Origin of the sequence: Paenarthrobacter sp. NPDC089307 (assembly GCF_040685055.1) — a bacterium.
Classification (GTDB): Bacteria; Actinomycetota; Actinomycetes; order Actinomycetales; family Micrococcaceae; genus Arthrobacter.
This window is the reverse complement of record NZ_JBFBHE010000001.1, coordinates 1-57671: the sequence shown is the minus strand read 5'-3', so window position 1 is coordinate 57671 and position 57671 is coordinate 1. Positions and strand designations below refer to the sequence as shown.

At 63.3% G+C, this 57671-nt stretch carries 52 protein-coding genes and 1 tRNA gene (1 of these 53 running past the window's edge); 15 read left to right on the top strand and 38 right to left on the bottom strand.

Annotated elements, in window-relative coordinates:
- The 16 genes from AB0N72_RS00265 to dinB all read right to left on the bottom strand — a co-directional run.
- Positions 1–451 carry the 5' portion of a polyphenol oxidase family protein gene (locus AB0N72_RS00265; RefSeq protein WP_363931298.1) on the bottom strand. 263 nt of this gene lie to the left of the window's left edge, so 451 of the gene's 714 nt are visible here — the first part of the coding sequence; the start codon lies at positions 449–451; the stop codon falls past the left edge of the window.
- 25 nt (positions 452–476) lie between these two features.
- Positions 477–1697, bottom strand: coding sequence for a cell division protein FtsZ (gene ftsZ, locus AB0N72_RS00260; RefSeq protein WP_281452354.1), 1221 nt, complete (start codon positions 1695–1697; stop codon positions 477–479).
- 217 nt (positions 1698–1914) lie between these two features.
- Entirely contained in the window at positions 1915–2862 is a 948-nt protein-coding gene (locus AB0N72_RS00255; RefSeq protein WP_363931297.1) for an FtsQ-type POTRA domain-containing protein, read from the bottom strand.
- Positions 2855–4225, bottom strand: a complete 1371-nt coding sequence (murC, locus tag AB0N72_RS00250; protein WP_363931296.1) for a UDP-N-acetylmuramate--L-alanine ligase — start codon at positions 4223–4225, stop codon at positions 2855–2857. Before murC ends, AB0N72_RS00255 begins: the two co-directional genes overlap by 8 nt.
- Positions 4222–5337, bottom strand: a complete 1116-nt coding sequence (gene murG / locus AB0N72_RS00245) for an undecaprenyldiphospho-muramoylpentapeptide beta-N-acetylglucosaminyltransferase (RefSeq protein ID WP_363931295.1) — start codon at positions 5335–5337, stop codon at positions 4222–4224. Before murG ends, murC begins: the two co-directional genes overlap by 4 nt.
- Before the next feature lie 6 nt (positions 5338–5343).
- Positions 5344–6645, bottom strand: a complete 1302-nt coding sequence (gene ftsW, locus AB0N72_RS00240; RefSeq protein WP_363931294.1) for a putative lipid II flippase FtsW — start codon at positions 6643–6645, stop codon at positions 5344–5346.
- A gap of 2 nt (positions 6646–6647) precedes the next feature.
- The gene (murD, locus tag AB0N72_RS00235; protein WP_363931293.1) at positions 6648–8237 is read right to left on the bottom strand and encodes a UDP-N-acetylmuramoyl-L-alanine--D-glutamate ligase; all 1590 of its coding nucleotides are present in this window, start codon (positions 8235–8237) and stop codon (positions 6648–6650) included.
- The gene (mraY, locus tag AB0N72_RS00230; protein ID WP_363931292.1) at positions 8219–9328 is read right to left on the bottom strand and encodes a phospho-N-acetylmuramoyl-pentapeptide-transferase; all 1110 of its coding nucleotides are present in this window, start codon (positions 9326–9328) and stop codon (positions 8219–8221) included. The genes murD and mraY overlap by 19 nt, the downstream gene beginning before the upstream one ends.
- Positions 9325–10815, bottom strand: coding sequence for a UDP-N-acetylmuramoyl-tripeptide--D-alanyl-D-alanine ligase (murF, locus tag AB0N72_RS00225; RefSeq protein ID WP_363931291.1), 1491 nt, complete (start codon positions 10813–10815; stop codon positions 9325–9327). Before murF ends, mraY begins: the two co-directional genes overlap by 4 nt.
- Positions 10816–10821: 6 nt before the next feature.
- The gene (locus AB0N72_RS00220; protein ID WP_363931290.1) at positions 10822–12465 is read right to left on the bottom strand and encodes a UDP-N-acetylmuramoyl-L-alanyl-D-glutamate--2,6-diaminopimelate ligase; all 1644 of its coding nucleotides are present in this window, start codon (positions 12463–12465) and stop codon (positions 10822–10824) included.
- Between the two features lie 102 nt (positions 12466–12567).
- A complete protein-coding gene (locus AB0N72_RS00215; RefSeq protein WP_363931289.1) occupies positions 12568–14364 on the bottom strand; it encodes a penicillin-binding protein 2 in 1797 nt (598 codons plus the stop codon).
- Positions 14365–14406: 42 nt separating this feature from the next.
- A complete protein-coding gene (locus tag AB0N72_RS00210; RefSeq protein ID WP_363931288.1) occupies positions 14407–15069 on the bottom strand; it encodes a hypothetical protein in 663 nt (220 codons plus the stop codon).
- Positions 15066–16094, bottom strand: a complete 1029-nt coding sequence (gene rsmH / locus AB0N72_RS00205; RefSeq protein WP_363931287.1) for a 16S rRNA (cytosine(1402)-N(4))-methyltransferase RsmH — start codon at positions 16092–16094, stop codon at positions 15066–15068. The genes AB0N72_RS00210 and rsmH overlap by 4 nt, the downstream gene beginning before the upstream one ends.
- Positions 16095–16228: 134 nt before the next feature.
- Entirely contained in the window at positions 16229–16660 is a 432-nt protein-coding gene (gene mraZ, locus AB0N72_RS00200; protein ID WP_363931286.1) for a division/cell wall cluster transcriptional repressor MraZ, read from the bottom strand.
- Positions 16661–17142: 482 nt separating this feature from the next.
- Positions 17143–17511 carry a DUF3040 domain-containing protein gene (locus tag AB0N72_RS00195; protein WP_363931284.1) on the bottom strand — a complete coding sequence of 123 codons (369 nt, stop codon included), beginning with the start codon at positions 17509–17511 and terminating at the stop codon, positions 17143–17145.
- Between the two features lie 238 nt (positions 17512–17749).
- Complete coding sequence (dinB, locus tag AB0N72_RS00190; protein WP_363931283.1) at positions 17750–19012, bottom strand: DNA polymerase IV; 1263 nt, start codon at positions 19010–19012, stop codon at positions 17750–17752.
- 73 nt (positions 19013–19085) lie between these two features.
- On the opposite strand from dinB, the gene AB0N72_RS00185 reads away from it, so the two are divergent.
- A complete protein-coding gene (locus AB0N72_RS00185; RefSeq protein WP_363931282.1) occupies positions 19086–19667 on the top strand; it encodes a hypothetical protein in 582 nt (193 codons plus the stop codon).
- A complete protein-coding gene (locus tag AB0N72_RS00180) occupies positions 19664–20758 on the top strand; it encodes a polyprenyl synthetase family protein (RefSeq protein WP_363931281.1) in 1095 nt (364 codons plus the stop codon). The genes AB0N72_RS00185 and AB0N72_RS00180 overlap by 4 nt, the downstream gene beginning before the upstream one ends.
- A 126-nt stretch (positions 20759–20884) precedes the next feature.
- On the opposite strand, the gene AB0N72_RS00175 is transcribed toward AB0N72_RS00180, so the two are convergent.
- Together AB0N72_RS00175 and AB0N72_RS00170 are read right to left on the bottom strand one after the other, a co-directional pair.
- Positions 20885–21238 (bottom strand): Rv2175c family DNA-binding protein, encoded by a 354-nt coding sequence (locus AB0N72_RS00175; protein ID WP_363931280.1) that lies wholly within the window; start codon positions 21236–21238, stop codon positions 20885–20887.
- A complete protein-coding gene (locus tag AB0N72_RS00170; protein ID WP_363931279.1) occupies positions 21231–21497 on the bottom strand; it encodes a hypothetical protein in 267 nt (88 codons plus the stop codon). The genes AB0N72_RS00175 and AB0N72_RS00170 overlap by 8 nt, the downstream gene beginning before the upstream one ends.
- On the opposite strand from AB0N72_RS00170, the gene AB0N72_RS00165 reads away from it, so the two are divergent.
- Entirely contained in the window at positions 21496–22836 is a 1341-nt protein-coding gene (locus tag AB0N72_RS00165; RefSeq protein WP_363931278.1) for a LysM peptidoglycan-binding domain-containing protein, read from the top strand. The two genes, AB0N72_RS00170 and AB0N72_RS00165, sit on opposite strands and share 2 nt — an antisense overlap.
- 74 nt (positions 22837–22910) lie before the next feature.
- Positions 22911–24965, top strand: a complete 2055-nt coding sequence (gene pknB / locus AB0N72_RS00160; protein ID WP_363931277.1) for a Stk1 family PASTA domain-containing Ser/Thr kinase — start codon at positions 22911–22913, stop codon at positions 24963–24965.
- 119 nt (positions 24966–25084) lie between these two features.
- On the opposite strand, the gene AB0N72_RS00155 is transcribed toward pknB, so the two are convergent.
- Both AB0N72_RS00155 and AB0N72_RS00150 read right to left on the bottom strand, forming a co-directional pair.
- Positions 25085–26488, bottom strand: a complete 1404-nt coding sequence (locus AB0N72_RS00155) for a class II 3-deoxy-7-phosphoheptulonate synthase (RefSeq protein ID WP_363931276.1) — start codon at positions 26486–26488, stop codon at positions 25085–25087.
- Between the two features lie 83 nt (positions 26489–26571).
- Positions 26572–27345 (bottom strand): lysophospholipid acyltransferase family protein, encoded by a 774-nt coding sequence (locus AB0N72_RS00150; RefSeq protein WP_363931646.1) that lies wholly within the window; start codon positions 27343–27345, stop codon positions 26572–26574.
- Positions 27346–27454: 109 nt separating this feature from the next.
- Between AB0N72_RS00150 and AB0N72_RS00145 the strand changes: the two genes are divergently transcribed.
- From AB0N72_RS00145 to AB0N72_RS00135, 3 genes are read left to right on the top strand one after another with little or no spacing between them, the layout of a single operon-like run.
- A complete protein-coding gene (locus tag AB0N72_RS00145) occupies positions 27455–28240 on the top strand; it encodes an alpha/beta fold hydrolase (RefSeq protein ID WP_363931644.1) in 786 nt (261 codons plus the stop codon).
- Positions 28237–29040: an alpha/beta fold hydrolase gene (locus AB0N72_RS00140; protein ID WP_363931275.1), complete on the top strand. Its 804-nt coding sequence runs from the start codon at positions 28237–28239 to the stop codon at positions 29038–29040. The genes AB0N72_RS00145 and AB0N72_RS00140 overlap by 4 nt, the downstream gene beginning before the upstream one ends.
- Positions 29027–29566 carry a hypothetical protein gene (locus tag AB0N72_RS00135; RefSeq protein WP_363931274.1) on the top strand — a complete coding sequence of 180 codons (540 nt, stop codon included), beginning with the start codon at positions 29027–29029 and terminating at the stop codon, positions 29564–29566. Before AB0N72_RS00140 ends, AB0N72_RS00135 begins: the two co-directional genes overlap by 14 nt.
- Positions 29567–29596: 30 nt before the next feature.
- On the opposite strand, the gene AB0N72_RS00130 is transcribed toward AB0N72_RS00135, so the two are convergent.
- Positions 29597–30655 (bottom strand): ROK family protein, encoded by a 1059-nt coding sequence (locus tag AB0N72_RS00130; protein ID WP_363931273.1) that lies wholly within the window; start codon positions 30653–30655, stop codon positions 29597–29599.
- 186 nt (positions 30656–30841) lie between these two features.
- Here AB0N72_RS00130 and AB0N72_RS00125 point away from each other — a divergent pair, with 186 nt between their 5' ends.
- Complete coding sequence (locus tag AB0N72_RS00125; RefSeq protein ID WP_363931272.1) at positions 30842–32656, top strand: long-chain fatty acid--CoA ligase; 1815 nt, start codon at positions 30842–30844, stop codon at positions 32654–32656.
- Positions 32657–32763: 107 nt separating this feature from the next.
- Here AB0N72_RS00125 and AB0N72_RS00120 read toward each other — a convergent pair whose 3' ends face one another.
- The gene (locus AB0N72_RS00120; protein WP_363931271.1) at positions 32764–36159 is read right to left on the bottom strand and encodes a pyruvate carboxylase; all 3396 of its coding nucleotides are present in this window, start codon (positions 36157–36159) and stop codon (positions 32764–32766) included.
- A gap of 303 nt (positions 36160–36462) precedes the next feature.
- Between AB0N72_RS00120 and AB0N72_RS00115 the strand changes: the two genes are divergently transcribed.
- Entirely contained in the window at positions 36463–37272 is an 810-nt protein-coding gene (locus AB0N72_RS00115) for a ParA family protein (RefSeq protein ID WP_363931270.1), read from the top strand.
- Between the two features lie 95 nt (positions 37273–37367).
- On the opposite strand, the gene AB0N72_RS00110 is transcribed toward AB0N72_RS00115, so the two are convergent.
- From AB0N72_RS00110 to gcvH, 5 genes are all read right to left on the bottom strand, one after another.
- Positions 37368–37961 carry a MerR family transcriptional regulator gene (locus AB0N72_RS00110; RefSeq protein ID WP_363931269.1) on the bottom strand — a complete coding sequence of 198 codons (594 nt, stop codon included), beginning with the start codon at positions 37959–37961 and terminating at the stop codon, positions 37368–37370.
- A 235-nt stretch (positions 37962–38196) separates the two neighbouring features.
- On the bottom strand, positions 38197–38700 hold the full coding sequence (locus AB0N72_RS00105) for a bifunctional nuclease family protein (protein ID WP_363931268.1): 504 nt from the start codon (positions 38698–38700) through the stop codon (positions 38197–38199).
- On the bottom strand, positions 38700–39416 hold the full coding sequence (locus AB0N72_RS00100; RefSeq protein ID WP_363931643.1) for a MerR family transcriptional regulator: 717 nt from the start codon (positions 39414–39416) through the stop codon (positions 38700–38702). Before AB0N72_RS00100 ends, AB0N72_RS00105 begins: the two co-directional genes overlap by 1 nt.
- 20 nt (positions 39417–39436) lie before the next feature.
- Positions 39437–39913: an FHA domain-containing protein gene (locus AB0N72_RS00095; protein WP_363931267.1), complete on the bottom strand. Its 477-nt coding sequence runs from the start codon at positions 39911–39913 to the stop codon at positions 39437–39439.
- Positions 39914–40051: 138 nt separating this feature from the next.
- The gene (gcvH, locus tag AB0N72_RS00090) at positions 40052–40438 is read right to left on the bottom strand and encodes a glycine cleavage system protein GcvH (RefSeq protein WP_363931266.1); all 387 of its coding nucleotides are present in this window, start codon (positions 40436–40438) and stop codon (positions 40052–40054) included.
- Positions 40439–40555: 117 nt separating this feature from the next.
- Here gcvH and AB0N72_RS00085 point away from each other — a divergent pair, with 117 nt between their 5' ends.
- Positions 40556–41137: a hypothetical protein gene (locus AB0N72_RS00085; protein WP_363931265.1), complete on the top strand. Its 582-nt coding sequence runs from the start codon at positions 40556–40558 to the stop codon at positions 41135–41137.
- A gap of 78 nt (positions 41138–41215) precedes the next feature.
- Here AB0N72_RS00085 and AB0N72_RS00080 read toward each other — a convergent pair whose 3' ends face one another.
- Positions 41216–42424 (bottom strand): MFS transporter, encoded by a 1209-nt coding sequence (locus AB0N72_RS00080; RefSeq protein ID WP_363931264.1) that lies wholly within the window; start codon positions 42422–42424, stop codon positions 41216–41218.
- Between the two features lie 172 nt (positions 42425–42596).
- Here AB0N72_RS00080 and AB0N72_RS00075 point away from each other — a divergent pair, with 172 nt between their 5' ends.
- Positions 42597–43043, top strand: a complete 447-nt coding sequence (locus tag AB0N72_RS00075; RefSeq protein ID WP_363931263.1) for a MarR family transcriptional regulator — start codon at positions 42597–42599, stop codon at positions 43041–43043.
- A 123-nt stretch (positions 43044–43166) separates the two neighbouring features.
- Here AB0N72_RS00075 and AB0N72_RS00070 read toward each other — a convergent pair.
- The 10 genes from AB0N72_RS00070 to AB0N72_RS00025 all read right to left on the bottom strand — a co-directional run bounded on the left by AB0N72_RS00070 (position 43167) and on the right by AB0N72_RS00025 (position 52899).
- Positions 43167–43243: transfer RNA gene (locus AB0N72_RS00070), tRNA-Pro, on the bottom strand.
- 141 nt (positions 43244–43384) lie between these two features.
- Positions 43385–44935 carry a ribosome biogenesis GTPase Der gene (gene der / locus AB0N72_RS00065; protein WP_363931262.1) on the bottom strand — a complete coding sequence of 517 codons (1551 nt, stop codon included), beginning with the start codon at positions 44933–44935 and terminating at the stop codon, positions 43385–43387.
- Between the two features lie 10 nt (positions 44936–44945).
- Positions 44946–45680: a lysophospholipid acyltransferase family protein gene (locus AB0N72_RS00060; protein ID WP_363931261.1), complete on the bottom strand. Its 735-nt coding sequence runs from the start codon at positions 45678–45680 to the stop codon at positions 44946–44948.
- Complete coding sequence (cmk, locus tag AB0N72_RS00055) at positions 45670–46383, bottom strand: (d)CMP kinase (RefSeq protein ID WP_363931260.1); 714 nt, start codon at positions 46381–46383, stop codon at positions 45670–45672. The genes AB0N72_RS00060 and cmk overlap by 11 nt, the downstream gene beginning before the upstream one ends.
- Complete coding sequence (locus AB0N72_RS00050) at positions 46383–47489, bottom strand: prephenate dehydrogenase (protein WP_363931259.1); 1107 nt, start codon at positions 47487–47489, stop codon at positions 46383–46385. Before AB0N72_RS00050 ends, cmk begins: the two co-directional genes overlap by 1 nt.
- A gap of 3 nt (positions 47490–47492) precedes the next feature.
- Complete coding sequence (locus tag AB0N72_RS00045; protein ID WP_363931258.1) at positions 47493–48704, bottom strand: pseudouridine synthase; 1212 nt, start codon at positions 48702–48704, stop codon at positions 47493–47495.
- Between the two features lie 151 nt (positions 48705–48855).
- On the bottom strand, positions 48856–49512 hold the full coding sequence (locus tag AB0N72_RS00040; RefSeq protein WP_363931257.1) for an SMC-Scp complex subunit ScpB: 657 nt from the start codon (positions 49510–49512) through the stop codon (positions 48856–48858).
- Positions 49505–50317: a ScpA family protein gene (locus AB0N72_RS00035; RefSeq protein ID WP_363931642.1), complete on the bottom strand. Its 813-nt coding sequence runs from the start codon at positions 50315–50317 to the stop codon at positions 49505–49507. The genes AB0N72_RS00040 and AB0N72_RS00035 overlap by 8 nt, the downstream gene beginning before the upstream one ends.
- A gap of 81 nt (positions 50318–50398) precedes the next feature.
- A complete protein-coding gene (locus AB0N72_RS00030; protein WP_363931256.1) occupies positions 50399–51298 on the bottom strand; it encodes an AAA family ATPase in 900 nt (299 codons plus the stop codon).
- Positions 51299–51552: 254 nt separating this feature from the next.
- Entirely contained in the window at positions 51553–52899 is a 1347-nt protein-coding gene (locus tag AB0N72_RS00025; protein ID WP_363931255.1) for a cation:dicarboxylase symporter family transporter, read from the bottom strand.
- Between the two features lie 138 nt (positions 52900–53037).
- Here AB0N72_RS00025 and AB0N72_RS00020 point away from each other — a divergent pair, with 138 nt between their 5' ends.
- The 4 genes from AB0N72_RS00020 (at position 53038) to AB0N72_RS00005 (ending at position 57654) form a co-directional block, all read left to right on the top strand.
- On the top strand, positions 53038–54684 hold the full coding sequence (locus AB0N72_RS00020) for a sensor histidine kinase (protein ID WP_363931640.1): 1647 nt from the start codon (positions 53038–53040) through the stop codon (positions 54682–54684).
- Entirely contained in the window at positions 54681–55394 is a 714-nt protein-coding gene (locus AB0N72_RS00015; RefSeq protein ID WP_363931254.1) for a response regulator, read from the top strand. Before AB0N72_RS00020 ends, AB0N72_RS00015 begins: the two co-directional genes overlap by 4 nt.
- Before the next feature lie 75 nt (positions 55395–55469).
- Entirely contained in the window at positions 55470–56111 is a 642-nt protein-coding gene (locus AB0N72_RS00010; protein ID WP_363931253.1) for a GntR family transcriptional regulator, read from the top strand.
- Positions 56112–56133: 22 nt separating this feature from the next.
- A complete protein-coding gene (locus AB0N72_RS00005) occupies positions 56134–57654 on the top strand; it encodes an MmgE/PrpD family protein (protein WP_364081137.1) in 1521 nt (506 codons plus the stop codon).
- The last annotated feature ends 17 nt before the right edge of the window (positions 57655–57671 follow it).

The following is a 57671-nucleotide window of genomic DNA, read 5'->3' as shown; positions in this document are numbered from 1 at the left end:
CTACCCAACCCCGGATATCCACGGCCCCGCGGTTGCGCATTTCGGCAACCGTGGCAGGAACAATGCCTGCGGCAACGCCAGGGCGCCCGGCATGGGCCACGGCGATGACCGGCCGATTGACGGAATCGGTCCCAACCAGCACCACCGGCACGCAATCAGCCACCATGACGGCCAAGGGTTGGGGCGCTTGATCCGGCAGCACCGCCGCCGAGACCATGGCATCGGCGGTCGGACCGGCACCGTGGGACTCGATGAATTCCACGTGGTTGCCGTGCACTTGATCCATGAATTGGAATCTGTTCGCACCCAACCTCGCAGCCTCTTCCAACCGGCTGCGGCGGATATGAACGTCCTGCGGGTTGTCCCCCACGTGGAGGGCCAGGTTCCCGGCGCCTGTATCCGTGAAGGCTACAGAGACGCCGGGCCGGACTTCATCGCGCCACAAAAACACCAATACCGACTCTTTCGAACGTGGCTTACTTCAAGAAGTCAGGAACGTCGAGGTCGTCAGAGCGGCTGCCCGAAAGATCCGGTTCCACTACTGCGGGGAGATCGACGTCGAAGCCCGAGTCGGCGGGGAGGGCGGAAGGACGCTGCTGGCCCCAGTTGCTCAGGCCTGCGGCGCCGATGCCAGCAGTGGCGTGCTGCGGGGCGGCAGCGTTCGACGGGGCGCTGGACGGCGCGGCCGGACGATCGGCCGGCACGGGGTTCTGGGCCGGACGGGACTGGTCCATGGAAGGCGAAGTTGCCTTGACGTCGTCAAAACCTGCGGCAATGACAGTTACGCGGGCTTCGTCACCCAGGGCGTCGTCGATGACGGCACCGAAGATGATGTTGGCTTCGGGGTGCGCGACTTCCTGCACAAGGCGGGCTGCCTCGTTGATTTCGAAGAGGCCGAGGTCCGAGCCACCCTGGATGGAGAGCAGGACACCGTGGGCACCGTCAATGGAAGCCTCCAGGAGCGGGGAGGCGATGGCAAGTTCCGCAGCCTTGACAGCACGATCCTCACCGCGGGCCGAACCAATACCCATCAGGGCGGAGCCGGCGCCCTGCATGACGGACTTGACGTCGGCAAAGTCGAGGTTGATCAGGCCCGGCGTGGTGATGAGGTCGGTAATGCCCTGGACACCGGAGAGCAGCACCTGGTCCGCGGAGCGGAAGGCGTCAAGGACAGAGACGTTGCGGTCGCTGATGGACAGCAGGCGATCGTTGGGGATCACGATCAGGGTGTCGACCTCGTCGCGAAGGGCGTCAATGCCGGCTTCGGCGGAACCTGCACGACGACGGCCCTCGAACGTGAACGGCCGGGTCACCACGCCAATGGTCAGCGCACCCAGTGAACGGGCGATGCGCGCAACGACGGGAGCTCCACCGGTGCCGGTGCCACCGCCTTCTCCGGCGGTAACGAAGACCATGTCAGCGCCGCGGAGGACTTCTTCGATCTCATCAGCGTGGTCCTCGGCGGCCTGCTTGCCGACCTCCGGGTTTGCTCCGGCGCCCAGACCGCGCGTCAGTTCGCGGCCGACGTCAAGCTTGACGTCGGCGTCGCTCATGAGCAGCGCCTGCGCGTCAGTATTGATGGCGATGAACTCGACTCCCCGAAGGCCGACCTCGATCATGCGGTTGACTGCGTTCACGCCACCGCCGCCGATGCCGACGACCTTGATGACGGCCAGGTAATTCTGCGGTGCTGCCACGTTTCGTGCCCCTTGCTTGTGTCCTATAGCGAAACTGATCGAGTCCAACTTGAATCCTTGGACCTTAACCCTCTAGTTGAAGGTTATAGTTATGTCAAGTAACTCTACTGCGACGGTATTTCCTATGGTTCGCACATGCAATGACCGCTTGCGCGTGTCGTGTGAATGTCGCGAATTAAGGTTGTCGCCGGCTGCAGGGTTACATTCTCAAAGCTGCTTATTTTGTGAATGGATGCCGGGGAACGCTGACGTCATAGACGTTGACGGGAACCTTGGGATCGGCCGGCATCTTGAGCAGCGCTTCAAGTGCCTTCGCCTTCAACTCCCTGTCCTCGGCATTGCCCCACACTACCGTCTTTCCGTCCACGAGCTTCAGTTCCACGGCATCGGCAGAAGCCGCCGAGGCAGTGGACATCCTTGCCCGGACGTCCGCGGGCAGGGTGTCCAGAACCGCGGCGATTGCCTTGAACAACTCCGTATTGGTTGATCCGGCGCCGGCATCGATCAGCGGCAAGGCCACGGCAGAAGGATCCTGCGTGGCACCCAGCTGGACTCCATCGACATCAACCAGGATGTAGGAATCACCCTGCTTCAAGAGAGCCACGGGAACACGCTCATTGACGTGCACCAACAGCCCCGACGGGGGTCGGGCTTCCATGGTGGCCGACCGGACCTGGACCAAGGGTTTGAGGAGCTCGTTGATTTCCTGCTCGCTGACCTGTGGGAGTGGCTTGCCTTCCAGGCCCGACAACGCCTTTTGGACAGCGTCGGGCGTGAGCAGCGTGGTGCCGTCAACCGTGATGGTCCGCACTGCCAGAACCGGAGAAAAGATTGCCCCGGCGATCAGGAGGGCAATAAAGGCAGCCACCACCGAAACCGTCCACCCCACAATGCGCCGTTGGCGCCTGCGCTTGGGCTCGGGAAAGGCAATGACGTTGTCCTCCGGTGAGCCGGAGGACAACGACGCTTTTCCGGCAGGTTGGCCCACCGGTTTCCCGGCAGGCTTCCCGGCAGGCTTGCCAAGCGGCCTCACCTCAGGCTCAAGATCCCGCTGGGCGCTGATGACGCCATCGGAGTTGGCGCCCCCTGCCTTGGCGGGCCGGGCGCCGGCCGGTTCTGCCTGCCGGGCAGCCGGTTTGAACGTCGGCTTCCGGGTGCTAGCCACCCAGCGCCTCCACAATGGCGGGACCAAAGGCAGTGACGTCTCCGGCCCCGACGGTGATCACGACGTCACCCTCCGCGGCCGCATCCGTGATTGCATCCACAGCTTCGGCTCCGGCTACAAGGCGTCCATTCGCCAGCTGATCGGAGATCAGGGAACTGGTGACCCCCGGGATGGGGTCCTCCCGGGCCGGATAGATGTCCAGGACCAGCGCGGTGTCGGCAGCATCCAGGGCAGAGGCAAATTCCGAGGCGAATTCCCGGGTCCGCGAGAAAAGGTGCGGCTGGAAAAGGACATGTACCTTGTGGCCGCCGGCCACCGAACGGGCTGCCGAAAGGGCCGCGCGAACCTCTGTGGGGTGGTGGGCGTAGTCGTCGTATACCCGGACACCCCTCCCCTGCCCCTTCAGTTCGAATCGCCGTGAGGCCCCGGTGAAGTGACCCAGCGCTGCCGCCGCGGCAGCAGGAGCCACCCCAAGCTCAAGCGCGACGGCGAAGGCTGCTGCTGCGTTCAACGCATTGTGGCGGCCCGGTACCTTGAGTTCGAGGCGGTGGAATTCGTCGCCGAGCCCGACGGACACATCATCCGGTCCCCCATCATGGAGCCTGATGTCGGCGTCCTCCGATGTTCCGTACGTCAGTACACGAGTGGTTCCCTTCGCCGCCGTCCGTTGCGCGAGCGCAAGCGCGCCCGGGTCATCGGCGCAGGCCAGCAGGACGCCTTCAGCAGGCAACAGCGCCGCGAAAGCGTCAAAGGAGGCGAATACGGCTTCCGGCGTCCCGTAGTGGTCCAGGTGATCCGCCTCAACGTTGGTCACCACCGAGATGAGCGGCCGGTAATTCAGGAAGGACCCATCGGACTCATCGGCTTCGGCCACGAAAATATCCGAGGAACCGTCGGCTGCATTGACGCCGAGTGCCGGAACGTTAGCGCCGATGGCGAAAGACGGGTCCAAGCCGGCCTCCTTGAGCAGGACGGCGACCATGGACGTCGTGGTGGACTTCCCATGCGTACCGGCAACAGTGACCACGCGGTGGCCGGCCATGGTGGCCGCCAATCCTTCGGAACGGTGCAGGACCGGCACTCCTGCGCTCCTGGCCGCAACGAGTTCCGGGTTGTCCGCGCGGATGGCTGAGCCTGCGACAACGGTCTGGGCATCGCCCAGGTTCGCCGCTTCGTATCCGACCGCTATGCGTGCACCGGCCGCGGCGAGATCCTGCATGACAGGCAGATCCTTGGCGTCGCTGCCGCTCACTGGGACGCCCCGGGCAACCATGATGCGGGCGACGGCGGACATGCCCACGCCGCCGATGCCAATGAAGTGGACGCGGCCGAGGTCCTCGAGGGGGGCGATGTTGGTGGTCATGCGGATACCGCTTCCAAGACAAGACCAGCCATGCGCTGGTCGGCGTTTCTAATACCAAGGGCTTCGGATTTTCGGGCCATGTCGTCCAGCCTGCTGCGGTCCGAGAGCAGCGGCACAAGCTCCTGCTCCAGCCACTCCGGACTGAGGTCCTGGTCCTCCACGAGAAGGGCGCCACCGGCCTGCACCAGGGGCGCCGCGTTCAGGGCCTGCTCTCCGTTTCCGATCGGCAGTGGCACGAAGACTGCGGGGACTCCAACAGCTGCGACTTCGCTGACCGTTCCGGCGCCGGCACGGGCCAGCAGGACATCGGCAGCAGCGTAGACATTCTCCATCCCGTCCACGTACTCAACCTGGCGGTAGCCTTCGCCGGCCAGCAGTCCGCCGTCGTTATCCTTGACTGCCTTGCCGACACCAGTGATGTGGAGCGTCTGGACCCCAGCCATGGCCAAGGCAGGCAAAGCCGCCGCGATGGCGCGGTTGATGCTGAGTGCGCCGGACGAGCCGCCGGTCACAATCAAGGCAGGCCTGTCAGGATCCAGGCCGAGCATGGCTTTGGCGGCCGGACCTGCCGAGCTCCGGTCGAGCGTGGAGATGGCACGCCGCATCGGCATGCCCACGTGGCGGGCGCCCCTCAAGCGGGTCCCTGCGAAGGCAACAGCGACGTGGTTGCTGAACCGGGCACCGACCCGGTTGGCCAGGCCAGCCTTCATGTTGGCCTCGTGGACAACGATCGGAATACCAAGCTTGCGCGCCGCCAGGTACATGGGTGTGCAGACGTAGCCGCCCACGCCCACCAGGACGTCGGCCCGTGCTTCTTCCAGGATGTGCCTGGCTTGCTTGATTGCTCCACTGAGGCGGCCCGGCAGCTTGATAAGGTCCGCGGAAGGCCGCCGCGGGAACGGCACCCTGTCAATGGTCGCCAACTCGTACCCGGCTTCCGGGACGAGCCTGGTTTCCATGCCCGACGGCGTGCCTACAGTCAGGATGGACGCCTCCGGACGCTTTTCCTTGATGGCATCGGCGATCGCCAGCAGCGGGCTGATGTGCCCGGCAGTTCCGCCGCCTGCGAGAACGACCGACAAAGGCTTTGAGGCGTGGGAATCAGAAGTCATGAAGTGCTAGGTACGCTTTCGTGCGGGTTTGGGTGAACGGCGCGGCAGGAATCGTGGACGTTGCTGCGGCGGCAACTGGCCGCGGGCCAAAGACAACACTACGCCCACACCGCAAAGGGACATGATCAGCGCAGACCCCCCATATGAGATGAACGGCAAGGGCACTCCCACCACCGGCAGCAGCTGGGTCACCACGGCCATGTTCATGCTGGCCTGGCCCAGGAGCCACACCATGATCCCGCCGGCCAGAGTCCGTTGGAAGGGGTCGGTTTGGCGCACAACCACGCGGAAAATAGCAATGCCCAGAATAGCGAAGAGCACCAGGACCACGATGGTTCCAACCAGGCCCAGCTCCTCACCGATGATGGCGAAGATGAAGTCGTTGTGGGCTTCCGGCAGCCAGTTGTACTTCTGGCGGCTTTGGCCAAGTCCCAGGCCCGTCCAACTCCCCTGGGCCAGGCCATACATGCCGTTGGTTGACTGGAAGTCGAAGTCGAACTGCTCGGTGCACGTCGCCGATGCCGTGCCCAGCCAGGAGGTGATGCGGCAGATGCGGTTGGAGCTGCTGACCGTGGCAAGGACTGCGCCGACCAGGCCTACGGCACCGGCTATGCCCAGCATGCGTCCCGGGACCCCTGCAAAATAGAGGCCAGCGGCAGCGATGGCCGCGATGACAATGACGGTTCCGAGGTCATTGCCGAGCATCACCAACCCGATCACGAGTCCGGCACCGGGGACCACCGGGATGATGACGTGCATCCAGCGGTTCAGGAGCTTCTGCTTCCGGGCAAGCACAGCGGCAATCCACACGCAAAGGACCAGCTTGGACATCTCGGAGGGCTGCAGGGTGACACCGCCGAGGTCGATCCAGTTCTTGTTTCCGTTGACGCTGTTGCCCATGACCTGGACCAAGGCGAGCAGAATGACAACGGCACCGAGTGCCCACCAGGACAATCTCTTCATCCAGTTCACGTTGGTCCGCGAAATGACGTACATGGCTATGAGCCCCACGACGCCGAAGCCTGCCTGCTTCATGGCGTCGGCGTAGGGAGACTTGCCCTCCGAGATGGCCTCGACGCTGGAAGCGGACAACACCATCATGATGCCGATGGCCGTCAGCGCCAGGGCGCAACCAAGAATTAGGTAGTAGGTGGAGCTGTTAGGAGCCTTGCTTTTGCCTTCAAGGCTCTCCCAGAAGCTGCGCCAGTGCCTGCGAAGCCCTTTGGGCTCCCTGCCGCCTGGCGGCGTGGCCTTGTTCTTCCCGTCCCGCGGCTCTTTGCCGCGGGTGCGGGTGGGCGTGCTGACCATTGTTACTCCTCGGTGGTCTGTGCCTGCCCTTCCACAAGCTCGCGAACTGCCTGGACGAATGCGTCGCCACGGTGAGCGTAGGAAGAGAACTGATCCATGGATGCAGCCGCTGGTGCCATGAGGACGGTGTCGCCTGGGGCTGCCACGCCGGCCGCGGACGCCACGGCCTGGGCCATGACTGTCTCGCCAAAAATTGGCGAAGCGGCGTTACCGGCTGCGGTCTGCACACTCCCAGTGTCGCCCTTGGGCTGGGGTATCACGGGGACATCCGGCGCGTGTCGCTGGAGGGAGGCCTCCAGCGGACCGGTGTCGGTTCCAATGAGGACTACAGCCTTGAGCCGCGGCGCGTGTTCCTTGACCAGCTCATCGTAGTTGACGCCTTTGGACAGGCCGCCGGCAATCCACACAACCTTTTGGAAGGCCGAAAGTGCAGCCGAGGCAGCATGCGGGTTGGTGGCCTTGGAGTCGTTGATCCACAGGATGTCGTTGTGCTTTGCCACCAGTTGGATGCGGTGTGCGCCGGGCAGGTAATTGACCAGGCCCTGCTTCACGGCCGAAGGTTCCACACCGTACGCCCGCACCAAGGCCGCGGCGGCCAGCGCATTGGCCACCATGTGGCGCGGAGCGACCGGACCGAGATCGGCCATTGCGGCAAGTTCTGCCGCCGAATCCTTGCGTTCGGCGATGAAGGCGCGGTCCACCAGAAGCCCGTCCACGACGCCCAGCATGCTGATGGCGGGCGTGTTGGTGGTAAATCCGATGGCTCGGCACCCTTCAACCACATCCGCATTCTCAACCATGCGCTCTGTTTCGATTTGCTCGGCGTTGTAGATCGCGGCCTTTTGGGTGTTTTCGTACACCTTGGCCTTGTCCGCGAGGTAGGACGCATAGGAGCCGTGCCAGTCCACATGGTCCTCGGCGACGTTGAGGCAGACGCTGGCGACCGGCGAGAGTGAGTGGCTCCAGTGCAGTTGGAAGCTGGACAACTCCACGGCGAAAACATCGTAGTCCACAGGGTCGCGCAGGGCGTCCAGGATCGGCGTTCCCACGTTGCCCACCGCGATTGCCTTCAGGCCGGCAGCCTGCAGCATGGATTCGGTCATCCCCACGGTGGTGGTTTTTCCATTGGTGCCTGTGATTGCCAGCCAGTCGGCGGTCTTGCGACCTTCGCGGACCCGGAGGCGCCATGCAAGTTCGACGTCGCCCCACACCGGAATGTGCTTGCGCTTGGCCGCTGCCAGCAGGGCTTGGTCGGGGCGCCACCCGGGCGAGGTCACCACAAGGTCGGGCAAAGCGTCCTCGAACAGCGGGAGGCTTTTGACAGCTTCCTCTCCCAACAGGACATCCACGGCGCCCACGATCTTCAAGGTGTCCGCCTGCGCCAAGGCTTTGTCAGTGGTCGCGGCATCCACTACCACCACCTTGGCCCCAAGCTCGATCAGGGTGTCGGCAGCGGAAAACCCGGACAGGCCGATGCCTGTCACTACCACCCGCAGGCCGCTCCAGTTGGCATCCCAGCTGTTCAGGTCCTTGAGCCGGTCGGAGGCGGAAGACATGGTTTCGGGGCTTTCGTTCACAGCAGCACCACCCATTCAGCGTAGAAGATTCCAAGGCCCGCGGCCACGAAAAGCCCGGCGAGGATCCAGAACCGGACCACCACGGTGACTTCCGCCCAGCCCTTCAGTTCAAAGTGGTGCTGGAGCGGGGCCATCTTGAAGACCCGCTTGCCTCCTGAGAGCTTGAAGAAGCCCACCTGGATGATGACCGAAAGGGTGATGAGGACGAACAGGCCGCCGATGAAGGCAAGCAACAGTTCCGTGCGGGAGAGGATGGCGAAGGCTGCGACGGCACCGCCGATGGCCAGGGAGCCAGTGTCTCCCATGAAGATCTTGGCCGGTGATGTATTCCACCACAGGAATCCCACCAGGGCAGCACTGAGGATCGCTGCAAGCAAGGCCAGGTCCATGGGGTCGCGCACCTGGTAACAGCCGCTGCCGGCTTCCCTGGGAGACCCGCAAGCCTGGTTGTTCTGCCAGATTCCCATGATGGTGTACGCGCCAAAGACCATGATGGATGCGCCTGCGGCCAACCCGTCCAGGCCATCGGTGAGGTTCACGCCGTTGGTGGCTGCGGTGATGATCAGGTTGGACCAGGCAATGAACAGGATCGCCCCCAGCACGGTCCCGCCGAAGGCCAGGTCCAGCCAGGGAATATCCCGTACCAGCGAGATTTGCGTCGAGGCCGGACGGAGCCCGTCCTCGTTGGGGAACTGCAGGACCAGTACTGCGAAGATAATGCCGACAGCAGCCTGCAGGATGAGCTTGGCACGGGCATTCAAGCCCAGGCTGCGCTTGTTGGAGATCTTGATGTAGTCGTCCAGGAACCCGACGAAACCCATACCGACCATGAGGAACAGCAGCAGGAGGCCTGACGCTGAGGGCCCGGCAGAGTGCGGGTTCATCATCCACATGATCAGGTGCGTCACGAAGTAGCTGATGAGCACCGCTGCCACCACGACGGTTCCGCCCATGGTGGGAGTACCGCGCTTGGTGTGGTGCGAAGTGGGGCCATCATCACGGATGAATTGCCCATAGCTCTTGGCCACCAGGAACCTGATGAACAGGGGTGTGCCTATCAAGGCCACCAGAAGGGCGACGCCGGCGCCGATCAAAAGTGCAATCACAGCAGCTCGTTCCCTTCGCTTGCGGCAGCTTCATCCGCGCTTTCTCCGGTGGGCTCGGCCCGTGGAGGTAATGCTATCCGATCACCCAAATGCCTGAGTCCGACAGCTTTGGACGACTTGAACAGGACCAGATCACCAGGTTCCAGTTCCCTTGACAGCAGTTCATAGGCTTCATCGAGCGTTTCCGTAAACGAACATTCGTCGCCCCAGGAGCCTTCCTGGATGGCCGAAATGTACAGCGCGCGGGCCTCACGGCCCACCACTACCAGCCGGGAAATGTTGAGCCGGACCACCTGGGTACCCACGGCCGTGTGTTCCCGGATGGAGTCCTCGCCAAGTTCCAGCATGGCGCCCAGGACAGCCCAGGTCCTCCTGCCTTGGCCGAGATCGGCCAGCGTCCGCAAGGCGGCCCGCATCGATTCGGGATTGGCATTGAAGGCGTCGTTGATGATGGTGACGCCGTCCTCGCGTTCGGTGCGTTCCATGCGCCAACGGCTGGCTGCGGACTGCGAACTCAACGACGACGCGATATCGGCGGCCGGGATGCCGGCAGCGAACGCCGCGGCAGCAGCTGCCAGCAGGTTCGTCACATGGTGACCACCGATCAGGCGGCTTCGAACCGGCACGGAAGGGCCGCCGTCGGGAAGTACGAGATCGAACACCGGGTGGCCCTCGGCACTGACCACCACGTTGCGTGCTTCCACTTCTTCGGTGGTTGCCGGTTTGGCGGTGAAGCCCAGGACCTTGGCTACGGTGCGTGAGCGCATCGAAGCTACGCGACCGTCGTCGAGGTTGAGAACAGCGGTGCCGTGTTCGCCAAGTGCCTCGACAAGCTCACCCTTGGTCTTGGCGATATTTTCCACTCCGCCGAACTCGCCGGCGTGCGCCGTACCGACCATCAGCACCACTCCGATGTCGGGCTTCACCATGTCCGCCAGGTACTTGATATGGCCCAAGCCCGTGGCGCCCATCTCGATGACCAGGAAACGGGTCCCGGCATCGGCCGCGAAAACAGTCAGCGGGACGCCGACCTCGCCATTGTAGGAACCCTGCGGCGCCACCGTGGCCCCGGCCGTGGACAAGATGCCGGCAAGGAGGTCCTTGGTGGTGGTCTTCCCCGCGGAGCCGGTGATTCCAATCACGGTGAACTGCTCGCCGCGCTGTTCACGCTCGGACCGGATGCGCCGGACGGACTCAGCGGCAAGCGCTCCCATCGCCACGACGGCATCGTCCACCACGACGGCGGGATACGGGCTGCCGTCCGCATCGGTCACTTCGCGTTCGACCAGGACCAGAACGGCGCCGCGCTTGAACGCGGCGTCGACGAAGTCGTGGCCGTCGGCGTGCTCGCCGGGCTTTGCCACGTACAGCGAACCGGTCGTGGCCTCCCGTGAGTCAGTAACGACGGAAGAGGGCACGATGCCCGGTTCTCCGGTCAAACGGCCATGGGTGATGTCGGCGATCTCCGCCGCAGTAAGTGCAATCATCTCGGTTTAGGACTCTATCCGCTGGTCCGGTGAAACGCTGAATCCCTTGGATGTCAAGGCAGCCCTCAACTCGACCCTGTCGTCCAGGGCGAGGTTCACGCCTTTGACTTCCTGCCACACCTCGTGGCCGCGTCCTGCGATGAGGATGGTGTCCTTCGCCGTTGCCAGGTCCACGGCGACGCGGATGGCAGCATCCCTCGGGTAGGACTCGATGATCTCGCTGGCCAGGTTTTCTTCCTCACGCGCGGCGTACGCCCCTGCCAGCACCTCGGCGCGTATGGCTGCGGCATCCTCGTCGTGGGGGTCGTCGTCGCTGATGATCACGACGTCGGCCAGCCGGGCCGCGATGGCACCCATGGTGGGCCTTTTGCCTTGGTCCCGTTGCCCTGTTGCTCCGAAAACCACGATGACCCGGGAGCCTTCTTCCGGTGAACGGACTGCTTTCAACGCCCGCGCCAGGGCGTCAGGGTTGTGGGCAAAATCAACAACGGATGCCGGTTCCGTCGAGACGAGCTGCATGCGTCCGGGAACCGCGACGGTGAAGGGGTCATGTGCGTCCAGGGCTTCCTGGAGTTTGGCTTCGTCCACCCCGGATGCCAGGACCATAAGGGTGGCCAACGCGGCGTTGGCCACGTTGAAGTCCCCCGGCAAGCCCGTGTGCACGCGCAGGGTACGGCCGTCAGAGTGTTTCAATTCAAAGTCCGAGCCCAGCCCGCGCGGCTTGATGGATGCTACCCGCCAGTCAGCGTCCGGGGCGGCGCCGGAGGTGGCCGCCGAAAGGGTGGTGACCGGGATATCCGCCCGACCGGCCAGCTTTCGGCCCCATTCGTCATCCACCGTGACTACAGCCCGGCGTGCACGTCCTGCAGTGAAAAGCTCAGCCTTGGTGTTGAAGTACTCCTCCATGCTGCCGTGGAGGTCCAGGTGGTCCTGGGTGAGATTGGTGAATCCTGCGACCTCGAACATCACTGAGTCCACGCGCCGGAAGGAGATCGCGTGCGAGGACACCTCCATGGACGCCGTATCCAATCCCCGTTCACGCATCAAAGCGAGCAGGGCGTGGACGTCCGTGGACTCCGGCGTAGTCAGGAGGCTGGGAATCGGCTCACCGCCGGCCACGATTTCGATGGTGCCAATCAGTCCAGGCCTCTTGCCCAAGGCCCGCAGCAAGGAATTGATGAAGTAGGTGGTTGTGGTCTTGCCGTTGGTCCCGGTGACACCGAAAAGTGAAGGGAAAGCTGCGTCGTCGGGTTGGCTGCGGTAGATCAGCGCGGCCAAAGGCCCGACGACGGCCCTCGGCTCGTCGACGATGAGGACGGGAACCGGCTGCTCGGCTGCCAGCGCAAGCTGGCGTGCACCGGCGTCGTCCGTCACGACGGCAACCGCACCTGCGTCGACAGCCTGCGGAACGAAGTCGGCTCCGTGGCGCGTGGCGCCCGGCAGGGCCATGTAGAGGTCGCCAGGTTCCACGGCTCGGGAATTGAGCGTAATACCGGTGATGCCGAGGTCGCTGCTGCCCTCAGGGGCAGCCACTCCCAGCGCCCTGGCAATGCTGGCCAAGGACACAGCAGCCACGGATGCGGGACGGAAGCCTGACCGTCCGGCGTCCGGCGTCGCGGTATTGGAAGCTGCCTCTTTGTGCTCTGACACGTGGTTCTCCGTTGGTGCTCGTGGAACGACCGGCCGGGGGCCAGCGGCGCCCGGGCCATTGGTAGTGGATCGAATGGGGGCCGAAACAGGCGCCCAAGAAGCTTACTTGACGAACTGGGGCAGCCGCGCGGGAGTTCCGGTGGATGGTGCCACGTTGTAGGTCCGCAGGACCTGCGACATCACCGAGCGGAACACAGGCCCGTTGGTCACACCATAGATATTTCCCTTGGGGCGCTGCAGGACCACTTCGACGATGAACCTGGGATCGTCCATGGGGGCCATGCCCACCATCGAGGCCGTGTAGCCATCGAATCCCGGCAGACCGTCCTCGCGGGGTGCCTGGGACGTACCGGTCTTGGCTCCAACGCGGTAGCCGTCAATGGCTGCGTCCTTGATCTGTCCCTCGGTCACGGCACTTTCCAGGATGTCCCGCACTTGCTGGGCGGTCTCTTTGGAGACCACCTGCCGTGGATCCTTCGCGGGGGCTTTTTGCTCCTGGCCGTCCGGGCCGATGTAGCCGTCAATGAGCCTGGGCTGAAGCATCACGCCGTTGTTGGCTATGCTCTGGAAAGCCCGGACGGTCTGCAGCGTCGACTGGGACACGCCCTGGCCGAAGAGCACCGTGTACTGCTGGCGTTCGTCCCATTGGTCGGGCGTTGCAAGGATGCCGGTCGCTTCTGCCGGCAGCCCGATGTCCGTCTGCTCTCCGATCCCGAATTTCTTCAGCCAGTCGTAGCGCTGCTCCTTGCTCAGGCGGCTTCCCACCATCACAGTGCCGGTGTTCATCGACCAGCCGAGGATGCCGGCAAGGGTGCGCTCTTCGGTACCGTGCTCGAAGGCATCCGTGAATTTCTGGCCATCGATGGTGTACGAGGGCGGAATGGTGAATTGGTCCAGCGGGAAGGACTTGCCTTCTTCGATGGCCGCCGCAGCCGTGATCATTTTCTGGACGGAACCGGGCTCGTAGGCGGCAGTGACCGAACGCACGCCGCGGTCCTTGGCATCGACCTTGCCGGGGTCGTTCGGGTCCGGAGCGTTGGTATCTGCCAGGGCAATGAGATTTCCGGTCTTCGTGTCGATCACGACGATTGAACCCCATTCGGCGTTCATCTTGTTGACCTGGCTTTGGATGGCTTGCTGGGCGAAATACTGGATGTCGGTATTGATGGTCAGTTTGACGTCGCTGCCGTCCACGGCAGGAGTCAGTTCATCAGTGGCCACCGGGATACGGAGGCCGTCTGCGCCGATTTCGAAGACGCGCTTGCCCTCAGTACCGCGAAGAATCTCGTCCTGGGTCTGCTCAATGCCCGCCTGGCCCGTGGTCCCGTCTTTGAGGAAACCGACCACCCCGCCGGCCACGCTGCCGTTCGGGTACACCCGCTTGCTGACTCCCTCGGCTTTGAGTCCCGGGATGTAGAGCTTGGTGATGCGGTCCTCAAGCTCGGGCTTGATGTCCTTGGCCACGACGAAGTAGCGCTTATCCCCCGTCAGGGACTCCCGCACCTTGGCAACGTCGGTTCCGAGCAGGGCAGCGAGGTCCGCGATGCCCTGGTCACGGGTGATTTCGTCGAGTTTTTCGGTCTTCTCGTTGTACCTGTGGAATGTCTCGGTGTTGGTGTTCACCGTCTGGTCGACCACGATGTTGTACCGGATGACGCTGCTTGCAAGGACAGTGCCGTTCGCGTCCAGGATCTGGCCGCGCTCAGCAGGAAGGACTTGCGGGGTCAGTCGCTTGGCAAGGGCAGCCTCGGCCATCCCGCCCATGTCCAGGCCCTGCACCATGAACAACTTGCCGCCCACAACCAGCAGCAGGCTGAGCATGATGCCGAGCCCAACGCGCAGCCGCCGTCGTGCCGCCGGCGTCTTCGTTTTTTTCGATGTGCCGGGGTTCTGAGCCACGTTGATTCCTTGCTGCTGGCCTTGGTTCAGTGGACGGATGGACTACTGTCCGGGTGTCTTTTGCTGGGGGGCCGGGACCGACCCTCCATGAAGATCCACCGGCGGTACCGCTGCCGGCGAGGCGGGCACTGCCGGCGGGGTTGCCTGCGTTGCCGGGGCTGCGGGAGTAACCGGCTTCAGGTTCTCCAACGGATCCTTGGTGGTCACCGAGGGAACAACATCAAGCACGCCCCCCACAGCAGGAGGAGCGAGAACAGCCCCTGGGTTGTCGCCCTTGACTGCGGGAGTCGCCTTCCCGGTCACTGTCATCGTGTTCAGGTCGATCTGGCCTTTAACGGTGGAAGGAACCATTCCCAATTCTGTAGCCTTGGCTGCCAGATTCTGGGGAGCTTCGTAGTTCTGCTTCTTCTGTGTCAGGTCCTGGTTTTCCTTATTAAGGGTGGCGGCCTGCGCCTTGAGCTGCACCAGCTGGTACTGCGCCGTGGACACGGAGATGTTCAGGACCAGGACAGTCAAGAGAGCGGCTGCCATGGCGAGAAAGCACAGAACCACGAATGGGGTTCTGCGCCTGCCCGGAGTGCTGCGTACCAGAGAGAGCGGCGTGCGGGGCCTGCGGGCAACATCAGGCTTGCCCGCGGGCGATGGAAGCGCGCGGGCGGTATTGCCCACCACGGAGGGCAAAGTCCTCGCTGCGGCGTTGCTCATGCGTCTCTCCTCGGTTTGATGCGTTCGACGGCCCTCAGTCGTGCAGAGGCCGCGCGGGGGTTCTCGGCGATCTCTGCCGCTGTGGGCACTTCCGTGCCTTTGGTGATGGTTTTCAACTCAGGTTTGTGTTCTTCAAGCTCCACGGGGAACCCCAACGGAGCCGAGGACTTGGAGCCCTTCTGGAAGACGGACTTCACGATCTTGTCTTCCAGCGAGTGGTAGGACATCACCACTACGCGGCCACCCAACGCCGTGGATGCCACCGCAGCCGGAACAGCGCGTTCAAGGACGTCGAGTTCCTCGTTGACCTCGATGCGCAAGGCCTGGAACGTGCGCTTGGCCGGGTGTCCCCCGCTCTTGGCTGCAGCCGCCGGCACAACGCTGCGGATCTGCTCCACCAGCTCGCCCGTGGTGGCGAAGGGCTTTTCGGCCCTGGCATTGACGATCCTGTTGGCGATCCGTCCGGCAAACTTCTCTTCGCCCCATTTGCGGATGATGCGGACCAGGTCTTCCTCGCTGTAGGTGTTCACAACGTCGGCGGCGGTCTGTCCACGGCTCGTGTCCATGCGCATGTCCAGTGGAGCGTCGTAGGAATAGGCGAAACCACGCTCGCGTTCGTCCAACTGCAAGGAAGAAACTCCGAGGTCCATCAGGATTCCATGGACTTCCGGAATGCCGAGGTCAGCCAGCACGTCTTCGATCTCGTCATAGACGGCGTGCACAAGGTCCGTGCGCCGGGAGAAGGGTTCCAAGCGGGCGCCGGCAAGCGAAAGCGCTTCTTCGTCCCGGTCGATGCCTACCAGGTGAAGATCGCCGAAGCGCTGCAGCATCGCTTCGGAGTGCCCTCCCATGCCGAGGGTCGCATCGATGACTACGGGAGTCTCGCCACGGCTCCTCGCGGCTTCAAAGCCGGGAGCGAGCAGGTTGATGCAGCGGTCTTTCAGGACGGGCACGTGGCGCTCCGATGTGGGCTTTGCCGCGTCCTGCTCTTCCACGCTGCCTCCTCTTTCCTCAGTTACGTGCATGGTGATTCTTGAATCGGATCCCCATCCGCGCCTATCGTCCCGCCGGCCTGGCTCAGGGGAAGTTGAGCCAGGAAGACTGTTCGATGGGCGGCTGGAGATCCCATTCAAGAAGCGGTACTGCCTCCACTGCCCGGTTAGAAGAACCCGGGCAGATTGTCGTCGTCCGTTTCCGAGAAGGCTGCTTCCTTCTCGTTGAGGTACTCGTTCCAAGCCTCGGCATCCCAGATCTCAGCCCGGGTTCCGGCACCGATCACGGCCAGCTCCCTTCCCAAGCCTGCGTATGCACGGAGCGCCGGTGGAATGGTCACACGCCCCTGCTTGTCAGGTACTTCATCCGAGGCTCCGGACAGAAAGACGCGGATGTAATCACGGGCCTGCTTGGAAGACAATGGCGCTTCCCGCATCGACTCGTGGATACGTTCGAATTCCTTCTGGCTGAAGACGTAGATGCAGCGCTCCTGGCCCCTGGTGAGAACCAACCCCTCAGCAAGCTCCTCGCGGAACTTGGCGGGAAGTATGATCCGGCCCTTGTCATCGAGACGCGGCGAGTGAGTGCCCAGAAACACTGGCCCCACCGCCCCTCAGTCAAGGTGCCCGCACATACCCAACACTGCCACTACCCTCTTATGTGCTCCACTTTACTCCACAACGCCCCACAGTCAACGCAGCTGCAGGCGTTTCTCCACCACTTTGAGATTCCATTGCCCTGAATTGGCGCGGAATTCCAAGGGGTGGAGTGGAGTGGAGGCTTTTGCGCTCCGGCGGCCAGGGCGGCGTCGGGATCAAAGCCTGAAAGGCGCCTGGGAACCGATGGCGGCCGTAATTCGCCACCCGAGGGGAGGAAAGTGGAGATGGTGGTGGAAAGTGGAGGATTTGAAACCGGCGCTTAAAAGCGAAAGGACCCGCTTAGCGGGTCCCTTGTTCTGCTGTTGTCAGGGCTCATCCAGTTATAGGGCGCACCTGCCCTCATAGGGCTCCGGGGCATGCTTGGGTGAGGCTGACCATTCACGCAACGGAATGCTCCCGGGCCAGCCGAGCACGTCCATTGTCAGTTGTCGTCGCGGCGCCGTTCGTCCCAGCGTTCTTCGAGGCTGCTCATGAAGGTGCTCTTGGGCTTCGCCTTGGCAGCTTTCCCCTTGCCGGCCTTTCCGAATGCCGATCCACGCAACGTCGCGAAGTACACACCAGCACCCATGACTATGAAGCCGAGGACACCCACAGGTATCGCCTGCAGCGAAACGCCTACGAGCAGGAGAAGAATGCCGGCAATCGCGCCAAGGACGCCAATAATGACATGCCGGGTAGACCAGCTGCGGATGGGATCCGAACCCATGGTGTTGGCAAACTTCGGATCGTCCTCATGAAGTTGCTTTTCAAGTTGCTCAAGCAGCTTCTGTTCGTGCTCCGAGAGGGGCATCGCGACCTCCTTTAGTCAGCCAGCGTCTGGACATAACGCGTCCTGTGCGTCTGTTTACCCCAACGATCGGACCAAGAATTTCGTTCCCAAATTGCCCTCTTGGTTCAGCAGGCATCCCGGGGCCGACTGTTCAGGAAACAGTTTGTCCAGACGATCTAAATCTCTGTAATAAATAGGATAGTTTGTCCGGGGCCGTTCTGAAAGACGCCCGGGACGGCCGGGACCAAGGTCACACGGTTCAGCTATCCGAGGCCGGCTTGCCGGGTTCCAGGAGACGGGCGGGCAGCAGTGTTTTGGACCCAAAGCGCTCCGAAACCCTGTCCAGGGCTTGCTCCGCGGCACGCCAGTTGTCATCGCGGCGGTCCAGGCTCAGCTGCATGGAGGTCTGGCCGGCCGGTTCCAACTGCTCGGCCCGCACGCCTACCAACCTGACACTCATCGAGCGGGGACCCAGCGATTCAAGGAGCTGCACGGCCACCTGGTAGATCAGTTGCGCGCTGTCGACGGGAGTGTGCAGGGTGCGGCTGCGAGAGACTGTGGAGAAATCTGCGTAACGCAGTTTCAAGGCAACCGTCCGGGCAAGCATGCCCGAACTGCGGAGCCGGGTGGCCGTGCGGTGGGACAGCCGCAACAACTCCCTGTGCAGCAAGGCATTATCCGCTGTATCAACGGAGAAGGTTTCTTCAGCTCCAATGCTCTTTTCAAGCCGTGTCGGCGTTACCGGCCGCGGATCAACGCCCATGGAGAGCCTGTGCACGTGTTCTCCGCTTGCCCCCAGGACCTTCTTAAGGGAGGACAACGGCGTTGCCGCCACGTCCGCGACCGTGCGGATGCCCATCCGTGCCAGGACTTCACCGGTCTTGCCACCGACGCCCCACAGCGCACTGACGGGGAGGCTGTGAAGGTACGCAAGGGTGTCATCGGCGTCGATCTGCAGGATGCCGTCCGGTTTACATCTGGTGGAGGCGATCTTGGCAACGAATTTTGTGCCCGCAATCCCCACGGAAGCGGTGATTCCCAACTCCGCGTGGACCCTGCGCCGAATGAGGTGGCCTATGTCCAAAGGTGCCCCCAGCCGGCGGATCGCACCACCGACGTCCAGGAAAGCTTCGTCCACGCTCAGGGGCTCCACCAGGTCCGTAATTGATCCGAAGATCTCCATGAGCTGCGCGGAGACCTCGTAGTAGAGAGTGTGGCGGGGATTGATGACCACGGCCGCCGGGCACCGCCTCATGGCAATGGACATGGGCATGGCCGATTTGACCCCTGTTGCCCGGGCTTCGTAGGAGGCCGAAAGGACCACCGACCGCTCCGCGGGGAATCCCACGATCACAGGCTTGCCGCGCAGTTCGGGCCGGCTGCGGAGTTCCACGGAGACAAAGAACGCGTCCATGTCCACGTGCAGAATGCTGGTTCGCCTCAATTCCCGCAGGGCATCTCCAGCGCTGCGGGCTGGTTTGGGGCCGACGCTTGACTCGCCGCCGGGTGCTTCCTGCCTCACAACGGCAATACTATGCCCGGGCACTGACTAAACTGGAGGCAACGTCCGGCTCAGCCCCCAGGAAGGATACCCTGTGAAGCTCTTTGGAACTCCTCGAACGCGAGGGTTTGCCCTGCTCGCAGTCAGTGTCGCAGTGGCGGCCTCCGCCTGCACCCCATCGCCCGGCGGTTCGGCGGCACCATCGCCCTCCGGTGCTTCCTTCTCAACGTCGGCGCCGTCACCTTCCGGGACAGCGTCTTCGGCCGGCAGCAGCAGCCCCTCCCCCGAAACCACGGGGTTCACCGAATCGAGCACACCGGACCCTGACGCCACGGCCACGGTCAACGCGCTCGTTCCAGGTTTCCCCGAGCAACTCATTCCCGTCATGCCCAAAACCTCGGTGCGGTCCAGCAGCTTCGACAAGAATGCTTCCCTGGCAACAGTCGCGCTCGTCGGGACGGTCAAGGCGCCTCCGCAGGGCGTTGTGGACTATTACAAGTCATCGCTGGAAGCCCAGGGCTTCAAGCTCATCCCTGGACCGGAAGCAGTCGGCAACGTCACTTCATTGGACTTTGTCCGCGGTGATGGTGAAACAGTGAATGTCTCCATCATGCAAAAGGAAGGTGTCTCAACCTTCACCATCGGCGCCAACGTGGCGGCCGGGTCCATCAAGTGACGTTTACTTCCGACGTCGCCTCCGAGCAAGCCTGCTTCATTGATGGTGTGGCGGCCAGCCTCAACCGTTTCCTATCCGGGCAGCGGGAGCTCATGGCTACGGTTTCGCCGGATGTCGCACCGCTGATCGACTCGATTTCGACATTGGCAACAGGCGGCAAGCGGTTGAGGGCACTGATGTGCTACTGGGGTTGGCGCGGTGCCGGGGGCCACGCTGACGATCCGGACATCGTCACCGCCGGGTGCGCCTTGGAACTTTTTCAGGCAGCCGCGCTGATCCATGATGACATCATTGACCGTTCCGATACCCGCCGCGGCGGCCCAAGCGTCCACAAGCGTTTCAGCCAACTGCATGCAACGAGTGGCTGGGCGCTGGACAGCGAACATTTCGGCGATGCCGCCGCCATTTTGACCGGCGATCTCTGCCTGTCCTTCAGCGAAGAGTCTTTCACCGACATCGGTCACCGTGCTTCTTCAGGAAGCCCTGCACGCCGTATCTTCAACGTCATGCGGGCGGAGGTCATGGCTGGTCAATACCTTGACATCCTCGAGGAAGTGGCCGGTCCCGTGCGCGACCACGCAGGGTCCGTGGACCGCGCCAGGTCCATCATCCGCTACAAGTCGGCGAAGTACTCCACGGAACATCCGCTGGCGCTGGGCGGTGCCCTTGCGGGCGCTCCGGAGGAGCTGCTCGCGGGATACTCCAGGTTCTCGCTCCCGCTTGGGGAGGCGTTCCAGATGCGCGACGACGTCCTTGGCGTCTTCGGGGACCCGGCAACCACAGGAAAGCCGGCGGGCGATGACCTGCGGGAGGGCAAACGCACGGTGCTTGTGGGCTTTGCCCTTAATCAGGCTTCTGCGGCAGACGCTGCCTTTCTGGATGGCAGACTGGGCAACCCGGACCTCGCCGAGGACGACGTCGCCCGGATCCGCCAGCTCATGGTTGATTGCGGCGCTTTGGACGCCACGGAATCGCTCATCGCGCAGCTGAGCAAGGACGCCTTCGAGGCACTGGAACGCCTGCCTCTGGACGAGGTCCCACTCCTGGCATTGGGCCAACTCGCCGAAGCCGCGGTCAGCCGCGCCGCCTGACTGCGAAAGCCGGCATTGCCGGGCATTACCAGTCGGGGAAAGACATGAAGCGACGACGACGGCGGTTGGGAACCGCCGTCGTCGCCGCTTTTAAGTCGTTGTCTTTTGGAAAGTAACCCGGCGCAATTACCAGGCCAGAGACTGCGCGCGGCGCCTGATCTCGGTTTTGCGGCCCTCACGCAGGGCATCGATGGGGCGACCACGCAGAGATTCATCAGGAGTAAACAGCCAGATGATCAACTCTTCGTCGTTGTAGCCGGCATCGCTGAGGACCGCGACAGTCCCCTTCAAGCTGTCCACAACGTGCCCATCCTGAAGAAACAAGGCCGGGACTGAGCGGATATTCCGCTCTCCCCGCCGGATGGCGACAAGCGCCCGCTCGTCCAAAAGTCCATGGACTTTGGTGATGGAAACTTCCAGCAGCTCGGCAACATCCGGAAGCGGCAACCACTCGGAAACAAGGCTTTCTACATTACTCACGGATCAAGGTTGCCATGCCGCCCCGCCCCTCGCCTAGCCGGAGCTTGATAAGAGTCGGAGCGGATACGCGCATATCCTGCCGCAGCGACTCCAACAATTGGCTTTTGGAATCTTCCGCGCGGGATTTGTTGTGCCAAGTGAATAAGTATGAGAGATTCACATTGATCACACTTGCACCATTGATAACATCAGTAACATTGGCAACACTGACAACAGCGTTAACAATCACCCCCGCTGTTTGAGATGAGGACTTTTTCATGACGACGCCCCGCTCGCCGAAACGAACCATGAGCATGCCCGTTATCGCGGCAACCACGGCCGCGCTTCCCGCTGTGGTTTTGTCGTCGCTTGCGCTGGCTCAACCGTCCATCGCAGCGCCTGCACCGCAACCGCGCAAAATCCCGGCCACTCTTGCTGCAGCAATGAAGGCCCAGGCAGTCGCGGCCGGCACGGTGATCCCGGCCCAGGCAGTTCCAGCTACGCTTCCGGCAGCCCTCCGTCCCATGGCCCCCGCTGTCCCGGACAGCTACACGGTGGTTCGCGGCGATACCATCAGCGCCATTGCCCGACGCTTCAACCTGGACACCTCCGCAGTGCTCCAGCTGAACAACCTGACTCCCACCACGCTGATCTATCCCGGGCAGAGCATCAAGCTCACCGGCACGGCCACCACCGCTCCCGCGCCCAGCGCCCCGGCCGCATCTGGCTCCACCAGCTCCGCTACGGTTTACATAGTGGTACCAGGGGATACCCTCGGCGGCATTGCAGCCAAGCACGGCGTGCCCCTGTCCAGCATTTTCAGCTGGAACAACCTCAACGGAAGTTCCATCATCTATCCGGGCCAGAAGATCAAGGTCAGTGGCTCGGCGCCTTCAACTCCGGCAGCTCCGGCACCAACGCCAGCGCCGGCTCCGGCACCCGCTCCCCTGGCAAGCACCGGGTCCTACACCATCAAGGCCGGCGACACCCTCAGCTCCATCGCCTCGCGGTTGGGGGTCTCCCTGTCTGCCCTCATGTCGGCCAACAACCTCACCGCAAGCACGGTGATCTACCCGGGCCAGAAGCTGACCATCCCCGGCGGCAGCCTGCAACCAGCCGGCGAAACCACGCCCTTGGTGCCCAGTACATTCCTTGGCTTTACGTATCCCCCGGCGGTCGTCAACTCGGCCAACGAAAACAAGGCACTCCTGAACGCTTCACCGGTCCCCAGCCGCGCTGAGATGAAGGGCATTGTGGCCGACACAGCACGGCGCATGGGCGTCAGCCCCTCCCTGGCCCTGGCATTCGCCGAGCAGGAATCCGGCTTCGACCAGCGGGCCGTTTCCCCGGCCAACGCGATAGGCACCATGCAGGTCATTCCGTCGTCCGGCCAGTGGGCCTCCGATCTGGTGGGCCGGAAGCTCAACCTTCTGGACCCCTACGACAACGCAACGGCCGGCGTCGCGATCATCCGCGCCCTCGTCGCCACCAGCAAGGACCTGGACACCGCCATCGCCGGTTACTACCAGGGCCAGTACTCGGTGAGCAAGTACGGCATGTACGACGACACCAAGCGCTACGTCGAATCGATCAAGGCCCGCCAGCGCACGTTTGCCTAGGCACGCCCGGCACCTTGGAAGGGGCCCGCATCCCACGTGGATTCGGGCCCCTTCCCTGTCTCGTTTAGGATCGAATGGTGCAAGAACCAACGCAGGACCACCTCATCGGGACCACTGTGGACGGGCGCTACGTGGTCCGCTCCCGCTTGGCAAAAGGTGGCATGTCCACCGTCTACCTGGCTACAGACCGGCGCCTTGAGCGCGATGTCGCCCTCAAGGTCCTGCACCCGCACCTGGCGAACGACCAAACGTTTTTGGAGCGACTCAGCCGTGAAGCAAAAGCCGCGGCGAGCCTCTCCCACCCCCACATCGTGGGCGTCCTGGACCAAGGCGAGGACGGCCACATCGCCTACCTCGTCATGGAGTACGTCAAGGGCCACACCCTTCGGGATGTCCTGAACACGCAAGGCGCCCTGCCCCCGCGGCTCGCTTTGGCCCTGATCGATCCTGTGATCGAAGGCTTGGCCGCTGCCCACTCTTCCGGCCTGATCCACCGCGACATCAAACCTGAGAACGTCCTCATTGCGGACGATGGCCGGATCAAGGTAGGCGATTTTGGCTTGGCCAGGGCGATCTCGGCCAACACCAGCACCGGGGCCTTGATAGGAACCGTGGCCTACCTGGCGCCTGAACTCGTCCTGGGACAACCGGCAGATGCCCGCAGTGACATCTATTCAGCCGGGATCATGCTCTATGAGATGCTCACGGGCAAGCAACCGTACAGCGGCGACTCCCCCATCCACGTGGCCTACCAGCACGTGAATGCAACCGTCGGCCGCCCCTCAGAGGCGGCACGCGGACTGGCCGAAGACCTGGATGAACTGGTGCAGTGGTGTACGTCTGTGGATGCCGAGAACAGGCCGATCGACGGGTCTGCCCTGCTGACGGAGTTGCGTCATATCCGCACAACGCTCACTGACGAGCAGCTCGATCACAGGCAACAAGCGGCTGCCACGAATCCCTACCAGGCTCCCACGGCGGCCATCCCTGCTTCCAGCGTGGACAGGAATGCCACCGAGGCGATTGCCATCACTGCCTCGCCCACTGAATTCATAGCCCAACAAAGCAATCCCACCACCATCATGGCGGCGGGCAGCCGGTCCTTCCATCCGCCACAAAGCCCCACGGACGTAGAAGCGCGCCCGCTTGGGAAAAGGGACCTGAAGCGGCTCGAAAGGCAGCAGGCCAAGGACCGGGCCAAGGCGGCGGCCACTCCAGTCCGGCCGCTCAGGGAAGGCAATCCTCGTCGTCGCGGCCTCATCTGGACTGTGGTGATCGTCATCCTCGCACTGCTTGCGGCCACTGCCGGCTGGTTTTTCGGCATGGGACCGGGATCGCCGGGCACCGTCCCCGACGTGAAGAACAAGACAGTCGCCGAGGCCCAACAGCTGCTCCGCACAGCTGGATTCCAGTCCGAGCCGCAGGACGTTTTCGACGACGACACCCTGGCCGGTCTTGCCGTTGGCACCAAACCGGAATCCGGTGCCGAAGTCCGGAAGTTCCAGCCGATCACCCTTTTTGTGTCCAAGGGAGCCCAGCTCTTCCCTCTCCAGGATTTCACCGGCGGGACCCTCGATGACGCCAAGACAGCCCTGAATTCATCCCGGATGGCCCTTGGCAATGTGACCGAAGCCTTCGACGAGAAGGTGCCTGCGGGTATCGTCATCGCCCAGGACCCGGCTAAGGGCAAGGAAGTGCGGCATGGCACGCCTGTTGCCCTGGTCGTCTCCAAGGGCCCCCAGCCCATCCCGGTTCCCGATGTGCGCGGCCTTGCACAGGACGCTGCCGTCAAGGCGATCCAGGATGCCGGGCTTAAGGCGGTGATCGCCCCGGAGACAGTCAACGACAAGACGGTCCCCAAAGGATCTGTCGTGTCCCAGGTTCCCGCCAACGGCACGCTCATCAAGGGCGACACGGTAACCCTCACCGTCTCCAAGGGCCCGCGCATGGTCAAGGTGCCCAGCTTCATCGGCAAGCAATCCGCTGAAGCAGAGAGGGAACTCAAGAAACTGGGCTTCAAAGTAGAAATCAACAAGATCCTGGGTGGTTTCTTCGGAACGGTCCGGGACCAGAATCCGGTGAATACAGAGGTGCCTGAAGATTCAGTGGTGACGCTGACAGTCGTTTAGGGTTCCAGCCCAACTCGCATCAACGCAAAAGGCGCGGCCCGGACTTCTCCGGGCCGCGCCTATTTTGTACCGTTGTGCAGTTTTGTCCCGTTTTTATGCCGTAGCCAAGGGTTTGGCGGTTACCTCTTGGAGAGGGCGCCGGCAACCAGGAAAGCCATCTCCAAGGACTGCATGTGGTTCAGGCGCGGATCGCATACCGACTCATAGCGGTCCAGGAATGCGTCCTGGTCGATCGGGTCTGCGCCGCCCAGGCACTCTGCGACGTCATCGCCGGTCATTTCCACGTGCAGGCCGCCCGGAACCGTTCCCAGGGAGTGGTGCACTTCGAAGAAGCCGCGGACTTCGTCAATAACGTCGTCGAAGTTGCGGGTCTTGTAGCCGTTGGGCGAGGTTACCGTGTTGCCGTGCATCGGGTCGGTCACCCAGAGCACTTGGGCGCCGGACGCCGTAACGCGTTCGACGACGGCGGGCAGCTTTTCGCGGATGTTCCCGGCACCCATGCGGGTGATGAAGGTGAGGCGGCCGGGTTCGCGGTTCGGGTCCAGCTTGTCGATAAGGCGCAGGGCGTCATCGCCGCTGGTGGTGGGGCCAAGCTTGACGCCGATCGGGTTGCGTACACGGGAAAGGAAGTCCACGTGCGCGTGATCGAGCTCCCTGGTCCGCTCCCCGATCCACAGGAAGTGGGCAGACGTGTCATAGGGCAGGCCCGTGCGGGAGTCTATCCGCGTGAGGGCGCGCTCATAGTCGAGCAGGAGGGCCTCGTGGCTGGCGAAGAATTCAACGCGCTTGAGTGCCTCGAAGTCCGCTCCACAGGAATCCATGAACATAATGGCGCGGTCGATGTCACGGGCCAGCGACTCGTAGCGCGCGTGAGCCGGGTTCTCGGTGAATCCCTTGTTCCACTGGTGCACCAGCCGCAGATCCGCAAAGCCGCCCTGGGTGAAAGCCCGGATAAGGTTCAGCGTGGACGCCGAGGTGTGGTACGCCTTCAACATCCGTCCGGCGTCGTGGGCGCGGGACTCAGGGGTGAAATCGTAGCCGTTGACAATGTCTCCGCGGTAGGCGGGCAGTGTCACGCCATCGCGGGTCTCGTCATTGGAGGAACGCGGTTTGGCAAACTGCCCGGCCATCCGGCCCATTTTGATCACGGGCATCGCTGCGCCATAGGTCAGCACGACTGCCATCTGGAGGATGGTCTTAACACGGGCGCTGATCTTGTCTGCGGTGGCAGCCTCGAAGGTTTCTGCGCAGTCGCCGCCCTGGAGCAGGAACGCCTTGCCCTGGGCCGCGGCGGCCAGTCGTTCACGGAGGACGTCGACTTCGCCGGCGAAGACCAGCGGCGGTACGACGGAGAGTTCTTTGACGGAGGCCTTGAAGACATCAGCATCCGACCACGTTGGCTGCTGGGAAATCGGCAGGTCGCGCCAGGCGTCCAGTCCGGGATAGTTCGCCGCTCCGCTCTGGGCGGTGCTGGCGAGTGGATCTACTGTGGAAGGTGCGGTGTTCGCGGTTAGCTCAGTCACCCTTCAAGAGTAGTAGCCTCCGGCGGCCTTGAGGCACTGCGGGCGTAACTGATGCTGCCGTCTGCGTCACAGTTTCCAAGGTGCTACTGGCCTTCCGCGCGGGGCTCGTCCCGGTCCTCGGCGATGTCATTGACGGCGTCCTCGCTGCCCTCAAGCTTCTGGAGCGGCTCGGGGCCTTTTCCGGCCAGCCGGGCTTTAACCACGGCAGCATATTCGTCAACGTATTCCTGGCCGGAGAGGCGCATCAATTCGTACATGATTTCGTCCGTTACCGCCCTCTGGACCACGCGGTCGTCCTCCATGCCGTAATAGCGGCTGAAGTCCAGCGGCTGGCCGAAGATAATGCCGATCCGGCGGATGCTCGGGAGCCTCTTGCCGATGGGCTGGACCTTCTCGGTTCCGATCATGGCCACCGGAACCACCGGCACACGTGTCTGCAGCGCAAGGCGCGCAACCCCCACCTTGCCCCGGTAGAGCCTGGCGTCCGGGCTCCGTGTGCCCTCAGGGTAGATGCCCAGGAGTCCACCGGTCGTGAGGACATCCTTGCCCGCCTGCAGCGACATCTCGGATGCGGCTCCTCCGGACCTGTCCATGGGGAGCTGGTTGCTCAGCCTGAAGAACAATGCGGTAAGCCGCCCTTTGATGCCTTTTCCGGTGAAATATTCCGACTTCGCCAGAAAGATCACAGGGCGGCGCACCATCAGCGGCAGGAAGATCGAGTCCGAAAAGGAAAGGTGGTTGGATGCCAGGATTGCTGCGCCATTTTCAGGAACATTGTCCAGGCCTTTGACCCAGGGGCGGAACAGGAGCTTGAGGATTGGACCCAAAAAGATCCTCTTCATGACCCAATAGAACACGTTTGTCCTCTCACGGCCGTTGGCAGGCATGCTTCCGGCGACACGGCCGGAACTCAACTGCAACCCTACTCCAGTGTGAAATGTCCGGAACAGTGACACGATGGAACGCATGACGGAACGCAACCCACCAGCAGCGACCGCTTTCCACTACGCCGGACACGGGCCAAACGCCTCCACCGGCATAGCGATCTGCCATGGATTTACCGGCAGCCCGTTGAGCATGTTCCCCTGGGCCGAGTACCTGGCCGCGCAAGGCTTCGCTGTGACTGTCCCCTTGCTTCCCGGTCATGGCACCACGTGGCAGGACCTGGCGAGAACCCGTTGGCAGGACTGGTACCGGGCCTTCGAACAGAGCTACCTGGAACTTGCCGCCACAACCGAGACCTGTTTTGTTGCGGGATTGTCGATGGGCGGAGCCGTGGCCCTCCGCCTGGCATCCCACCATGACATCCCCGGGCTGGTGCTGGTCAACCCGGGCTTGAGCTTCTATGACCGGCGAGTGAAATACGTTGGCGCCTTGAAATACGTCATGCGCACCACCGAGCCCATAGTGGAAGACTCTGCGGCTCCGGTGCGCGTTGAAGACGGGGACTACTCCAAGACGCCCCTCAAATCCGTGCACGAGCTCAAGAAACTCTTCCGTTCGGCCACCCGGGGACTGCCGCAGGTCAAAGCGCCGGCGTTGGTCTTCAAGTCGACAGTTGATGGGGTCATTCCGCCCAGCTCGGTGGATACCATCCGTAAGCACATCGACTCGTCCAGATTGAGGGTGGTGGCGCTTCCGAACAGCGGCCATGTGGCCACTTTGGATGTGGATGCACCCACGATTTTCGAAGAATCCGCCGCATTTTTCCGCCAGCACGCCGATCACAGAGTAGCCTCGGAGTCATCATGAAAATGCTCCCGGATTCCTCACCGTTCCTCAGCAATTGGAGCGGAACCGGCCCACGCGTCGGTGTCGTCATGTCGCATGGATTTACCGGGAGCCCGCACAGTGTGAGGCCCTGGGCTGAGCATCTGGCTGCTGCCGGCTATGCTGTCAGGTTGCCGTTGCTGCCCGGCCACGGCACTACATGGCAGGACATGGCCAAGCGGTCATGGCAGGAGTGGCACCGCGCGGTAGATGACGCCTACCTGGAGCTGGCGGCCGAATGCGATTACGTCTTTTCCACCGGCCTGTCCATGGGCGGCACGTTGGCCTTGCGGATTGCAGCCACCCGTCCCGTCGCGGGAACAGTGGTGGTCAATCCGGGCCTCGTCCTGGACGATCCCAGGGCTGTTATCGTCGCTGCCTTGAAGTATGTGGTGAGGACGACCCCTGCCATTGCGAACGACATCCTCAAGCCGGACCAGGACGAAGGGGCCTACGCACGGACGCCTGTCGCCGCGGCCCACGAGTTGAAAAAGATGTATAAAAACACCGCTGCGATCCTGCCGCGCATCACCACACCGGTGCGTGTCTACAAGTCGACCGTGGACAACGTCATCTCCAATGCCAGCCTGGAGTTCCTTCGCTCCCGCGTGCAGGCTCCCGTGGAGGTCAATTATCTGCGCAACAGCCACCATGTGGCCACCCTCGACAACGACGCACCGGAAATCTTCTCCGGTACGGTCGAATTCATTCAACAGACCGTAGCCTCCTTGGCAGGACACGGGCACTCCCCCGATAAGGACGCAGCCCATGAACAGGCCTGATCCCAACTCTGCTGACCAAAGCGCCAACAAGGACGACGACGCCGTGTGGCTGGATTTGGTAGCCCGGTTGGAGGCCACGCAATCCAGTCCCGGGGAGCAAGGGCCGCACTCCGATGCCCCGGGTCCCACCGCTGCGCCCGGCCAAGAGCAGGCTGCTTCCGGCAAGACCTTCAAGGACTTCGACCCCCTCGGCTTGTCGGCCTCGCCTGCCGCGCCGGCCGCCGATTCCTCCACAGGGGACCAGGGCCGCGAACAGGGGCCGCGTGACTTTGAGGTGGACGAGGACGAAGACTCGTTCGTTCCGGAAGAGCCGCCGAGCCTGGCAGGTACCGAACCGCTGACCATGCTGGCGTGGATCGGCGCTGTTGGTGGCCCCCTCGCACTGCTCTTCACCGCCATGTTCTGGCGATCGGCGCCGTTGGCAGCGATCCTGGGAATCGTGGCCGCCTTCGTGGCCTCGGTGGTGTTCCTCATCATGAGGCTTCCCCAGGAAAAGAATGACGACGACGACGGCGCCCGTATCTGAGTGCCGACGCCCAGGTTCCGCTGGCGGCCCTTAGCTGTGGGACCTGCCGCTGACCCGTGAAAGGTCCGCGGCGCCTATAAGGCCGGCCCGCGGGCCGAGGGCGGCAAGTTCAATCCTGGCCATGGGCCGGAAACCCCGGCCTGTGAGGTTTTTGGCGAATGACTCACGGGCAGGTCCGGCCAGTAGGTCTCCGGCGTCACAGAGCCCGCCGCCGATCACGAACATGCCCGGGTCCAGGGCAGCGGCAAGGTTGGCCAGGCCCAGGCCCAGCCATTCGCCTTGGTCCGCCAGCAGTTCCCGCGACGTCGCATCCCCGGCAAGGGCCAGGGCGGTAACTGCAGCCCCCGTGATGTTCTCCGCTGTCCCGCCGGCACGTTCCAGCAGGGCCCGGCCCTCGGGTGAGTTGGTCCGTACGAGTTGCCGGGCTTCGCGCCCCAACGCATTTCCGGAAGCATATTGTTCCCAGCACCCGCGGTTTCCGCATTCGCAGCGGTGGCCACCGGGAAAGATGATCTGGTGGCCGAATTCGCCGGCAACTCCGTACCGGCCGCGCTCGACGCGGCCGTCCATCACCATGGCTCCGCCGATACCCGTGCCCAGGGTGATGCATACCAGGCGGCTTTCGCCGTGCCCGGCGCCGAAGCGCCATTCCGCCCACGCTGCGGCATCGGCGTCGTTCGTGAGCAGGACCGGACGCCTGAGCAGTTTCTGCAAGCTGGCTCGGAGGGGTTCATTGCGCCAGGCCAGATGCGGGCTGAACAGGACCGTGCCGCCGTCGAGGTCCATCCAACCGGCAGCGCCGATCCCAACAGAGGCAACCCTGTGTCCGGTGCTGAGTTCATGGACGAGTTCCACTATGGTTTGCTCAACTGCCCTGGGGTCCGCACCTGGCGTTGAGCGGCGGGCTTCGGCGAGCACGCGGCCTTCGGCGTCCACCACGCCTGCCGCCACCTTGGTGCCGCCGATGTCGATGCCGATGGCCAGTCCCCTCCGGCCGAGATGACTTCGCCGGGGAGCCCACGGTACGTCCTTCCAGGCAGCGGCCGGAGGCCTGGAGTTTATGCGGGAACTGGACCGAAATGCGGGCATCCCATCATCCTATTCCGCCATCCCCGGCCGCCCCGCATCGCAGGCCCCAGAAGTCCCCGAGTTGCTTGGAAAGGGGCCTGATCCGTAAAGTTACTCGCCAGTAGGTGAAATAGAACACACCTCCATGAGCGGGCATACTAGAGTGAAAGAAGCCCCTCGTGGCCCGTGGATATCAAAGGAGCTACCGTGCGTGAAATCAGTGTTCCTCCCCTCGTGAACATCTCCCCTGAAACCAACATCACGGACTTCGTGCTTCGGGAGGCCGGCAAGGCATCCAACCCTCCGCTGTTCTCCAAGCTGGACGCCAATGGGCAGTGGAAGGACATCCGCGCCACGGAGTTCCTTGAGGATGTCAGGGCGCTGGCCAAGGGCCTCATAGCCAGCGGCGTCGGACAGGGCGACCGCGTGGGAATCATGTCCAGGACACGATACGAATGGTCTCTGGTGGACTTCGCGATCTGGTTTGCCGGAGCCGTCTCCGTCCCCATCTACGAAACCTCATCGCCGTCGCAGGTGGCCTGGAACCTCGGCGACTCGGGAGCTGTCGCCGCCTTCGGTGAGTCGGCCCACCATGAAGACATCATCCGGCAGGCCGTGGTGGCTGAAGACATCACCTCCGTTGCCAACGTGTGGCAGCTGGAAGGCGCCGGGCTCGATGCCCTGCGCTCTGCGGGAGCAGGGGTTCCCGACGACGAACTTGAGTCACGCCGTTCCGCTGCCGGCCTGCGGGATATCGCCACCATCATCTATACCTCCGGCACAACCGGCAGGCCGAAGGGATGCGAGCTGACGCACGGTAACTTCGTGGAACTCTCCGAGAATGCGCGCGCCTGTTTGCCGGAGATCATCAACGAATCCGGCAAGACCATCATGTTCCTGCCGCTGGCCCACGTTTTCGCCCGCTTCATTTCCGTATTGGCCGTGGCCGGCGGCGTCCAAGTGGCGCACACCCCGGATATCAAGAACCTGCTGGGCGATCTCCAGAGCTTCCAACCGACGTTCATCCTCGCCGTGCCCCGTGTCTTCGAAAAGGTCTACAACTCAGCGCTCACCAAGGCCGAAGACGGTGGCAAGGGCGCCATCTTCCACCGCGCCGTTGACACCGCGATCGCATACTCCAAAGCACGCCAGGACGGAAGCCTTGGCCTGGGATTGAAAATCAAGCATGCCGTGTTCGACAAACTGGTTTACGGGAAGCTCCGCGCAGCCATGGGTGGCCACGTCGCCCACGCGGTCTCCGGTGGTGGACCGTTGGGCGAACGCCTGGGCCACTTCTTCCAAGGCATAGGACTGCAGATCCTGGAAGGCTACGGCCTGACCGAAACCACGGCTCCGATCTCCGTCAACACGCCCTCCATGATCAGGATCGGCACGGTGGGCGCTCCCCTTCCCGGGAACTCGGTAAAGATCGCGGACGACGGCGAAATCCTCGCCAAGGGCGTCTGCGTGATGCGCGGCTACTATAAGCGCCCGGAGCTTACCGGGGAGACATTCACGGAGGATGGCTGGTTCCGCACTGGCGACATCGGAGAGCTGGACAGCAACGGCTTCCTGAAGATCACCGGCCGCAAGAAGGAAATCATCGTCACGGCGGGCGGCAAGAACGTGGTGCCCGCGTTGCTGGAGGACCAGATTCGCTCGGACGCCCTGGTCTCCCAGGTCCTTGTGGTGGGCGACAACCGTCCTTTCATCGGCGCACTGGTCACCTTGGATGAAGAAGCCCTGCCGGGTTGGCTCGAACGGCACGGCCTGCCCGCAAGCACCTCCCTGGCCGAGGCTACCGAGCATGCCGTGGTCAAGGCAGCCGTGCAGGAACTCATCAGCAAGGCAAACCAGTCCGTGTCCCAGGCCGAGGCGATCAAATCCTTCCGCATAGTGCCGGCGGACTTCACGGAGGCCTCGGGCCACCTCACACCGTCCCTCAAGGTCAAGCGCGCACAGGTTATGAAGGACTTCGACGCCGTGATCGAAGAAATGTATTCAGCGCCCCGCGCCTCTTAGTTGTTTGTCGTAGTTGCGGTGGTCCGCTTGGCCGGACCACCGCCCGACGGTAAAAAGCACCCCGCCCGGACTCGGTCCGGGCGGGGTGCTCTTTTGCCTGCAGGGTGTTAGCTGACCACCAGCAGCAAGTCGCCGCCCTGGACCTGCTCCACCGCTGAGATAGCGAGGCGGGAGACCGTGCCTGCCACCGGCGTCGTGATGGAAGCTTCCATCTTCATCGCCTCAATGGTGGCAACGGTATCGCCGGCCTTGACGGTATCTCCTGCCTTGACTGTGACAGTGACGGCCCCGGCGAACGGTGCGGCAACCTGTCCCGGCTCGGCGGGGTCTGCCTTCTCCGCAGCCTTGACGTTGCTGACTACCGAACGGTCACGGACGACCACCGGGCGGGACTGCCCATTGAGCGTGCACATGACGGTGCGCATGCCCTTCTCGTCCGCTTCGGACACGGCCTCGAGCTGGGCAATGAGGCGCACGCCCTTTTCCAGTTCGATGACGTGCTCGGAACCATGTTGGAAGCCGTAGAGGTAGTCGCGGGTGTCGAGTACAGAAAGGTTTCCGTAGGTTTCCACGCTCTTCAGGTAGTCCTTGGTGGGACCGGCAAAGAGCAAGCGGTTCAGCGTGTGCTGCCGCGTCTTGGAGTCTCCTTTGAGGGCCTCGCTGTCTTCCGGGCTGATCTCGGCATCCCGGACCTTCACATTGCGGCCTTGGAGGGCCTTGGTGCGGAAGGGTTCCGGCCAGCCACCAGGAGGATTGCCAAGCTCACCGGACAGGAACCCGATGACGGAGTCCGGGATGTCGTAGTTCTGTGGGTTCTCATTGAAGTCCGCAGGATCTGCGTTAAGTCCCACGAGATGCAGGGCGAGATCGCCCACCACCTTGGAGGACGGCGTCACCTTGACCAGGCGCCCGAGGATACGGTCCGCCGCCGTGTACATGTCCTCGATGGCCTCGAACTGCTCCCCCAGCCCCAGCGCGATGGCCTGCTGGCGGAGGTTGGACAGCTGCCCACCGGGAATCTCGTGTTGGTAAACGCGGCCTGTGGGTCCGGGAAGCCCGGATTCGAAGGGCGCGTAGACCCGTCGCACGGCTTCCCAGTAAGGCTCCATGGCGCCGACATTGGCCAGACTAAGGCCCGTATCGCGGGGCGTGTTGGCCAAAGCAGCCACGAGCGCCGAAGCGGCCGGCTGGCTGGTGGTTCCGGCCAGGGAAGCTGCAGCGACATCCACCGCGTCCACGCCGGCGTCGACTGCGGCCAGCAGGGTGGCCAACTGGCCACCGGCGGTGTCGTGCGTGTGCAGGTGCACGGGCAGGTCGAAGCGCTCACGTAGGGCGGTGACAAGTTTGGCCGCCGCCGCAGGGCGCAGGAGTCCAGCCATGTCCTTGATGGCCAGGATGTGGGCACCGGCATCGACGATCTTCTGGGCCAGGTCCAGGTAGTAGTCAAGCGTGTAGAGGTCCTCGTTGGGGTCCAGGAGGTTGCCGGTGTAGCACAGGGCCACCTCCGCAACGGCCGTTCCCGTTGCCCGTACGGCGCGGATGGCCGGTGCCATCTGGTCGACGTCGTTGAGGGCGTCGAAAATACGGAAGATATCAATGCCGGTGGCGGCGGCTTCATTGACGAAGGCCTCCGTCACTTCTTCGGGGTACGGCGTGTAGCCCACGGTGTTGCGTCCACGAAGGAGCATCTGAAGGCAGGTGTTGGGCAGGGCCTGTCGCAAAGCAGCCAAGCGATCCCAAGGGTCCTCACCAAGGAAGCGGAGCGCGACGTCGTAGGTGGCGCCGCCCCAGGCCTCCACGGACAGAAGCTCGGGCATCAAGGCTGTTACGGCCGGGCCCGCGGCAACCAGGTCGCGGGTGCGGACGCGGGTGGCGAGAAGGGACTGGTGGGCGTCGCGGAAGGTGGTGTCCGTGACCGCCAACGCGTTCTGCTCGCGCAGCGCCTTGGCGAAGCCCTCCGGGCCGAGTTCAATCAGCTTCTGGCGCGATCCGGACGTCGGGACGGGCCCTTCGACGGCGGGCAGCTTGCTGGCGGGATCGGAGTGGACCTTGAGTTCGCCGTTCGGCTTGTTCACAGTCACCTCAGCCAGCCAGGTGAGCAGCTTGGTGCCGCGGTCTGCGGAGATGTGCGACTTCAGCAACTCAGGACGCTTGTCGATGAAGTCCGTTGCCACATTGCCGGCGTTGAAGTCCGGGTCCGCCAGGACGGCCTGAAGGAAAGGGATGTTGGTGGATACGCCACGGATACGGAATTCGGCAAGACCACGCCGTGCGCGGGCAACAGCGGCCGGGTAGTCACGGCCGCGGCAGGTCAGCTTCACCAGCATGGAGTCGAAGTGCGGGCTGATCTCGGCACCCGAGTAGACCGTACCGCCGTCGAGCCTCACGCCGGCACCACCGGCGGACCGGTAACCGGTGATCTTTCCGACATCCGGCCGGAAGCCGTTGGCGGGGTCTTCGGTGGTGATGCGGCACTGCAGCGCAGCGCCCTTGATGGAGACGGACTCCTGGCTCAATCCCAGGTCTGCCAGCGTCTCCCCCGAGGCAATCCGCATCTGTGCCTGCACCAGGTCGACGTCGGTGATTTCCTCCGTGACGGTGTGCTCCACCTGGATACGGGGGTTCATTTCGATGAAGACGTGCTGGCCTGCACGTTCACCTTCGGTGTCGACGAGGAACTCCACCGTTCCGGCATTGACGTAGTTCAGGGCTTTAGCGAAAGCCACGGCATCACGGTAGAGCGCCTGCCGGATGTTCTCGTCCAGGTTCGGCGCCGGGGCGATTTCCACGACCTTCTGGTGACGGCGCTGCAGCGAACAGTCCCGCTCGAAGAGATGCATGACATTACCCTCGGCGTCTGCCAGGATCTGCACTTCGATATGGCGGGGACGCAGAACAGCCTGTTCAAGGAACATCGTGGGATCACCGAAGGCCGCGTCGGCCTCGCGCATGGCCGACTGCAAGGCTTCCGGCAGCGCTTCGCGCGTCTCGACGCGCCGCATGCCGCGGCCACCGCCGCCGGCAACGGCCTTGGCGAAGATGGGAAAGCCGATCTCGTCAGCTGCCGCGATAAGTTCGTCAAGGTCCTTGGAAGGCTTGCTCGACTTCAACACCGGCACGCCGGCCTTGCGTGCGGCTTCCAGGGCTGCGACCTTGTTACCGGCGAGCTCCAGGACCTCGGCCGGCGGTCCGACGAAGGTGATTCCCGCCGCCTTTGCGGCCCGTGCAAGGTCCGGGTTCTCCGACAGGAAGCCATAGCCGGGGTAAATGGCGTCAGCGCCGGCTTCCTTGGCAACGCGGACAACCTCCTCGACGTCCAGGTAGGCGCGGACGGGATGACCCACCTCGCCGATCAGGTAAGCTTCGTCGGCTTTCTGCCGGTGGATCGAGTTACGGTCCTCGTGCGGAAAGACGGCTACGGTCTTGGCGCCCAGTTCATAACCAGCGCGAAACGCCCTGATCGCGATTTCTCCGCGATTGGCCACCAGAATTTTCGAAAACATACTTCTCCTGCATCATTGCGGGTGGATCGGTCGGTGGTCACAGTGTGTAGTGCCGCCAGCATCAAACACAAATCTTTGTGGCAACCATCACAAAGGAATCGTCATGTGGGCGGTATATGCGTGCGCGCGATCCCAAGGCGTGCTAGTGCCCGCAGCCATCTCCCCGGCCGGGCGCGTAGAAAGCAGGATTCGACGCCGAAGCACCATATGATGTTGAGGGGGCTTCGGCAAGCCCCGGCTCCGGCAATTTCCGGAGCCGAATGAGCGCGATACGGCAACCGGCGTTAGGTTTTGGGTTTTCAAGTGCAAGTAGTCAGCATCAGCAGCCTCAAAGGTGGCGTGGGAAAGACATCCGTGACCACCGGTCTGGCGTCCGCGGCCCTCGCAGCCGGCATACCTACTTTGGTGGTGGACCTCGATCCCCATGCCGACGCGACTACGGCGCTTGGCGTCCAGCCCGGAGGGCAACAGGACATCGGCCGAATGCTGAAGAGTCCTCGACGCGCGAAACTCCAGGAGAATGTGGCCGGCAGCAGCTGGGTAACCAATGGATCCAGCGATGGCACCCTGGACGTAGCTGTTGGTTCCGCCTTTACGGGAATCTACGACCGGCCGGACCTTGGCCGCCGCGACCTCCGCAGGCTTTCTGCCGTGCTCGCCGGCGCTACCAATTACGAGCTTGTCCTGGTGGACTGCCCGCCATCTTTGAATGGACTGACCCGCATGGCGTGGAGCGCCAGCGACCGCGTGGTCCTGGTGGCCGAGCCCGGACTGTTCTCCGTTGCAGGAACCGAGCGCACCATGAGGGCCATCCAACTGTTCCGCCAGGAGTTCGCACCGAGCCTCGCCCCCGCGGGGATCGTAGCCAACCGGGTGCGCACAGGATCCGCCGAGCACACCTTCCGGCTGGCCGAGATGGAATCGATGTTTGGTGAGCTGTTGCTGACACCGCACATTCCGGAGCAGGCCAACTGGCAGCAGATCCAGGGTGCGGCACACTCCGTCCACCACTGGCCCGGAGACTCGGCAAAGAACGCCGCCAAGCTCTTCGACACCCTCCTGGAAAACCTTCTCGAGGGCCAGGGGCACCTCAGGGACCGTCGCCAGCGCTGACCTGGCCGCCTTTTCTTCTTCAACAAGCCTGCAATAACAATGAAGCCTCATCCCGGGCGGGATGAGGCTTCCTTTGTTCAATAAGGGGCGGACTACTAGCCGATACGGCGTGCGACGCGGCGCTTGCTCAGTTCGTCGTCCTGAAAGGACTGCTCGACGGCGTGCTCGCTCGGCAGCGCGGCGAGGCTGCCCTCGACTTCCCGCCATACCCGGCCAACGGCTATGCCGAAGACGCCTTGACCACCCTGTACGAGGTCGATGACCTCATCGGCGGAGGTACATTCGTAGACGCTGGCACCATCGCTCATCAGAGTGATCTGCGCGAGGTCCTCCACGCCACGTTCGCGAAGGTGCTCAACCGCGGTTCGAATCTGCTGGAGGGATACGCCTGTGTCAAGGAGGCGCTTGACCACCTTGAGGACCAGGATGTCGCGGAATCCATAGAGCCGCTGCGATCCGGAGCCTGCGGCTCCACGAACTGCAGGCTCAACAAGGCCCGTGCGTGCCCAGTAGTCCAGCTGGCGGTAGGTGATGCCTGCCGCCTTGCAGGCGGTGGGGCCGCGGTATCCCGCGTCCTCGTCCAGCACGGGAAGGTCCTCGGTGAAGAGTAGACCCTGGGCGCCGGATGCGGGCGCAGCAATGCTGGCAGAGGACTGCTTCAGCTCGCCTGCTTCGCCTTTCGGACTCACGTGACCTCCTTGTTCTCAGCTCCCTTGGGGACGGTGCATACCCTGATACAACGACGAAATGCAGCAGTGTAACTCCCGCAAGTCGGCACCTTCCAGTGTGACTTGCGCAGGCAGTGTATGCAACGGGAACTTGATACTTCGACGTTAGGCCCGTGAAGCGTCGAGGTCAAAGACCTTGGCCCCGAAATCCTGTCGTGTCGAAACTTTCACCCTCAACTTTAGGTTGAGGGTGCCTTTACCCCTCGAAGTCTTCCGGTTCCACGTCATCGAGGAACTCGCGGAACCGGCGCATTTCGCGTTCTTCATCCACCGTGGGGTCCGGTTCTGAATCCTCGCCCTCATCGTGTTCGGTGATGCGGACTCCCGCTTCTTCCATGACGGCATCAGCGCACCAAATGCGGCACTTTGCCCGCAGGGCCAGAGCCAGGGCGTCCGAAGCGCGGGAACTGACCACCGTGCCGTCGTCGAACTGCAGTTGTCCGTAAAAGATGTTGTCCTCAACGGCCACGATATTCACGCTGATGATGGCGTGGCCGAGGGATTCCACGACATCGATCAGGAGATCGTGCGTCATAGGGCGGGGTGGGACCACGCCTTGTTGGGCCAGGGCGATGGCGCTGGCTTCAGGGGTACCGATCCAGATGGGCACGTGCCGCTCGCCGTTGAGTTCGCGAAGGAGAACCAGCGGCTGGTTTGACGGCAGTTCAATCCGGACACCGACGATTTCGACTTCGATCATCAGCTGTCCATCCGGGAGATTCGGTCATGGACCAGGGCCCGGTGCAGGGTAAGGCAGAGGTCGCTGATCTCGCGCGCGGCCTCGGCGGCCCGGGCCTGCGATGCAGCGTCACGCCGTGACGTCAACGGCGCCACTGCCCGTTCCACCAAGCCGAACTCCCGTTCGGCTGCTGCCTGGAATGGACGAAGGTGCCGAGGCTCAAGGCCATGACCTTCCAGTTGGACGCAAGCCCTGGCTACTTGGAGGGCGTGTTCATCGAATTTGCCGCCGACGTGGGAAATCAGCCCAAAGCTCAGGAGCGATTCCAGCAGCGGCACACTGGCGCCGGATTCTGCGCGCAATTGCTCTTCGGTGAGGGCACGTGCACGCCCTTGCACTTCTGCCGCCATCTCCGCAGAAACAACCCTGGGCGATACCGTGACGCCAGGAGGAAGGTTCTCCGGCCGTTCACCGCGGTCGATGGCATCAAGGTAGTCCTTGATGACCTTCAGCGGCAGGTACTGGTCACGTTGCAGGGCCAGCACAAAGCGGAGACGCTCCACATCGCTGTCGGAGTACTGCCTGTAGCCGGCAGGGGTCCTTTTCGGATTGATCAGTCCTTTTTCCTCAAGGAAGCGGATTTTGGACGCAGTCATTCCGGGAAAGTCGTCACTTAGCTGCGCGAGGACTTCCCCAATGTTCAGGACCTGCGGTCCGCGTCGGTCCGGCTGGGCAATAGCCACAGGCAGCTTCCCCGTCAGACTTGGCCTGCCGTGCGGACAGGGTTGATGTAGTAGGTCAACCGGAACTTGCCGATCTGGACCTCGTTGCCGCTCTTGAGCTGCACGCGGTCCACGCGGTCGTGGTTGACATACGTACCGTTGAGGCTGCCCATGTCCACGAGTTCGAAACCCGAGGCCGTGCGGATGAACTGCACGTGCTTGCGGGAGACCGTGACATCATCAAGGAAAATGTCAGCGTCAGGGTGCCTGCCGGCAGTGGTGGTGTCGGCATCCAGGAGGAACCGTGCTCCAGCGTTGGGTCCGCTGTGCGCAATGAGCAGCGCCGAGTTCGGCGGGAGCGCGTCCACGGAAGCACGTTCTTCAGGAGCCAACTTGGGGGCAATGCTCGGCTCGTCCCACGTTGGCGTGATGCTGATCGAGGTGGTCTCCGACGTCGGCTGTTCCTCCGCGCCGTTCCCGACATTGGCTTGATTCTGTTCGCCGCCAACCATGGAATTTCCTCCTCATCCGCTGGCAGTTCCAAACCCTGCCAGCCACTTCCGCATCCCGGTACCGCCGGGCAAATCGGTTCCTGGCCCGCCCTTCCATTTTCCCACTAAGGGGAATACAGCCTGGCGGGCCAGATAACTTTAGCCTACCTGTTGTTCGTACTCCGATGCACTGAGCAGGGAATCCACTGCGTCAGGTTCCGCAAGCTTTACTTCAATAAGCCAGCCTTCGCCGTACGGGTCCGAGTTAATCAGGGCGGGATCCGTATCCAAGGCATCATTGCGATTGGTGACCTCGCCGGTAACCGGAGCATAGATATCACTGACACTCTTGGTGGATTCGACTTCCCCGACCACCTCATTGCCGGTGACCTTCGTCCCCGGTTCGGGCATCTGCGCGTACACGACATCGCCCAGCGCGTCTTGGGCGAAGTCGGTGATGCCAATGCGCACAACGCCGTCGGCGTCCGGAGCGGTGACCCACTCGTGTTCTGCGGTGTAGGAAAGTTCTTCTGGAATATTGCTCACGGGTGGCCTTTCATCGGGACAATGACGAACCTCGACGGCGGCCTGCACAGCTGGCCACCGCTGAAAGTATAGGCACAATTCCCCTGCGCCTGATGGGGTCTCTGCCATGATTGACCCATGACTGAACATGCACAAGTACCAGCCGGGAAAAAGCGCAATTGGGGCGTCAGAATAATCCTGGCCGTGGTGGCTTTGCTTGTCGCCGTGGCCGGCTGGTTCATTCTCGGCGCAATTCTTCCGCGCTGGTGGTCCGATGTCATCGCGGGACAAATCCGGCGCGACCTTGGCGCCAGCATCGTGGTCGGCATGTTTTACGGCTTTGTATTTACCTTCGTTCCATTGCTGGTGGCCTGGCAAGCCACGCGGAAAGCAGTTGGCTGGCCTTGGAAGATTGTCACCGTGCTGGTGGCGGTGGCCGTCGCCACACCCAACCTGCTCACCGCCGGCATCGTTTTCGGCTCGACGGAATCAGCCCACGCAGGCCAGCGGACCCTCAGCGTGGATGCAGGATTCTTCACCACCTGGACTGCCATCTCGGCGGTTGCGGCCGCGGTCCTCTTTATTGTGGCCGTTGTCCTTTGGTCCGTGTGGCGGCGCCGGGGCAAACAGGTCAAGGCGTTGAAGCAGGCAGAAGACGACCGCGCACGAGCCGCACGGAACGTGGAAGCGGACGCGCAGCACCCAACGCCAAACCTCTAAGGCACGACGAAGCCCGTCACGGAACATCCGTGACGGGCTTCTGCGCGCCTGCATCTTCATCGGCGCCTGGACCGCACCTTAGGCGACGCTGGCACCGCGGGGTTCGCGTTCGACGTCGGGCGTTGCAGCAGGTGCCGACGCTCCCCCACGCTTGGCTGCTGCGGCAGCTGCCAGCATAACCAGCAGGGCGGCAACAGTAATGCCCGCGCCTGCCCAGATGGGCGAGGTGTAGCCGAGCCCGGCGGTGATGGTGACGCCGCCGAGCCAGGCGCCCAGCGCGTTGCCGAGGTTGAAGGCACCGATATTCGCGCCGGATGCCAGGGTCGGGGCCGTGGAGGCAAAGTGCATCACGCGCATCTGGAGGCCCGGGACAGTTGCGAACCCGAAACCGCCCATCAAGGCCAGGGATACCAGCGTTGCGATGCCACTCGAGGCGGTCAGCGCGAAGAAGACCAGGACCACCACGAGGCCGGCCAGGATGATGATGAGCGTTGCGTCCAAGGCCTTGTCGGCGGCCTTGCCCCCAAGGAAGTTGCCCACGAACAGGCCTGCTCCGAAGAGCACCAGCAACCATGGGACGGCGCTCGACTCGAAGCCCGAGACCTCGGTGAGCGTGAAAGCGATGTAGGTGAAGGCGCCGAACATGCCGCCGAATCCGAGGATCGTGACGATGATCGACAACCACACCTGCCCGGACTTGAAGGCACCCAATTCACTGCGAAGGCCCTTGGTGGGCTCAGTGCTTGCCTTGGGGACCATGAGGGCGACGCCAAGCAGCGCCACTACCCCGATGGCGGTGATGGCCCAGAACGTGGACCGCCAACCGAAGTTCTGGCCCAACAGGGTTCCGAACGGAACGCCGAGGACGTTCGCGGCGGTCAGGCCGGTGAACATGATTGCAATGGCTCCGGCCTTCTTGTGGGCCGGCACGAGGCTCGCAGCCACCACCGAGCCGATACCGAAGAAGGCTCCGTGGCACAGTGCAGCCACAATGCGCCCCAGCAGCATGGCGGCATAGGTATCGGCAATGGCCGACAGGAAATTGCCTGCGATGAACAGAACGAGCAAGCCCATGAGCACAGGTTTGCGGGGCAGCCGCGTCACGGCGGCCGTGACCAGCAGGGCACCGACGGTGACGCTGAGGGCATAGCCGGAGATGAACCAGCCGGCGGAAGCCTCGCTGACGTGGAAGTCGGCGGCAACCTCCGGCAAGAGGCCCATGATCACGAATTCGGTCAGACCGATGCCGAATCCGCCGAGGGCGAGGGCGATCAACCCTGCGGGCATGTGGAACTCCTTAAATGGCCGGTTCCCCTGGGAAGTGGAAGTGCGCCGCCGGGAACCGTAGAATAATAGTTGCAGACGCTCTATATATAGTTGCACACGCTAGATACTTGCGCAAGCAACTAATTTGGATGCGTCGCGATCGACTCGACATCAAGGCAGGAGCACAGCAGACATGGGCATCAAGGATGACGCCGTAGAAGTACGGGCACAGGGCTGGCGGACCCTTGCCGCCCTGCACGGAAGCATCGAAGCGGAGCTGGAGAGGGCACTCCAGGCCTCGCAGGAGCTCTCCGTCGTGGAGTACACGGTGCTCGATGCCCTGAGCCGCCAGGACGGCTGGCACATGCGGATGCAACAGCTGGCCCGCGCCACGGCGCTCTCCAGCAGTGCCACGACCCGCCTGGTCAACCGGCTGGAGGACCGGGGCCTGCTGACACGTATTCTGTGCGCCGACGACCGGCGGGGAATCTACACGGAACTGACAGGCGCCGGCCAGAAGCTCCTGGAAGCCGCCAAGCCTGTCCATGACGAAACCCTCGCGGCAGCCTTGGAGGCCGCGGAGGCCGTCCCGGAGCTTGAACCGCTGGTGCGCGCACTCGGGGCGCTGCAGAAAATCTAGGCCGGAACCCGGGCTTGTTGGCGTAACCCACCTTGAGCGGCGGGCGCAACGCTCAAGCCCGGGAATTTTCGCCTTAACGACCAAAGGCCGGAACCACGTGTTTCCACGTGGTTCCGGCCTTTTTGGTCGGGCTGACAGGATTTGAACCTGCGACCCCTTGACCCCCAGTCAAGTGCGCTACCAAGCTGCGCTACAGCCCGCTGGTTCCACCGTTCTCCGCCTAAGTTTTTCTCCGAAGAGTCCCACCTAAGCAGTCCGGCCGAACCACCTCCAAAAGCTTACACGAAGTTGGAGGTCGGAGACGCCATCACAGCCAAAGTAAGCTGTGATGCGCGTCTCACTTAGCGCTTCTTGCCCCGCTTCTCGCGTACGCGCATGCTGACCTCGATGGGCGTACCCTCAAAGCCGAACGTTTCGCGGAGCCGGCGCGTGATGAAGCGACGGTAACCCGGGTCCAGGAACCCGGTGGTGAACAGCACGAACTTGGGCGGACGGCTGGAAGCCTGCGTGCCGAAGAGGATACGTGGCTGCTTACCGCCACGGACCGGGTGCGGGTGTGCTGCCACTAGTTCGCCGAGGAACGCATTGAGGCGTCCAGTGGGGATACGGCGGTCCCAGCTCTCCAGCGCAGTATCCAGCGCAGGGACAAGGCGGTCCTTGTGCCAGCCGGTCTTGGCCGAGATGTTCACCCGGGGAGCCCATTCAACGTGCGCCAGGTCCTGTTCGATTTCGCGCTCGAGGTACCGGCGGCGTTCGTCGTCGAGCAGGTCCCACTTGTTGAACGCGAGCACCAGCGCACGCCCCGATTCAATAGCCAACTGCAGGATGCGGACGTCCTGCTCGCTGAGGACCTCGTCCACGGCCAGAAGCACGACGGCGACCTCCGCCTTTTCGAGCGCGGCCTGCGTACGCAGGGACGCGTAGAAATCGGCGCCCTGGGCCATGTGCTGGCGGCGGCGGATACCGGCCGTGTCGACAAAGCGCCACGTGCGGCCACCGAGTTCGATGAACTCATCCACCGGGTCGCGGGTGGTGCCGGCCAGCGGATCCACGACAACGCGCTCCGAGCCTGCAAGCTTGTTCAGCAGCGAGGACTTGCCCACGTTCGGGCGCCCGATCAGGGCGATGCGGCGAGGACCGCCGGAGCGCTCCACGCCTTCCACCTGGGAGTACTCGGGCAGGGTGTCCATGACATGGTCCAGCAGATCGGCAACGCCGCGGCCATGGAGGGCGGAAACCGGGTACGGCTCACCGAAGCCAAGGCCCCACAGGAGTGCAGTATCGGCTTCCTGCGCGAAGTCGTCCACCTTGTTGGCCACCATGATGACCGGCTTCTTGCTCTTGCGGAGCATCTTCATGACGCCCTCGTCCGTTGCAGTCGCGCCAACAGCGGAGTCAACAACGAAAAGAACAGCGTCAGCGAGCTCAACGGCCATTTCGGCCTGCTCCGCCACGCGGGCGTGGATGCCCTTGGCGTCGTGTTCCCATCCCCCGGTGTCCACCAGGGTGAAGTTGCGGCCATTCCAGCGGGCCGAGTACATGACGCGGTCGCGGGTTACTCCGGGGGTGTCCTCCACGACGGCTTCGCGGCGGCCAAGGATCCTGTTAACAAGGGTGGACTTGCCTACGTTGGGACGGCCAATGATGGCCAGGACGGGGTCCAGCTTGAGCGGACCGTCTTCTCCCTCGTCGCCGTACTCGCCGCTGAGGAGGGCGGCATCTTCTTCGTCGAGTTCATAGTCATCCAGGCCGGCCCGGAGCGTGGCCGCGCGGAGCTCGGCCTCGTCGTCGTCCAGGGCGGCCAGATTTTCCGCCACCTGGTCGGTGCCGGTGGGCGTGTATTCGTCGTCGCCGGCTCCGTGGAAGCCGGATTTTTGAGTCGTATCGCTCATTGCACTTTCCTTAGTGGTGGTCTGCCGGCGTCCCGGCTACTGCTGATGGGCGGTGCTGCAGAAGGGAAACCCCGGGCACAGGCTCCGTAGGCAGGCCCTGGCCCGTGGCCCGGATGGCATCCTGGACGTGTCCGGCCAGTGCGTCGCGGATTTCCGCAGCCGCCCTGTCCATTGAAACACGCCCGGGTTCGCCCTTCCGGCGCTTCACCGTGATCGGTCCGCCGAAGCTCACATGGAGCTTCCGGCGTGGTTTGGGGATATGGTCGCGATGCTCGTCACCTTGGCGGGTTCCGAGGATGGCGACCGGTATAACGGTTGCCCCGGAGTTGATGGCGAGCCAGGCAACCCCGTTGCTGATGTTGTCGGCGGCGCCGCTCCCCCGGGTTCCTTCAGGAAGAATCCCCACGCAACGGCCGTCGTCGAGCAGTTGCTTGCCAATATGCAGGGCGGTGCGGTCGCCGGTCCGGTCCACCGGAATCTGTCCGGAGCCCCTGAGGACTTTGCCAAGGACACCCGTGAACATCTCTTTCTTGACCAGAATGTGCATTGGGCGCGGCGAAGCGCCAAACATCACTGGCCCGTCCAGGAAACTGATGTGGTTGGCAGCGAAGACCACCGGCCCGGCGGCAGGCACATTGCTTTTGCCCGACACAACAGTCCGGTAGAGGACGTGGTCCAGGAACCAGCCCACCGGCCGGCTCCACAACCGCGTCCAGGATGCCGGCAGTTGATTGCTAGTCGCCATAGATGACCTTGCTGACGATCGCCAGGGCGGTATCGACGGTTTCCTCGAAGTTCAGATCAGAGGAATCGAGCGTCACAACGCCGTCAGCTGCCTGGGTGAAGTTCACAACGGTGGAGTCCTTGGCATCGCGCTGGATCACTTGGGCAGCGAGCTGCTCTTTGGACTGCGTGCCCCCCAACTGGATTCCGCGACGCCGCATCCTGGCTTCCTCGCTGGCGGTCAGGAGCATGCGGACCTCGGCATTGGGCACGACGACGGTGGTGATGTCGCGCCCTTCCACCACCATGCGGTGGTGGTGCTGTCCGATCAGCTCACGCTGCCTGCGGATCAATTCGGTACGGGCGCCGAGGGTGGTGGCCACAGCACTGACAGAGGACGAGATCAGTGGTTCACGGATCTCCTCGGTGATGTCGGTGCCGTCGACCGCCACATACTCCTTGGCAGTGCTGGTGCTGACCTCCAGCGGCATGGTCTTGGACGCGTGCTCCACGGCAGCGCCGTCGTGCAGGTCCACACCGGTCTTGAGGCAGTACCAGGTCAGGGCACGGTACATCGCACCGGTGTCCAGGTAGGCCAGCTTCAAGCGCCGGGCAACTTCCTTGCTGACACTGGATTTTCCGGAGCCTGAAGGACCGTCGATCGCAATCACCAAGGGCTTGCCGGGGCGTGCGACCGTCTCGGGGCCAAAGAATTCACGTGTCATTACTGGAGTACCCGCCATCCACGGTCAGTCAAAGCTTCAACAAGGAGGTCATGCTTGCTCGGAAGCACGGAAAGCTCCACCATGCCCACGTTCTGTCCCGACGAATGGTCCAGCCGAAGGTCTTCTAGGTTGACGCCGATCTCGCCGATCTCCGTGAGGAGCTGGGCGATCTGGCCCGGCTTGTCGTCCACCAGGATGGTGAGCCACGAGTAGGCCTGCGGTGGTCCACCGTGCTTACCGGGAATCCGCGCCTGGCCGGCGTTGCCTTCACTGATCAACTGGGCAAGGTCGAGCCTCGCGCCCGGCGCCGACGGTGCTTCCAACGTGCCGATCAGCCGGTTCAGGTCCTCGCGGACACCGTGCAGGATGGACACCACCTTGTCAGCGTTGCCGCCGAGGATCTGCACCCAAAGTGTCGGATCGCTGGCAGCGATGCGGGTGGTGTCCCGGAGGCCGTTTCCTGCGAGGGAAAGTGCATGCATGGGCGTGCCCTGCAGCCGGCTCGCCAGCAAGGAAGACATGATCTGCGGCAGATGCGAAACAAGAGCCACGGCTTCGTCGTGCTCGTCGGCGGTGAACTGCGAAACAATTGCTCCCAGGTCGCCGGCCAACGAACGCGCAGCCTGGACTGCGGCTGCGGACGTTTCCTCCGATGGACAGAGAACCCACGGCATGGACGTGAAGAGTTCACCTCGGGCCGCAACCGGCCCGGACTTTTCACGCCCGGCCATAGGGTGGGTACCCACATACCGGGAAAGATCCACGCCGCGTTCGCGCAGTTGCGCCAGGATGGTCGCCTTGACGCTGGCGATATCAACCACGACGGCGGACGGGTAGTCCGACAAGGCCTTCTGCACGACGTCGGCCGTCACGTCAGGCGGCGCGGCAACGACCACCAGCTGGGGTTCTTCAGCCAACTCGGGCAAGGGTCGCCCTGCGCCGATATCCACCGCGACCGCCTGGTTGGTGGGCGAAGGATCAAAGAGAAAGACCGGAACACCGCGTCCGCGCAGCCCGAGACCAATGCTGGCCCCCAGCAGGCCCGTGCCGAGAACGACGACCGGGCCATCAAGATGGCCCCGGCCGTGCGTACCGAATGCCGACATGCCCTAGAGCCCCACCGATGCCAGGAGGTGTCCGACTTCCTGCCTGCCGAGGTTGCGGATGCTTCCCTGGCGCTGGTCACCCAGGCCAATGGGGCCAACCTTCACACGGACAAGCCGTTCAACCGGGAACCCGACGGCGTCGAACATACGGCGCACAATGCGGTTCTTTCCGGAGTGGAGGACAACCTCGATCAGGACGTGGCCGGGGGTGGAATCCACCAGGCGGAAGGAGTCCACGGCCGCCACACCGTCTTCAAGCTCGACGCCGCTCTTCAGCTTGGCGCCGACACCCTGCGGGAACGGACCCCGCACCTGGACCAGGTACGTCTTGGGTACCTCGTAGGACGGGTGGGTCAAGCGGTTGGCGAGTTCGCCGTCGTTGGTCAGCAGCAGCAGTCCCTCGGTGGCGACGTCAAGGCGTCCGACATGGAACAGCCGTTCGCCCTTGTTTTTGCTGTTCTTGAGGAAATCGCTGATGCACGGGCGACCCTCGGGGTCTTCCATGGTGGACACGACGCCCTTGGGCTTGTTGAAGACCATGTACACGAGGGTGTCGTCGAGCTGGATGCGGATGCCGTCGACGTGGATCACGGCGGACGTGGGGTCTACCCGCATGCCGAGCTCGGTGGTGACCACACCGTCTACTTCAACGCGGCCTTCGAGGATCATTTCCTCGCAGACACGGCGGGATGCAACGCCGGCTTGGGCCATGACCTTCTGCAGGCGTACACCGTCGACATCGTGCAGGTCCGACTGAGGGACCTCCTGGCGCGGCCCACGGTTGCGGCCCGGCTTGCGGACCGGACCAAGGTTCTGGCCGAAACGCTCGCTGCCGAAAGCCTTGGAACCGAACTGCTTGGATTGTTTTGCTTTGGGCTTCAAGGCGCCGGGCGTACCGGGAGCCTTGCCGAAGCCGGGCTTGTTGGAGCCGGGCTTGCGGAACGGCTTGGCAGACCGTGCGGCTTGTCCGCGGTCGTAATCACCGGCCGTTGTGGGGTTGTCGGGATCGAAGGGTGCAGCTTCACGAGGTTTCGAAGCCTTGAAGGGGCGTCCCTCGCCCTGGGTAAAGTTGCGCTTTCCGGCGCCGGCGCTGCCGCCGCGGCCGGAGAAGCCGCCGGCGTTGGAGCGGCCTGTGCCGCCCTTGGCCTCATTGCGTCCGGAGCTGTTGCGTCCCGAACCGTTACGTGGTGAACTCTGGCGTCCCGCCTGTGTCATGACCCGTCCTTGTGTAGTAATGGCCGGCATTCCGTGCTGCAATCAACACTAGCCAGCGGAGCAGACATCGTCTGCCCCTTGTCGCTGTGCACCTTGAAAGGTGCCGTAAATCATTATGAAGTTGTGCGGCACAGCCTCCACGAGACTGTGGCTACATCCGGCTTGCGTCGTAGTACTCGTCGATCCCTTCCAAGCCTGGAAGGTGCGGCGAGAGCTGGGGCAATTCGGCCACCGACCCAATGCCCATCCGTTCCAGGAAATACGAGGTTGTACGGTAGAGCACAGCCCCGGATTCGGGATCCGTTCCGGAGTCCTCGATCAGGCCCCTTTGGGTAAGGGTCCTGACCACGGAATCGACATTTACGCCGCGAATCGCAGAAACCCGGGCCCTGGAGACCGGTTGCCTGTAGGCGATGACCGCCAAGGTTTCCAGTGCAGCCTGGGTAAGCCTGGTGGTCTGCCCTTCGAGGACGAATTTTCCGACGATGTCGGCGAAATCCGATCGTGAGTAGATCCGCCACCCGCCGGCAACGTTCCGCAATTCAAAACCCCGGGGGGCAGTGCTGGCAACGGCAAAGCCGACAGCATCCACGTCCGGGGCTTTAACAGTATAGCCGCTATACTCCCGCTGCAGGTCCTCCAGCAAATCCTCGACGACGGCGACCGTTACGTTAAGGCCGGCAGCCAGCTCCTCGGAAGTGGCCGGCTCATCGATGACCATGAGGACGGCTTCCAATGCAGCCCGGGCACCGCCTGGCAGTTCTTCAAGCTCAGCGAGCCCATCCTGCCCGGGTTCCTGTTCACTCATCACCGCTTGCCTCATATTCTTCGCTCAGGCTTGAACTGTCCCATTCAGCGTCGTCGCCGGTCCAGCGCACCATCAATTCACCCAAAGGTTCTGGCTGCTCGAAGGCCACCACCCGGTCACGGAACATTTCCAGCAACGCAAGGAACCGCGCCACCACCACCAGCGTGGTCTCGGCATCCGCAATCAAGGCCTGGAAAGACAGGGGTGCACCCAGCTTCAGGCGGTGCCCCATGAGACCCGCCTGCTCCTTGACACTGACCGGAGGGGCATGGAGGTGGCCCAAGCCCACTTCCTCGGGAGCATTGTCCTTGGCCTTGAGAGCTTTGGCTGCCAGTTCGCCGAACTGCTCCGGCGTGTGCCGCCAGACCAGTTCGGGAAGCAGTGCCGCAAAGTGGGCCTCGAGGGCCACTTGGCGCGGGAATCTCCGGGCTTCCTGCTCCAGGGTCCCGCCCATGATCCCGGCGACCTGCTTGAAGGCTTTGTATTGCAGGAGGCGGGCGAACAACAGGTCCCTTGCCTCCAGCAGGGCGATGTCCTCCGCGTCCTCCACTTCACCGGCCGGCAGGAGTCGCGCTGCCTTCAGGTCCAGCAGGGTCGCGGCGATCACCAGGAATTCGCTGGCTTCATCCAGGGCCCAGTCCTCCCCCAGTTCCTGGAGGCGGCGGATGTATTTGATGAATTCATCGGTGACCGTGGCCAAGGCCACTTCCGTGATGTCCAGTTTGTGCTTGGAAATCAGGCCGAGCAGGAGGTCGAACGGGCCAGTGAAGTTGGCCAGCCGGACCTCAAAGCCGGCTTTGGGCACTCCGGCGGCATCGGCGTCGGGCGTTCCCGGTTGGGCAGCAGTCTCTTCCACCGCCGGGGCGAGTGACGGTCCCACCGTCCGTTAGGGCGCGCCGCCGCGCGAGATCAGTTCCTTGGCCAGGCGGCGGTAAGCGTCAGCCCCAATGTGGTTGCCTGCGTAGCTGGTTATCGGCTCTGCCGCAACGGTGGCGTCCGCGAACTTGATCGAGCGCTTGATGACGGTTTCGAAGACCTTGTCTCCGAAAGCTTCCACCAGGCGGGAGATCACTTCGCGGCTGTGCAGGGTGCGGGCGTCGTACATCGTGGCGAGGACACCGTCAACCTGCAAACGCGGGTTCAGGCGGTCCTGGACTTTCTCGATGGTCTCCACCAGCAGCGCCACTGCGCGCAGGGCGAAGAACTCGCAGATCAACGGGATGATGACGCCATGGGCTGCCGTGAGGGCGTTGACAGTCAAAAGGCCCAGGGACGGTTGGCAGTCAATCAGTACGACGTCGTAATCGTCTTCCACGTTCTTGAGTGCGCGGTCCAGGACTTGCTCCCGGGCTACCTCGTTGACGAGCTGCACTTCCGCAGCGGAGAGGTCGATGTTGGCGGGAAGGAGATCCACGCCGTCCACCCCGGTCTGCTGGATGGCGTCGCGGATGTTCACCTTGCGGTCCATCAGGACGTTGTAGACGGTGAGGTCGAGTTCGTGCGGGTTGGCACCCAGGCCTGCCGACAAGGCTCCCTGCGGATCAAAGTCCACCAGCAGGACACGCCGGCCATATTCGGCGAGCGCTGCCGCGAGGTTGATGGTGGACGTTGTTTTGCCTACTCCACCTTTTTGATTGACCATGGCGATGACTCTCGCCGGACCATGGGAGGCAAGCGGGGCAGGTTCCGGGAATTCGCGGTAAGGACGGCCCGTGGGCCCCATGACGGCGTCTTCCAGATCGAGCTCGGTGCCTTCCAGCGTAGCTGTTCCCCGTTCGATGCTCACGTATCTAACCACTCTTTCGACGACGATCTTCCCTGCCGCTGTACCCCCGGCTGCAGCGCTACTACCCACTTAGGCTACATGTCCCGACACGGTTATTCGGGGAACTTGACTTTGTCCCTTGTTTGAGCCTTGACCCTCTAGTTGAGGTCGAAGGTTGGGATGCCTTGCGCCACCAGGGCAAAGAAAAGGCCGAAGGCCGGCACCTGGGAGGTGCCGGCCTTCGGCTTGGTTTGGCGTCGTGGAGGCAGGTACTGCTAGACCGCTGCCTTGCCGCGGCTTTCAGCCTCGACGACAGCCTCTTCGTCGCTGCCATGGGCCATCATTGTCTGCTCGTCGAACGGCTGGTCTCCGGAGAGGACCCGCTCCACCTGGCCGTTGTCGATTTCCTTGACCCAGGTACCGATCAGGACGGTCGCAACGGCGTTGCCGGTGAAGTTGGTCAGCGCGCGGGCTTCGGACATGAAGCGGTCGATTCCCACGATCATACCCACGCCACCCAGGAGCTCAGGCCTGTGTGCCTGCAGGCCGGCGGCGAGGGTAGCCAGTCCGGCACCGGTCACGCCTGCCGCTCCCTTGGAAGCGATGATCATGAAGACCAGCAGGGAGATCTGCGCGCCGAGGTCCAACGGGGTTCCCATGGCGTTGGCGACGAAAAGGGAGGCCATGGTCAGGTAGATGGCAGTACCGTCCAGGTTGAAGGAGTAGCCCGTGGGAACGGTGACGCCAACTACCGGCTTGGAGACACCCAGGTGTTCCATCTTTGCGATGAGGCGGGGAAGCGCCGCTTCGGAGGAGGAGGTGGAGAAAATCAGGAGGTATTCACGGGCCAGGTACTTCATGAGGCGGAAGATGTTGACGCCGGCGACTGCCCGGAGCAGGGTACCGAGGATGACCACAATGAACAGGGCACAGGTGATGTAGAAGGCCAGCATCAGGGTGAACATGCTCAGGATCGCCTGGGCTCCGGTTGCTCCCACGACGGCGGCAATGGCACCGAAGGCGCCCACGGGGGCCAGCCACATGATCATGATGAGGATGCGGAAGACGAGTCGCTGGCCGTGACCGATGGCCTTCAGGATGGGCGTGCCCTCTTTACCCATTTTCTGCAGGGCGAAACCGACCAGGATCGCGGCGAGCAGCGTGGGCAGGACCGGGATGTCGCCGGGGATGATGCCCAGGAGGAAGTCAACGGTGCTGTCCGTGGCCGCCTTCTTGTTGGGATCGTAGGGGGTCAGCTTAAGTCCCTCGCCGGGGTGGATAAGGTTTCCGACCACCAGGCCGATGGCGAGCGCGAACGTGGACATCGCCACGAAGTAGCCCAGGGCCAGGCCACCTACTTTGCCGACCGTTGCGGCCTTGGCGATGGAGCCGATGCCAAGGACGATGGTGCAGAAGATCACGGGGGCGATCATCATCTTGATAAGTTTGATGAAGCCATCACCCAGCGGCTTGAGTGACTTTCCGACCTCCGGGAACATGAGTCCAACGACAGCGCCGAGCACTACGGCCAGGATGACCGCGATGTACAGGTAATGCGACTTATCGAGTCCCCTGCGTCCAGTTTTGGCAGCTACTGCCGACTCTCCTCGTTGAGAGGTCATGGGATTCTCCTTCTGGATACTGTGTAAGGCGCTGCGGTCCTGCACTGATGTCCAATCCGCTGCCCTTGTGTGATATCCATCATTGAGCCGCTGGTGACATACATCACCGTTGCGGTCATATTGGTCATGGAGGTCCATGTGTTTCACAGCTGGAGCATCGCGCGCCGATTGTTCGTGGCAAACCTGCTGTTCGTTTTGGTCATGACGGCGGTCTTCGGGACGTTCTCCGTGCTCGAGGCCAGGGACAGGGCTTACGACAATGCGGGCGGACGCATGCGTGCCCTCTCCACGTCCATTGCCAACAATCCGCTGGTGCTGCAGGCAGCGTCCACGTCCAACCCATCCGAGCTGCTGCAGCCGTATGCCTTGGACGTCATGCACGACGCCGATGCGGATTTCATCACGATCATGGCGCCGGACAGGACGCGCTGGACCCATCCGAGGGCCGAGGAACTGGGCAAGCCTTATATCGGGACGATCGAACCTGCCCTGCGGGGAGAGACGTTTACCGAAGTTACCGCTGGTACGTTGGGGCCTTCGGTACGGACGATAGCGCCCGTCAAGGCCCCGGACGGTTCCATCAAGGCACTGGTCGCGGCAGGAGTCACCGTTCGCACTGTGGACACCGATGTCGCCGAACGGTTGGGCGTGATTGGCAGCATCGCCCTGGTGGTGTTGGCCTTCGGATCCTTTGCTGCCTGGCTGCTGGGACGATACCTTCGCTCAGTCACCCGTGGATGGGGGCCGGAACAGTTGGCACAGCTCTTCGCATACTACGAATCGGTGCTTCACTCGGTGCGTGAGGGCGTGATTCTCATCGACACCCACGGCAAAGCCGTGATGTACAACGACCAGGCGGCGGAGCTGTTGGGGCTGGAGCCATCCGACGCCGACCGGTCGCCCGATGCTGCCCCCAGGCTGGCCGACCTCCCGTTCGATGGCAGCCTGCGTGCACTGTTTGAATCCGGACGATCCGCCCATGACGAAATCCACCTCACCGGCCCCCGCATCTTGGTGGTCAACCAGGCTCCCGCGGTCGGCCCGGTTCCTGCCCGCAGCCGGCAAAAACCAGCGGTGTACGGGACGGTGGCGACCATCAGGGACCGCACGGAAATCGAGTCCCTGGGTACCGAGCTGCAGACGATGAAGACCCTTTCCGATGCTCTGCGCGCGCAGACCCACGAACATGCCAACCGTCTCCACATGATCGTCTCCTTGTTGGAGCTGGGCCGCACACCGCAGGCCTTGGACTTTGCCACCAAGGACCTGGAACTCAGCCAACAGCTCACCGATGACATGGTGGCCTCCGTGGACGAACCCGTCATGAGTGCGCTGGTGATGGGCAAGGCCGCGGAGGCACACGAACGCGGTGTGGAACTGGTCGTCCGGACATCGGGTACCGGCGGTGTGCGTGGCCTTGAGATCCAGGACCTTGTGACGATCCTGGGAAATTTGTTGGACAACGCGATCGATGCCGCGGCCGCCGGCGATTTTCCCCGGCAGGTGGAGCTGGACGTCGAAGCCGGCGCCTCCGCCGTCGAATTCGTGGTCCGCGACTCGGGCAGCGGGATCAACCCGGACTCGATCGATGACGTGCTGCAGTATGGATTCAGCACGAAGTCCACGGCAGGAGATCCGCGTGGTGCGCACGGCCGAGGCGTTGGCTTGGCCTTGGTACGGCAGGCAGTCCAGCGACTCAACGGTACGATGACCATCAGCAATCCCGGCGGCGCACAGTTCCATGTTGTGCTGCCTGCGCCGGCCCCCGAGGAAGAGAAGGCATGACAGAGATCCGCGTCCTGGTGGTGGAGGACGAGCCGATAGCGTCGGATGCCCACTCCGTATACATCGGCCGGCTGGAAGGGTTCACCCTTGTGGGGACAGCCCCGGACGGACAATCGGCACTGCGCATCCTGGGCGAATTCGCAGCCTCCGGTTCCCCTGTGGACCTGGTCCTGTTGGACATGAACCTCCCCGACCTGCACGGCTTGGATGTGGCGCGCCGGATGCGCTCTGCAGGGGTTTTTGCCGACATTATCGCCATCACCGCTGTCCGCGAACTGAACATTGTGCGCAGCGCCGTATCGATCGGTGTGGTGCAGTACCTCATCAAGCCGTTCACCTACGCAACCTTCGCTGACAAACTTCGCAGTTACCGGACGTTCCGGGAACAGTTGGCGGGTTCGATATCCGGAATTTCCAAAGCAGGCGCGTCACAAAGCGATGTTGATCAGGCATTCGCGAGCCTCCGCGCTCCGACGGAACTGCCCTTGCCCAAGGGGTTGTCCGGCTCCACCTTGGAGTCAGTGAAGGAACTCGTGCGGGCACGGCAGGAACCTGTCTCGGCCAGTGAAGTCATGGATGCCTTGGGCATGTCCCGGGTCACCGCCAGGAGATACCTGGAGTATCTGGCCGACGCCGGCACAGTCACCCGGGCGCCCCGGTACGGTACCCCGGGGCGCCCGGAGAATGAGTACGGCTGGAATCGGAACTAACACGCCATGTATACATAGCTCGGTTTTTTGCCCCGTTTACTAGCGCCAAGTTAGCTGAATGTATACACTGAGGGCATGCGCGCCAGTGATCGGGCCTACACGGCCCTCCGTGAGGACATCCTTGAGTGGCGCCTGCGGCCGGGTACGGTCCTTGCGGAAGTGGAGCAGTCCGAACGCCTTGGCGTGTCCCGCACGCCGGTCCGGGAGGCGCTGAGCCGCCTCACCGCTGAAGGATTGACGACGGCGGCAGGCGGGCGCGGCGTCGTCGTCACCGATATCTCGCTGGACAGCATTGACGAACTGTTTGAGCTGCGCGAAACCCTCGAAGTGCGGGCCGCCGCGTTGGCCGCGGATAGAGGGGAACCGGGCGTCTTCGAGGAGTTGCGCGCACAACTGCTGCTGGCCCCTGAACTGCTCAGCGACAAGGATCCAGCGCGGCACGAGTACTACGCCTTGGTGAGCCGCCTGGACGACGCGATCGATGCCGCGATCTCCAATTCCTACCTGGCCAACGCCATGCGGAGCCTGCGCGTTCACTTGGTCCGCATACGGCGCCTGGCAGCCGACGACTCAGCCCGGCTCCACGCCGCCGCAGCGGAACACGCCGCCATTGCCGAAGCCATTGCGGCCGGCAATCCACGGTTGGCCGAAGCCGCCACGACTCTCCACCTGCACCGCAGCCTGACCCACCTCAAAGCCGCTCAAACAGCTGGCTGAACGTCCCACCAGAAGGAGCACCATGGTCAAGAACCATCACGTCCGTGTCTACAAGTCCGAAGAGAACCTTCCCCGCGAGGAACAGTTGGCGCACAAGATCGCCGTGGTCGCCGCTGACCCTGTCGAGGTAACCCCCGAAGTGACGGACATGGTGATCAACCGGATCATCGACAACGCCTCCGTGGCCATCGCGTCGCTGAACCGTGCACCGATCGTCGCGGCCCGGGCCCAGGCCCTGACCCATGCCCCGTCCGCCAACGGCAAAGGCGCCCGCGTGTTCGGCATCGAAGAGCGCGTCTCCCCCGAGTGGGCCGCCTGGGCCAACGGCGTGGCGGTCCGTGAACTGGACTACCACGACACCTTCCTGGCCGCCGACTACTCCCACCCCGGGGACAACATCCCGCCGATCCTGGCGGTAGCCCAGCACGTCGGAGCCAACGGCGCCGACCTCGTCCGTGCCATCGCCACCGGGTACGAGATCCAGGTGAACCTGGTCAAGGCCATCTGCCTGCACAAGCACAAGATCGACCACGTCGCCCACCTCGGACCCTCCGCCGCCGCCGGCATCGGCACGTTGTTGGGTCTGGATGTAGAAACGATCTTCCAGTCCGTGGGCCAGGCCCTGCACACCACCACCGCCACCCGGCAGTCCCGCAAGGGCGAGATCTCCACCTGGAAGGCCCACGCCCCGGCCTTTGCGGGCAAGATGGCAGTCGAGGCCGTTGACCGTTCCATGCGCGGCCAGACCTCCCCCGTGCCGATCTACGAAGGCGAAGACGGCGTGATCGCCTGGATGCTGGACGGCCCGGACGCCTCCTACGAGGTCCCACTGCCGTTGCCCGGTGAGGCCAAGCGCGCCATCCTGGACACGTACACCAAGGAACACTCCGCCGAATACCAGGCCCAGGCGTGGATCGACCTCGCCCGCAAGCTGAACCGCGAGCACCCCGAAACCACGGACCCGGCGAACGTGGCCTCGGTGCTGATCAAGACCAGCCACCACACGCACTACGTGATCGGCTCGGGCGCGAACGACCCCCAGAAATACTCCCCCACCGCGTCCCGGGAAACCCTGGACCACTCCATCCCGTACATCTTCACGGTTGCCCTGCAGGACGGTGCCTGGCACCACGTGGACTCCTACGCCCCCGAGCGCGCCGCCCGCCCGGACACCGTGGAACTCTGGCACAAAGTCACCACCGTCGAAGACCCGGAATGGACCCGCCGGTACCATTCCTTGGACATCGCAGAGAAAGCCTTCGGCGGCTCCGTGGAAATCACCCTCAACGACGGCACGGTCATTACCGACGAGATCGCCGTCGCCGACGCCCACCCGCTTGGTGCCCGGCCCTTCGCCCGCGAGCAGTACATCAACAAGTTCCGCACCCTCGCTGCAGGTTTGGTCGAGGAAGCCGAGATCGAAAGGTTCCTCGCCGCCGTCGAACGCGTCACCGAACTCGGAGCCGGCGAACTGGACCAGCTCAACATCACTGCCGCCCCCGGCGTGATCAACCTCGAAGCAGCTCCGAAGGGACTGTTCTAAATGCTGTACTCCAAAGT

Coding starts and splice junctions, on each gene's coding strand:
- AB0N72_RS00050 (WP_363931259.1), bottom strand. CDS start 47,489: ATGTCGGCATTCGGTACGCACGGCCGGGGCCATCTTGATGGCCCGGTC.
- AB0N72_RS00085 (WP_363931265.1), top strand. CDS start 40,556: ATGACTGAACATGCACAAGTACCAGCCGGGAAAAAGCGCAATTGGGGC.
- AB0N72_RS00195 (WP_363931284.1), bottom strand. CDS start 17,511: ATGCCCCTCTCGGAGCACGAACAGAAGCTGCTTGAGCAACTTGAAAAG.
- AB0N72_RS00170 (WP_363931279.1), bottom strand. CDS start 21,497: ATGAAAAAGTCCTCATCTCAAACAGCGGGGGTGATTGTTAACGCTGTT.
- ftsW (WP_363931294.1), bottom strand. CDS start 6,645: ATGGTCAGCACGCCCACCCGCACCCGCGGCAAAGAGCCGCGGGACGGG.
- AB0N72_RS00045 (WP_363931258.1), bottom strand. CDS start 48,704: ATGACACAGGCGGGACGCCAGAGTTCACCACGTAACGGTTCGGGACGC.
- murC (WP_363931296.1), bottom strand. CDS start 4,225: ATGACCACCAACATCGCCCCCCTCGAGGACCTCGGCCGCGTCCACTTC.
- pknB (WP_363931277.1), top strand. CDS start 22,911: ATGGTGCAAGAACCAACGCAGGACCACCTCATCGGGACCACTGTGGAC.
- AB0N72_RS00145 (WP_363931644.1), top strand. CDS start 27,455: ATGACGGAACGCAACCCACCAGCAGCGACCGCTTTCCACTACGCCGGA.
- AB0N72_RS00025 (WP_363931255.1), bottom strand. CDS start 52,899: ATGACCTCTCAACGAGGAGAGTCGGCAGTAGCTGCCAAAACTGGACGC.
- AB0N72_RS00120 (WP_363931271.1), bottom strand. CDS start 36,159: ATGTTTTCGAAAATTCTGGTGGCCAATCGCGGAGAAATCGCGATCAGG.
- AB0N72_RS00010 (WP_363931253.1), top strand. CDS start 55,470: ATGCGCGCCAGTGATCGGGCCTACACGGCCCTCCGTGAGGACATCCTT.
- rsmH (WP_363931287.1), bottom strand. CDS start 16,094: ATGCACGTAACTGAGGAAAGAGGAGGCAGCGTGGAAGAGCAGGACGCG.
- AB0N72_RS00210 (WP_363931288.1), bottom strand. CDS start 15,069: ATGAGCAACGCCGCAGCGAGGACTTTGCCCTCCGTGGTGGGCAATACC.
- murG (WP_363931295.1), bottom strand. CDS start 5,337: ATGACTTCTGATTCCCACGCCTCAAAGCCTTTGTCGGTCGTTCTCGCA.
- AB0N72_RS00075 (WP_363931263.1), top strand. CDS start 42,597: ATGGGCATCAAGGATGACGCCGTAGAAGTACGGGCACAGGGCTGGCGG.
- AB0N72_RS00165 (WP_363931278.1), top strand. CDS start 21,496: ATGACGACGCCCCGCTCGCCGAAACGAACCATGAGCATGCCCGTTATC.
- AB0N72_RS00130 (WP_363931273.1), bottom strand. CDS start 30,655: ATGCCCGCATTTCGGTCCAGTTCCCGCATAAACTCCAGGCCTCCGGCC.
- murF (WP_363931291.1), bottom strand. CDS start 10,815: ATGATTGCACTTACTGCGGCGGAGATCGCCGACATCACCCATGGCCGT.
- cmk (WP_363931260.1), bottom strand. CDS start 46,383: ATGACACGTGAATTCTTTGGCCCCGAGACGGTCGCACGCCCCGGCAAG.
- AB0N72_RS00005 (WP_364081137.1), top strand. CDS start 56,134: ATGGTCAAGAACCATCACGTCCGTGTCTACAAGTCCGAAGAGAACCTT.
- der (WP_363931262.1), bottom strand. CDS start 44,935: ATGAGCGATACGACTCAAAAATCCGGCTTCCACGGAGCCGGCGACGAC.
- AB0N72_RS00135 (WP_363931274.1), top strand. CDS start 29,027: ATGAACAGGCCTGATCCCAACTCTGCTGACCAAAGCGCCAACAAGGAC.
- AB0N72_RS00095 (WP_363931267.1), bottom strand. CDS start 39,913: ATGGTTGGCGGCGAACAGAATCAAGCCAATGTCGGGAACGGCGCGGAG.
- AB0N72_RS00040 (WP_363931257.1), bottom strand. CDS start 49,512: ATGAGTGAACAGGAACCCGGGCAGGATGGGCTCGCTGAGCTTGAAGAA.
- AB0N72_RS00080 (WP_363931264.1), bottom strand. CDS start 42,424: ATGCCCGCAGGGTTGATCGCCCTCGCCCTCGGCGGATTCGGCATCGGT.
- AB0N72_RS00060 (WP_363931261.1), bottom strand. CDS start 45,680: ATGGCGACTAGCAATCAACTGCCGGCATCCTGGACGCGGTTGTGGAGC.
- AB0N72_RS00105 (WP_363931268.1), bottom strand. CDS start 38,700: ATGATCGAAGTCGAAATCGTCGGTGTCCGGATTGAACTGCCGTCAAAC.
- AB0N72_RS00140 (WP_363931275.1), top strand. CDS start 28,237: ATGAAAATGCTCCCGGATTCCTCACCGTTCCTCAGCAATTGGAGCGGA.
- murD (WP_363931293.1), bottom strand. CDS start 8,237: ATGGGTGGTGCTGCTGTGAACGAAAGCCCCGAAACCATGTCTTCCGCC.
- AB0N72_RS00015 (WP_363931254.1), top strand. CDS start 54,681: ATGACAGAGATCCGCGTCCTGGTGGTGGAGGACGAGCCGATAGCGTCG.